The organism is Moorella sp. E306M (genome assembly GCF_006538385.1).
Classification (GTDB): Bacteria; Bacillota; DSM-521; order Neomoorellales; family Neomoorellaceae; genus Neomoorella.
In genome coordinates, this window is sequence record NZ_BJKO01000001.1 from 2,690,915 (window position 1) to 2,744,813 (window position 53,899).

Genomic DNA, 53,899 nt, shown 5'->3' on the forward strand with positions numbered 1-53,899 from the left:
CGACGTTTCGTGGTACGAAAAGGCCGACCTGGACAGGTGGGCGGCGTTCATAAGGGAAAGCGGCGCGGGGTGCGCCGCTTTTTCCTTCCAGACGGTGGGCCGGCAGAACAAGGGCGGCTCCGCGTGGAAAGGGTACCTGGCCGGTTTCCGGTATTTCTGCTCCCTGGTCCCGCCGTCCGTGCGGGTGGCGGTGGTGGGGGCGGTCTCGCCCCAAAGGCTCCCGGCCGTCGCCGCCGCGGCCGGAAAACGGCCTTTGACCCTGGTGGACACAGTGAGCTTCGTCTCGGCGCGGCGGGGCATGCTCGTCTTTTCGTCCCGCGCCAGAGACGCCCGGAAAGAGGGCAGGGATATGCCGCTGGACCGGCTTTTCTTTGAGAACGCCCGGCGGGTAAAGGGGTTTTGGGAAGGATTGCTCGGGGGCAAAAGCGAGGGAAGGTCGGAAAATTGAACCAGGTGGTGATTTTGCATTGCCCCGAATGCGGCTCCCGCGGGCTTTTGCACGGCCCTTTTCGCGGTTTGATGTATTGCTCTGATTGCGGATGGGCCGGGGGTTGGAATGAATGTACGCCGGATTTCCGGCTGCTCTGCGATAAGGCCTGTGCCCGGGCGGAAAGAAAGCTCAAGGAGTCTGTGCCGTGGGGGGAAGCCAAGTGAAACGGTATTGTTACTGGTGCGACAAAGATGTGGATTACCGTACAGTGGAAAAGGTTGCGACGGTGGAAATCCGGGGCGTTCGCGTAGCCTACCCGGCTAAAATCGCTCTCTGTTGCGAGTGCGGGAAGGAAATCTACGTGCCGGGGTTTGACGACGCGAACATAGAAAACGCCCAGCGGGCGTACCGGGAAAAGGTGGAAAAAGGTTATGCCTGATTTCGAGGTTCGTTGCGGCGACTGCCGCGAATTGCTTAAAAGTTTACCCGACGAGTCGGTCGACCTCATCCTCACCTCGCCCCCATATTGGTCGCTCCGCGACTACGGCCCGGCGGCCGAAACGGTGTGGGGCGGGGAACCGGGGTGCGCCCACGAGTGGGAGCGGCACCCGGAAGGGTGGCCGAACCGCGGCGGGGAACCGCGCGGTGGCGAGGCGAAGAGGCCTGAATTGAATTGGGAGAAAACGCCCCCCAGTGGCGCTTTCTGCCGCAAATGCGGCGCGTGGCGTGGGCAATTGGGCCTGGAGCCGGATTGGCGGATGTACGTCGACCACTTGCGGGAAATCTTCAGCGAGTGCCGCCGCGTACTCAAAAAGAGCGGCAACCTGGCGGTCGTCCTCGGCGACACTTTCGCCCGCAACCCCGCCAAAGGCGGCAGCGGGCCGGGGTCGAAAGAGCAGGCTTACCCAAGTGCCCGCCCGCGGACAGCCCGAACCGATCCGGATAAAATGAAACTCGGCATACCATGGCGGGTACGCTTTGTTCTTAATGACGACGGGTGGATAAGCAGGGATGACATTATCTGGAGAAAGAGCAACTGCATACCCTCTTCTGTCCGCACCAGGTTCAGCACGGTCTATGAGGCCGTGTTTCGTTTTATCAAGGATACCACTCCCGGCCCCTACGCCCAGATCCGCTCTTCGGCCCCGCCGGAAATCGAGCGGGAATTCAGGCGGCGCTGTTCGGCGTGGGGTTCGGTCGGCGTCTTACCCTTGGAGAGGTGCGAGACGGATTGGCGACAGCACCTCGTCCGTCTGGACACTTATTTCGACTTGGACGCCGTGCGCGAGCCGCACGCTTCTTCGACGAATGCCCGCTATTTGTAAAGAACGTTTTCCGTTCAGACCGGCGGGCCGAAAGCGGAAGCCTTTCTGGAAGCGGCGACGAGAAAAGAGCGCCATAGCCGCTTGATACACTTATCCGGCAGGGAAAGGGTGATGCGGGAATTGGGCTTAGGCGGTGGCCCGCCCCCGGGTCAGGAATTGCTGTTCCTGGATTGGGAATTGGACCGCCCGGAACAAGAACGTGAAAAAGGGAAATACGCCGCCGCTTCTCTGCGGCCGGACGTCGACGGGCTGCACGACAACCGCTGGCCGGAATATTTTCACCCCTACGGCAAAAACCCTGGCGACGTATGGACTCTGCCCACGGCCGCTTTTAAAGGAGCCCATTTCGCCGTGTTCCCCCCTGGCCCTGACTGAACGGCTGGTCGCGGCCCTTTGCCCGCCCGGCGGCCTCGTGCTCGACCCGTTCTGCGGCAGCGGCACGGCGCTTTTGGCCGCCGCACGGCTGGGCCGCAGAGGTTTGGGATTCGAGGTGAACCCGGAATACGCGGAGATGGCCCTCAGACGTGTTGCGGCTGAGGCGGTGCAGGGAAGGTTTAGCTTTAATGAAAATTGTTAGGCGAAGGCGGGGTTGTTTATGCGGGAATTAGTTGAAGATATTTTGGTGCATATTGGATCTATCTTAATGTGGATCTTTATCGTGATTCTTTTTTTGTCGGTCTTAGGCGGATTGCACTGGGTGGATGCCAAAGATAAGCGCGCTTTTGAGGCCGTCCCGGTCGTCCTTGAAACGAAGCTGGGGGTGGAGGTTGAATACAGTGGGCATAAAATCGTCTACACAGGTTTGAGCCACAGCTACCCGCAGTATGACGACATTAACCTGCTGGTCGACGGCAAGCCTTTGACCCTTTCGCCGCGGGCGTCTTTGGACGAGGTGGGGGCGGGTTGGAATCCGCGTTACGCTTTTTTTCTGCCGGACGGCCGGAGGCTGATCTTGAAGGAAGTTTCGAAGGACCGATCTGTTTTGAAATGGACGGACGTCGATTGGAGCCAGAACAAATAGCGGAAAGGAGCGGGTTCAGATGCAGAACGATTTGCTGAAAGAATTTGAAGATATGATAGCTAAATACGGCCATATCGGGTCGACGTCGACATATTTTGGGAATCTCACCCCGGAATTCCCTGCCGAAAGTCCTCTCGTTTGTCCCGTACCTACCGCGATCGAGCGGCCGAAGCTGGTCTACGTCGCCCACCCTTTCGCCGATGACCCGGAAGGGAACAAGGCGAAAGCGGCGGAGATATGCCGCCGGATCGCCGCCACGTATCCGGGCGTCGTGCCGATATGCCCCATCCTGGTGTTTGGTTTTCTCCGCGAACCGGCGGAAAGGAGGTTGGCTTTAATGTTTTGTCTCGCTTTGGTTGAACGGTGCGACGAGCTGTGGCTGGCCGGGGAATGGGAAAAGTCGGGAGGCTGCTGGCTGGAGCGGCAGAAGGCGCAGATGTTGGGGATGCCGATAATCGACTATCGCGAAGGATGATTCTAATGACCGCCAGAACCCACGCCCTGGGCGGCTTCACGGCCGCCCTTTTGCTCGCCAAAACCGGTTGCCTCGGCCCATACTGGTTGTCGCTGGCGGCCGTCGGAGCGCTGGGCGGCCTTCTGCCGGACGTCGACCACCCCGGCAGCTACGTGGGCCGCAGGGTACCCATCGTGTCAGACGCGGTCGAGATGGCTTTCGGCCACAGAGGCGCGACTCACAGCCTGCTGGCCGTTTTTTTGTTTTACGCCGCGGCCCGGCTGACGGCCCTGCGGTTTTTAGGCGGGAGCGTGGCTGGGCCCTTGGCCCTCGCCCTGGCCGCCGGGTACTTGAGCCACCTGCTCCTCGACATGCTCAACCCCCAGGCCGTGCCGTTGTTCTGGCCTTGGAAAGCCCGGGCGCGGTTCCCGCTGCCGCCTATTATCCCCACCGGTGGCCTCCTGGAGACGGTGGCCGTCCGGGGCGGTCTTTACGCGGCCGCGGCGTACCTCGGCTACGCCCAGGTAGCGGGCGGCGCGTTTAATTTCGCCCTGCCCGGCGGCGTGCATTTGGGCGGGCCGCTGGGGGAGGCATTGGTGCGGGGGTGGCGGAGGTTTGTGGCTGACCTTTTAGACGTGGTGAGGTGTTTTTTAGGCCAATTGTGAAGTAAAGCACAAGGTTGGTGGGGTTGTTGGACATGCTCAAGGAGTTTCCCTGGCTGAACGGTTGTTTGGGGCCGGACGGCAGACGCCGGAAGGCATGTCCGGCGTGTGGCCGGGAAACCGTTGATTGGCGGGGCGTCTGCGCCGCCTGCGGGTGGCGGGGCCGCCCGGTGTGGATGCGGTCGCTGCGGCGGCACCACCGGCAGCGTGTCATTAAACGGCGGTTCGAAATTCGGAAAAACTCTTGGCGTTTGCGGCGGGCGGAGGATCCGCTGGTTGACAAGCCCGGCAAACTGGCAAAATGGAACTTGTCGTGCAGTTGCTGGTTGTGCAAGTGGGAGAAAAAGGCAGGAAAGGAAAAACCGAAATATGCCGTTCTGAAACAATTATTCCTGGAAGCACAATAGAATGCTGACCGGCAGTTTTTGGCATCAAAAGTCAAAAAATGTCAAAGGGCAGTACATACCAAGAAAGGGGTCTTTCTCCGTGCCGTTATTCAACTTCTCCATATTCAACCGCAGCCGCGAGGACCCGCGCGAGTATTTCAAACTTTTGCCGGCCAACGACTACGAGTACGACGCCCGCGCGGCCCTCAACCTTTTTTACCTGATGGCCGGGGTGAACAAAAAGGCGTCTCTCTTGGGGCCGCCGCCGTTCCGCTTTCTCGCCCACGTCGCCCGCGGACGGGTGGCCCTTTATTTCGGGTGCCCGCCGGAATACGTTGGGGTCGTGCGGGGGGCGTTCGCCGGGGCGTACCCCCGCGTGTCCCTCGCCCCCGCCTCCAGTCCCGCTGCGGGCTGGACGGGCGGGGCGCTGACCGAGTTTTACGCAGCGGGCGGCAAATTCCTGCCCTTCCGCAGGCTCCAGGGACCGCCGTCCGTCCTGGTCGCCGTGCTGACGGCCCTGGGCGCCGGGCGGGACGCGCCCGTGGAAGCGCTCCTCGACGTCTGCTTCGCCCCGTTGCCGGAAGGCAAGATGCGCGAGCAGGCCGAGGCCGAGGCCCGGCGCTACGTGGGCGTCCAGTCCAGCGACGTCTGGGGCGAGATAAAAGACGCGCTCCTGTCCCCGGCCGCCGGGCCGGCGAACCGCGGCAGGGCGGCGGACGCCCGCCGCATCCAGAACGAAGTGAGGGCGTTGAACCCCTCCCGGGCGATGGCGGCGGACGAGATGCGGTCGCGGTTTTTGCCCCCGGAGCGGGTGTACGAGGCGACGGTCCGCATGGCGGCGCGGGGCGGGCCGAAAGGCGCGGCCGAAAAGTTCGTCGCGGACGCGGCGTCGGCCGTGGCCGCGATGTCGTATTTGAACAGGATGGAGCGTTCCGGCCGGCACGGCCACGGCGACCGGGTGGCACTGGGCGGCTTCGGGGAGAAAGCGGTCATGACCGGCAGCGAATTGGCCAACCTGGTCGTGGTGCCGGGACCCGATTCCCCGCTGTGGGCGGCATTAGAGCGCGACGTGGCCCGGACGGCCGCACCGCCGGGGATGTTACTGGGTGATGATCAGGATTTTTGAATCTAGCATATCCGCAAAACAAACCGCATCACAAAAACAAGGTGGTGTTTTAATGCAAGGAATTTTGGACAAATACTATAGGTTTCTCAGCAAATTAGATACGCCGATGGTGGAAATAGGGGTCGGCCATTTTAAACGGCCGGATGGCAACGTGGATTATGTGGCCAAGTGTTCTTTTAACTTGGGATTTTTGGTGTTGTTAGTGTTGTTAATTTCATTAGTTTGTTGGGGTATCGATGTGACAATTTGATTGAAAGTTACTTCTAACCTAATTGAAAGGGTGACAACGTGTGAAAGTGACGCCGGAAGAATTGGAAAAATACCTGAACGGCAAAGACGGGCAAAAGCCGGCCGGAAAGTCCGCCGACGGCGACAGCAAATACGCTGAAGACGCCGGCGTTAAGGGGCTTTCCGCCGGGCAAGAGGTCCGAGGGGGGAGCGGCACGGCCTCACCCACTAAAGCCGGGACCGGCAACGGGCGAGCGGCCGCGGGCGGGCCACCCGTTTCGGCCGGAAAGCAGGAAAAATCGCCGGAAACCACGGGCCTGCCGGACGACCTCGCCGGCGACGAATTGTTTGCGGCGGAGCTGGAAGCCGAAGCGGCGGCTCTGCCGGAGGTGCACGTCTTCCGGGTGGCCATTAACCACGAGAACGGAGCTTTTGATTACCCGGACGGGCGTTCGAGCGACGTTCTGGAGGGTTTTCTGGTCCGCTGGGACAACCGCAGGGTGCGTTGGGGCGACGGGGGGATAGCATGTTTGAGCCGGGACGGCAAGAGGGGGCGTCTCGCAGACGGAACGGTCGTGGAATGCGCCCGGTGCGTTCATTCCGGCCAATGCGTATTTTCGCCGCGCCTCTATTTCGTGCCTGCGGTCGACGTGCGGGAGCTTTTGTATTTTGACGTTCCATCCGGCCAATCCAGCGGTTTTTACCGCTTCGTCAATTCCGTCGTCCGCGGCGCGGGCGGCGGCCCGGCCCGGCCGCTGTCGTCCGTCGTGACTAGGGCGCGGCTCGAAAAACGCGAGGGGCGGCGGGCGGCCAGGCTGGCTTTCGAGGTTGTTCGCCCGGCGGCTGGCCGGGAGGAATGGCGGGAAATCCTGGCCCTGCGTGACGAGCTTCTGCCCTACGCTCTGGAAGAGGGCGGCGGGAACGCGGGAGAAGCCGCGGCCGGGCCGTCGCTGGAAGACGTGGTGTTTTAAATTAAGGACGGTGTTTACCGCATGCGCATCCGTCTCGGCCTTTCCGACCACGCGGAAAAGCTCGACCAACCAATTTACTTCCCCATGGAACACCTTATGAAGCACGCCTTCATCTGCGGGAAGACCGGCTCCGGCAAGACGGTGACCCTCTTAAACTGGTGCCTGTCCATGGCGGAAAACCTCGCCCGCGACCCGGACCGCGCGGCCGGGTTCACCTTCATCGACCCCCACGGCGACGCGGTGAACGACCTCCTCGAACGGCTCCCGGACGGGGTGGCCGACCGGGTGCACGTATTGCATTTCCGCGACACCGACCGGCCGCGGGGGTTTAACCTCTTAGAAGCCCCGCCCGGTCTAGAGGAAGTGACGGTGGGGGCGTTTGTGGACATGCTCCGCGACCTTTTCCCGATGGGGACGGGCTACCGCATGGAGCACATCCTGAAGAACGCCCTCTTGACCCTCGCGCGGGTCGGCGGCCAGACGATACTCTCTCTGGAGCCGCTCCTGTCGAGCGAGAGCCTGCGGGCCGCGACGCTGCCGAAGATAGCCGACGACCCGGTGCTCCGCAGCTTCTGGGAGAACCAGTTCCCGGCGTTCGCCAAGAAGGCGGGGGAGACCCTGGGACCGATATGGAACAAGCTGGGAGCGTTCGCCACCTACCCCCGCGTCCGGCGGGTGGTGGGCCAGCCGAAGAGCACTATCGACCCTTTGAGGGTCATGGACGAGGGGCACATCCTGCTGGTCGACCTGTCGGGCGCCGGGGAAGACGTGACGCCGCTCATGGGCGGCGCCCTGGTCAACAGGTTCCACTTCTCGGCCCTGTCCCGCGCCGGGCGGCCCAGGGAGGGGCGGCGGCCGCACGTGCTGATCGCCGACGAGGTCCACAACTACGCCACCCGGGTCATGGCCAACATCCTGTCGGAAGACCGGAAATTCGGCCTGGGGTTCGTCATAGCGACCCAGTATTTGGAGCGCATCCCCGAAGACGTGCTCGAAGGCATCCTGGGCAACGTGGGGACGATGGTAGTCCTCTACGTGGAAGAAGAGAACGCCCGCCGGCTGGTGAAATACTTCCCCGGCTTCACCACGGCCGACCTGGTGCAGAGGAAAGCCCTCCACGCCGCCATCCACACGACGGCCGTGGGTTCGCCGGTCGTGTTCACCATGCGCAACCCCATCCCGCCACCCGGCGACAAAGAGAAAGCGCGGCGGCTGCTCGCCCTTTCGGACCAGCGGGACGGCGTTCCGGCGGGGCGTGTCGACGCTTACGTCGCGCGTCTGTTCGCCCTCGCCCACGGCGGGGAGGGCGGCGGTGCGGCGGCGGGCACGCCCGTGCCGGCGGCTGCCGGGGACGCCGTAGCGGGCAAAGGAAACGGCGGGGCCGTTCCGGGGGCCGGCAGCGGCGGCCGCCGCACCGAAAGCAAGGTCGACGCCGCGGCGGAAGCGAACGGCAGCGGCGGGGCGACAGGCCGGGGCGCGGCCGGAAAACGCCGCCCCGGTGCGGGGGACGACAGCGGCGGCAACGGCCAGGGCCGCGCTCCCGCGGTCGACCCTGTGGCGAAATTGTTTCGGAAAATAGGGTAAACAAAAAAAATAGAAGGGAGTTTTATCCATGATCAAACCTGAAGGCTTTTCTGCGGCGAAGCGCGACGTCCAAAAAATGCTGTGGGCCGCCAAAGAGCGCGGCACGACGTTGGAAGCGGTGGTAACCAAAGTCACCACTTTAAACGACCAGCCCGTCTGGGAGATCGAATTTGCAGACTTTCCCGACGTCAAAGGGTTCGTGCCCTTTTCGGAGATGGGCGTCGAAACGCAGCGCCTCGCTTTCCGCTTCGCCGGGCAGACGGTGAACGTGAAAGTCAAAGAGGTCAAAAGCGACGACGAGGGCGGCGCGGTGGCCGTATGCTCCCGCTCGGCCGCCGTGGCCGAAGCGCGGAAGGAATTAACAGGCTCCCTCAAAGAAGGCCAGACCATAGACTGCGTGGTCAAAGCCATCCTGCCCCGCGAGGGGGAAACCCCGGCCCGGCTCCTTGTCGACATCGGCGGCGGCGTGCTCGTCGAGGTGCCGCGCGTGCGGGCCACGTGGAGTCGGACGATGCCCCTCGGGGCGTTGTTCAAAATCGGGGAAGCCGTTAAGGCTAAAGTGCTCCGGGTCGACGCCGAAAAAGGCACGGTCGAAGTGTCTATCAAGGACGCCCGGCCCGACCCGTGGGAGACGGCCTCGTTCAAGCGGGGCGATTTCGTGACCGGCGTGGTGGCTTCCACGGACGGCTCCCGCGTGTGGGTCGAGGTGTCGCCCGGCATCGTGGGCCTGGCTTCGTACCCGCTGCGCGGCGAGGTCGGCCGCGGCGACCGGGTGGCGTGCGCCGTGGCAAAGTTCGACCGGGAAAACCGGAAGTTGAGGTTGCGGCTCCGGGGTGTGTTAGCTTAAAGGTCAGCCGTATGAAGAGGCGGTTGAAAGACAATGGGTTCGATAATACGTTATTACCTTCCCAAAGATTGGCAAATTTTGTATGAAGGCATAATAATGCGCGGACCATACAAAGGGCAAGAAGGGGTTCATGCAGAAATAGGGTTTCTCGAAGATTGGGCGAGCAGCGGCACGATAGAAGCAGATATTCCAAAGGTAATATATGAAAAACTCCTGTCGGGAGAATACGTCTTTAAAAGAACCAGTCACTGGGATTGGGGCATTTTCGACGCAAACGGGAACCAAGTTTGGGGCGGGTAGGAAAGCGAAAAATTGCGTAATTCGACATTTTTCGGGGCTAAAAGGTGACAATTTGTTCAGTTGAGGTATAGCGACATATTATCATTTAATAATGATAATAACATAATTTGTAATTACAGAAAGGAGATGGTAATATAAAGTCAAAGAAGGTCAAAGTCGTCAGCAAAAGGATTTCCGGCATTTGGTGTCCAATAGTTTCCTGGCATACTGCAGCGGCCATCCCCGCACGCACGGGCCGGCACGGGGGTGGCCCCACAAATAAAAAAATTTTTTGGAGGGATTCTCGTGAACGTCAGAAAAATTGCCGTATCGTTGTCGCTTTTCCTGGTTTTGACGCTGTCCGTAGCCTTGCCCGCCGCCCGCGCCGAGATGGAATACCGTTTCAGCGATAAAGGTTCCATTGACACTGATTTCGCATGGGGCAAAGACGACATAGTAGAGGCCATTGATTTTGAACTATATGGGGGCTATCCGGACGGGACTTTGAGGCTGGGCGACAACATGACCCGCGCCGAGTTCGCGGCCGTGCTGAACCGCATCGTTGACGCCGGGGGCACGCCGGGGCCGAACTGGTACGACGGGGCCGTGGACGGCCTGGTAAAGGCGGGGGTAATCCCCGACAAAGGCGGGAATTGGGATGCCGCCATTACCCGGCTGGAGGCGGCGAAGTGGCTGGGCAGGCTTGCTAAGGTCTACCAAGTGGCGGTGAAGGACCAGGGCGCGACCTTCACGGACACCTCCGACCCGAACGCCATCTACGCCAGCAAGACTGGCCTGATGAAAGGCGTCAGCCCCGGCGTCCTGGGGGCCGACCAGAACCTGCTGCGGGGTGAGGCGGCGGTGCTGCTGCTCAGGGTGGCGAAGGGCGTAGATAATAATTTGCCTTTGGATGATGAGTTGATACAAGCGGCTAAAGAAGCGTTGGAAGATATTAATGCCAATGCCGCCGATTTCGAGGCACGTCGTAATGTGGATTTGAGCTTTTACGACAAGCTGCCCTACAAACGGGTCACAAGGAATTACTTTGAGGGTGAGCGGAAATTCATGTACGCCTGGCGGGATGACGGGCGGAAAAATTACCAGATAACAAAAAGCGAAATAAAGGTAGCTGTAAAACACAATGCTGTCGCTATTGTGATAGCAAAAATCGAAACTGAGAGTGGATATAAAGGGATCGTGATTTCCCGCTTCAAGAAAATTGACGGCCGCTGGATGATGACGCAAGGCGGACCGCCTGAGAATAGAGATTTAAAATACCTGCAATTGGTAGGCATAATAAAATAAATTCAGAGGAGTGAATTATCCATGCTGCGCAAAGCCTTTTTTAGGGCTTTTTTCTTTTTGCTGCTCATGGTGACGTTGACTAGTCCAGCCTTCGCTTTTGTTGGGGGCGAGAACATTAAAGGTGTACCTTCTGATTCCCAAGCCCCCCTTTCCAACGGCATGACTTGGTTCGTCCGCCGCGTGCCGGTGCTGCTGTATAACCCCAATTCTGTTACCGCCAGTCTGGAGGGAAATAAGGGTGAAATCAGCCTGAGCGACGTGGATCTGGTTTGGGGTGAGCTCTGGACCAAGCCGGGATGGGCGCAGGAGGGGAGCCGGTACGGCCTGAACGAGCTTTACATCCCTATTAACTCCAACATGACCCCGGCCCCGGCGTCCGGGACGAAAAAGGTCATTCTGCCGGACGCTGATTTAGACGACCCCGACGTTGTGAATTTCCTGGCGGATTATTTTGATGTGTTACCGCAAGTACGTTATATAGACAAAGGCAACGCCTGGGCCGGAGACGCTTCTTCGGGCATATTCGTGAACGTCCCCATGCCGTCACGGGAAGAATTCTTGGCACAAGAGGCGGGAATGAACGATTCTTTAGCGGCGAAGTGGAAGCCCTATTTGGCAAACAAGGCATATTCTGACGGGTTGATACCTTCCGCCGACGGGAGTACGCAATACCTGCGGGCCTTAGACGCTTTCGACCACGGCGCTACTTTTTACTACCACCTGCTGTTGAACCCCGGCCCGCAGACGGGCAACTGGCAGGTGGCGGCGGAGACCACCCCTTATTATGACGAGAACGCCCCGGACGGGACGGGGTTCTACCGCGGCAAAGACTGGAGCGACCAGCTGAAAAGTAGTCCCGCGTCGGTGCCGGGTTTCATCGGGGCGATAACGCCGTGGGCGAATTTAAAGCTGGAAGGCCCGGTTGAAATAACCGGCGCCCCGGGGGAAGAAAAGGAAGCCCATTACACAATTACGAATGAAAGCTCCGCTGATCTGGCGCCTGACGTGGCGGTGAAGCGCGAAGGCGGGGCCTACGTCACGGCGGCGGCCGAAGTCCCGGTGAAAGCGTGGGACAAAGCGCCGGTGACGCTGAAATTCAAGGTGGAAGACCGCCCTTATAGGGTGCGGGTGGCGGTCAACCCTTTTAAGGGGATATGGGAATCCACGTATAAAGACAACTACGTTGACGTCACGGTTAAACCTATCGCCCCTGATATGTACGTCAAAACTCTGGACCCCGGCGCTTCGGAAGCCGAGCCCGGCAAAGCCTACACCGGGACCGTAGTCTACGGGTTGGCCGCGGATTACCCCGTGCCGGTGAAGGCTACCCTATCCCTTACCAACAACGGCTATAGCGTGACGGCTGCGGACGGCACGCCCCTCAACGACCAGGTGCCGGTAGAGTTCCAGCCGGGCGAAGAGAAGACCTTTACCTTCACCTGGCACGGCGACGCGGCCGGCGACACCCTGGTTGCGAAGATCCACCCGGTCAACCCGCCGGACGACCGCGATTGGAGCAACAATTCCAAAGAGGTGTGGGTTAACCCAGCCGGGTGCGATTTGGCGGTGAAGGCCTGGCCCTTCATCGATCCGATATATATAGGCATGGATACCGGCTACGCCGAGGGCGGCGTTAACATTAAAGTCACCCGCAAGGACGACAACCCCAACCCGGTGACGGCTAAGGTCACCGTCGACGGCCCGGCGGGCAGGCAGGCGTACACCGTCACTGTCCCACCCGGAGGCTCCAAGCCTGCAGGGCCGTATCGCTTCAGGGTCTATAGCCCCGGCACCTATACAGTGCATATAGAGGCCTGGCCTGAAGGCTTGCAAGACGCCTACCCGCCGGACAACGTGGCCGAAGTGATGATCCACGCCAAGCAGCAGACGATGAACTACTACACCGGGCCGCGTGAGCCAGGGCTGCACGTCGAGTTGGGCGGTTAAACCTTCAGGCAAGAGAGGGGATATTCCATGCCCCAAGAAGTCCGCATAGAGCCGATCCCCCGCCGCCCCGGCCTGGTCACGTCCCCGGCGGTTTTGCGGCTGTTGGAATTCCTCGAAGCGAGCGGCGGGGCGATGTCGGGGGCGTGCGAGCTCCTGTTCAGGCGGAAAGGCGAAGCCGCCCGCCGCTTCGCCTCGTTGCGCGCCGCCGGCTACGCCGTCAGGGCGTACCTCGGCGGAGAGACGCTGTGGCTCCCCCGCGCCCATTCCGTCTGGGACGCGGCGTCGTTCGCCCGGCAGCGGGCCGCCGGGTGGTTCGCGGCGCGGCTTTTTGGGAGCGGCGGCCGCTACGGGGCGGGGAAAGCCTTCTTCCCGGACGGGAGCGAAATGGCCGTGGCGGTCGTGCCTTACGACCGTTTGCCGCCCCCACCGTGCGTGGTTGTCCTGGTCTTGGGCGCCAAGGAGGGCAGGGGCCTAGTGCCGCCGGGGGCGTATTGGTGCAGGGAGGAAGATTTGGCGGTGAGCGACTTGCCGGCTTGCTTGAATTTTAAAAACGATGTAGAATAAAGACGGAAGATTTTATCTTCATTTTTAACTTTCCCTGCCGGGAAGTCCCCGCCCGTAAGGGCGGGGATGAAAGGCAGGGAGATAATCTCGCCATATTTCGATTCTTATAGTAAAATAAAGTCATGAAGTATCAATTGGACAAAGGATGCCATGCCGTTTACAGCCTTCGGTTCCACTATGTGGCGTGTACCAAATACAGGCGTAAGGTATTGACACCTGAAATTTCTGGTTTTCTCAAGCAGGTCAACCTAAGCGTAGCGGAAAAATTCGGCGTTCAGATAATCGAACAGGAGACAGACAGGGATCATATCCATATCCTCTTTGCCTCCCAACCTCAAATACAGCTTTCAAAATTCATCAACTCCCTGAAATCTGTTTCGGCGCGGCTGATATTCCGGAAGTTTCCGGAAGTGAAAAAGCAGCTTTGGGGCGGCCATTTCTGGTCGCCCAGCTATTTCCTGGCTACCGTAGGAGAGGTGAAGCTGGAGGATGTCAAACGCTACGTCCAGTCTCAAGGAAACCAGGAACTATAAATTCCGGCTTTATCCTAACAAGGAGCAGGAATCCCTATTGTTGCGCTGGCTGGAAACCTGCCGGTGGATATACAACACCGCCTTGGCCCAGCGAAAAGAAGCCTGGGAACGGGAAAAGAGATCTGTTACCCGGATCGAGCAGCAGGTATGGCTCAAAGAGGCCAAGAAGACGGATGAGCGTCTCCGGGAGATACACTCTCAAGTAGCCCAGGAAGTGTTGTTCAGGGTCGAGAAGGCCTTTGCCGCTTTCTTTCGCCGGGTCAAGAACGGGAAAACGCCGGGCTATCCCCGGTTCAAAGGGAGAGGACGTTATAAATCTATCACCTTCACCCAGTTTGGAGAAGGGAAAGGCGCTTCTTTCCAGGACGGCAAGCTGAGATTATCAAAAATCGGCCTGGTGAAGATAAGGTTACACCGGGAAATACCTGGCACTATCAAGACTGTTACCGTCAAACGAGATGCCGCCGGCAAATGGTGGGCCATTTTTGCCGCAGAAATAGAGCTTGCCCAATCGCAGGCTCATACCGGACCTGCCGCAGGTCTGGATGCTGGTCTGGAAAAGTTCGCGGCCCTTTCAGATGGGAGTATCATTGAAAATCCCAAGTACCTGAGAAAAATGGAAAAACGCCTCAAACATACCCAACGCAACCTTTCCCGCAAGAAGAAAGATTCCCGCAACCGGAAAAAGGCCAGACAAAAGCTGGCCAAGCTGCACGCCAAAGTTTGTAACCAACGAAGGGACTTTTTGCACAAGCAATCCCGCAGGCTGGTGGAAACTTACGGCCTGATTGCTGTTGAGAAGCTAAACATTAAAGGAATGGTCAAAAATCATCACCTAGCCAAGAGCATTTCTGATGCAGGCTGGGGAGAGTTCATGGCTATGCTTGAGTACAAAGCGGCAGAGGCTGGTACTAAGCTGGTCAAAGTGAACCCCTCCGGCACTTCTCAGGTATGCAGCGGGTGTGGAATGGATGTGCCTAAAGAATTATCCGAGCGGACTCATTGCTGCCCTTATTGCGGCCTAATACTCGACCGAGATGTGAACGCCGCCCGGAATATCCTGAAAAAGGCGTTGGCTCTGGAAGCGGCATGATGCTTCCCTACCGTGGGAACCACGGGACGTTACGCCTGTGGAGCTGACCCGTTGGGGTTACGATGAAGCAGGAAACCCTACCGAAGCCCCTCCCTAACCCGGAGGGGTTAGGGAGGGGTAGTTCACTGGTACTCGCCTTTTTATAGGCGACAAGTCTAGTCAACCCCCGCGCAGGCGGGGCAAGTCATACGGTTTCCCCCGTTTTGACGGGGCAAGTCTGTTAAAGTAAGCGTTAATTAAAAACGTCGGGTTTTTAAAAAAGACGTCTTTCGGAAGGAAAGTTTTGGCACGAGACTTCCGGAGGCGTCTTTTTGCATTTTTGAAAGGAGGATGCTTTATGCACATTGTTTCACTTGATATTGTTTTTGTTGTCCATAATGTTTAAAAAACGAAGGAGCGAGCATTATGAGCAAATATAAAAACACTATCGCTATTAATAATGAGGACGGCAAGATATATGCCGTTAGGACAAAAAAGAGCGCAAATGCTTATGAGTTTATTGACATTGTTACTAGTTGCGATGAGATAACCGAGCAAGCTCTTAACGTGGTGGCAAAGTATATACGAGATAACGACTTAGGCAAAGTCAAAACAGATTTTGGGCATCTAAGTTTATCGGAATAACTGCGTATTCCAAAGAAAAAGCGAAAGGGAGATGTGGCATGATGGTTTGTGAGTGTTGCGGTCGGCAGATAGTGCCTGGTCACGGTACTCCAGATAATTATATAACCTATGGCCCGGTAACAAGACTAGTGGGAAACCAATATATATGTGCCGTTTGTGCCGCCGATCTCGATGAGGACGGGCTTTTTCCAGAGGAAGGCAGAAGCTATTGCGTAGGCACGGCAACAATTATGCCGTGTAGCTCAACAAGACCCAAAAATTGATAGTTAAGGGGGCATTCGGATGGGTATTCTTGAAAGCCTTTTTTTCGGGATACTGGGAGGTTTAACTGGTTGCGTTATTTATCACTTATTGAAACGAGATTAAGGTTATGCGTGCCGTACATTCCGTCGACGTTCCGATTATGGTTTCAACAAGGATGAGACGGTTGTTTGCTCGGGTGGTTTGGTCCTTGGGCAATAATTATCGGGTAAGAGAGAGGACGCGACGTTATTGTTTGATTGACTTTTAAACGACGGAAGCGGCCGCCCGGACACGGCCTGCCAAAACCAATACCTTACTTAAAGGAAGTGTTTGGCGCGGTGGGCCGCCGGGGGCCTGCTGCGCGTCCGATAATGAGGACTGTAGGGATGAGGTTGGACGACCCGCTTGCGAGCGTCCCGTTCAATCTGGAAATCGAGTTTGAGGGCGGCGATTTAGTCGCTGTTGCTCGCGACCTGTACGTGGAAAGGTTGATCGCCGAACCACGGCAGGATTTGTACGGAGAAGGCCGGGGTACCGATTTCTGGACATTCGAAAAAGATTCCTCCATAAAAGGAGGAGGATTAATTGTTTCTCCCACGTTCCGCGACAGGTGGAACGCTTGGGAGCAGTCCAATAAAGTTCGGGATATCGTTCGGCGGCATGGCGGACGGATACGTGCCGCGCGGTATATAGGTCAAGTTAAATTTAATCTTTGTTATTTGGTACAGGTTTAAAGGTTAATACGTCATAATAGGCCGCCCGGATACGGCCCGTCCAAACCAAACATTCTCAAAGGAGGTGTTTGGCGCGGCGGGCCGCCGGGGGTGCCGCCGCGTCGAATATAATGTGCATTATAGCTGTGGCGATTGAACGTAAATTGACCTATGAAGAAATAGAAAACTGCTTTTTCAATAATCCCGACGGGGCCGGGGTAGCTTGGTCCAGCGGGGGCAAGAATCATTTAAGAAAAGGGTTTATGGACGTCGAGGAATTTATCGAGTTTTACGCGAGGAAGGTCAATGCCCTGCCCCACGTGGTCCATTTCCGCAAGGCCACGTCGGGCGGGGTCAGCCCGGAGATGACTCACCCCTTTATCGTGGATCTTCAATCGCCCTTGCGGTTGACGTGGAGCGGTAAAAAGCCGCTTCTGTTCCACAACGGCGTGATCCAGCGGTGGGAAGACATTTTCCTCCGTTTCGTCCCCGACGTCTTGCGGGAATTGCGGCGGAGCAGGAAGGGTTCTTACCTGCCGCCCGGGCCGTGGTCAGACACCAGGGCCGCGGCGGTGATCACGGCTTTCGCCGGGGAAGGGATCCTTTCCTTCCTGGGCGGAAAGTACGCCGTTATCGACAGGGGGCACGTGAGGACTTACGGCAAGTTCGTTGAAGAGAAAGGCATTCTCTTCTCGAATACCAGCTATAAAAATATCAGGCTCTCCAAAGGTGGTAGCGGTTTCCCGTACACGTGGGTACCGAAGGGAAATGCCGATGCCGCTGTTCGTAACGGTTCCGCTGTCGAGGTCGAGTCCGTTGCCGAAGAGTGGTGGGTCAGACGTTAAGGAAGGATAATTATGATGGACGAAAAAATACGGTGGCTCCGGATCAAGCAAGCTGCCGAAAAGATCGCATGCCGCCCCGTGTCCATCCACGGTTCCACCGATCTGCCCCCTCATTTGAGGGCGGCGGTGGACGCCACGGAAGAGCGCGTGGACATCGCCCTTAATTTCCAGCACGTTAAGAGTGCCGAGGACGTGCTGGCGGCGGTGGCCCACGAACTCGCCCACGTCGTGGCGGGGATATCCCACCACGGGGGGAGGTTCGAGGCGGTGTGGAAGGAAATAAAGGAAAGACTCATGGAAGATTATTACAGGTTTTGACACAACGGTAAGGAGTATTTTAACGGCGGGGCCGCTGCCCCGCCCCGAGGCCGTATCTGTTTGCCAGATATGGCTTCGGGGGAGGGCAGAACCTCCGAAGTTACTTTTCCCGCTTTTACGGGCGGCAAGTCTTTAATTCCCCCCTTGTAAGTGGGGCAAGTCTTAGGATACCCCCGTTTTGACGGGGCAAGTCTTTTAAGTGTATAGGCTTTAAGAACCAAACTTTATAACGAAAAGGCGTCTTTCGGAAGGAAAGTTTTAGTAAAGGCTTCCGGAGGGCATCTTTTTGCTTTTTTAAAACCGAGGGCTTCCCGGTTTTAAGCTCGGTAAAACGTCAAATCAAACCACGAAAGGGGAGAGATTGGCGTTTGCGGGCCACCGGGGGTCCGCAAATGCCAAGACGCATGAAGCTTAACGACGTTGAAGCGGTGCGAAAGCTGGAGAAGGAAAACAGCGAGTTGAAAAAAAGAGTTGCGGCGTTGCGTAACCTCAACCGAAATATGGTTGAGCGCTTGGCGAGGATTAATCGCTGCATAAGGAAGGCTGGTATCGGGGCTTAGAAGTGTCGAGGCAAGCGCAAGACCGCCCGGAGACGGTCCGTCCAAACCAATACCTTGCTTTAAAGGAGGTGTTTGGCGCGGCAGGCTGCCAGGGGTCTGCCGCGTTAAGAAATGAATCAGGTTAAACCTAGAAATCTCCAGGAGTTTCTCCGGGGGTATTGTTTTCAGGTGGAAGAGCTGCCTGGCCGCCTCATTTACCGCGGCACGACAGGTTTCTTCGGACCGCTCTACAATTGCAACCTGCCCCCGGGGTTTGAAGAGGTCGAAGAGTGGGACGATGGCCCTTACCGCCGTGTGTGGAAAAACGACGCGGAACGGGCTGTAGTAACTTACGTGGAAGGCGATGTCGACGTTGTCGTCTGTGATAACGATGAAACTTATCGGGCAACAGTGCAAGATATGGCTGAATTCTATGCAGGTTAATTTCCAGGACTAAATTAAGGCCGCCCGGCAGGCCCGCAAAAATCCTATCCAAAAGTCTGGAATGGGAGGAGGATTAGAGGAGCGGGCCGCCGGGGGCCCGCTTTCCCAAAAATATGGGCTGGTTATTTGTCCACAAACCTTATAAGGTTACTGCCAAGGAGTTCCTCAAGAAGGAGTTCACGTGGGAGAGGGAGGACGGCCTTTACTGCCGTGTCCTCGATTGTGCCATAGTAAAGTTGCGCGAGGCGTATTTGGCTATCGAGAGGGGAGACGCTTCTGGCCCGAAGGAAGTGTTCGCGGTGGTGTGCCTCCTTGACTACCGACCTAACGACTATTATAACTTCGGCTACAAGGATATGAGTGAAAACATGCATCCGTATTATTACAATTGCCCGGAGCGCGTCCTTAAGCTTCTCACTCCGATCGACAACCCGTCGGCAAAAGAATGGAGGGAGGAGTGCTGGAAACGGCTCCAGGAAAGGAAGGCACGGCCCCGTCTGGAGAAAGGGAAAGTCATCCAGTTTGAGTCGCCCATTGCTTTCTCCAGCGGGCGGGAAGAAAGCGTCTTTAGGGTAGAGAACACCCGGCGGCTGTTGGTGTCAGATCGTCACGGGCGACTGTACAGGTTAAAGCATTGGATCTTAGAAAAGATACCATATTGTATCCTGGAAGGTTTTCCGGTCTAAAGTTTTGGCCGCCCGGCAGGCCCGCAACACTAAACAATCCTAAGAGGAGGTGTTTGGGGCGGGCCCTGCCGGGAGGGCCAGCCCCGAAATAAATGGGAGAAACTGTATATCTGCAAAACGACCTCGAAGTAAAGGAATTTTTAACAAACGGTTATTGCGAGAATTGCCTCCGCCCGGCGCGGGAATGGGCGGAAGAGAACCGATACGGGCACGTTGAGGTCCACGGTGACTTCGACAGCCGAGGGAATTTGGTCGGTTTCCTCTGTCCGGAGTGCGCCCGGCAGATGAGGGCGGAATAATGTTATAAACCTAAATAGGGCTGATCGGCCCGCGTCATTCTTAAGAAAGGAGGAATGGGGCGGGCCGAACGGCGGCTCGTCCCATCGGAAATGACTAGGTACGAAAAGGCTGCAAAAAAGGCGATTGATCAATACATGCGACAGAACCGCGACAGGGAAGACTTTAGCCTCTATGAATTGTCGGTCGTGGCCGACAGAGCGGCTTTCGCCGCGGGGAAGAAACGGGAGCTGTATTCTTCGCTTGGCTGGTACGAACGCCTTTTGCCGGCGGGAGCGAAGGTTTTCTGGAAATCAAACGGGCTGCTTTCCGTGTCGAACCCTTATTGTCCGGACCGCGCTGCGGTAAAAATGGCCGTGTTTGTTCCGGGACCGTTTGACGCCGGGGTAGACATGGGACCCGACTATTGGTCAGAAGCGCTTAAAGGGAATTGTTGATAAGCGGCCGCCGGCCCGCAACATTCTTATTAAAGGAGGGAATGGGGCGGGCCAGGCACGGCCCGCCCTACAATATGATTCATATCGAATTCTGGGACAAGTTTTCTCCTGCGGCAAAAATATTTTACAAAGAAAAATTGCAAAGCCTGCAGTTTGATCGATATTTTGTCAGGCTCTATGGATTAAGTAAACAGCGTGGGCTAGTTGCTACTATTCCTATAGAGGAAATGGATCTTCTGTTTTATCCGCCCGTGCATCATTTAGGGAACAGCCCGTTATTCAGCAAAGATTCTTTGCTGATTGGCCTTCCGTGGGAGGCAAGGATGGAACCGACCTGGAGAGAATGGGTTGTCCCCGTGGTACACGGGATTGTTGAGCATATACGAAGAATAGATGAATTGGTAAAGGCCGAGCGTTCAGGCTATGAAATTGAGAAAACGTTGCGGGAGATATATTCTCAAGATGTTTTCTCAATTTAGCGATTAGGATTAAATATGCGGCCACCTGGCCCGCAGCATTTCAACGAAAGGAGGAATGGGGCGGGCCGGGTGGCCCGCCCTAAAAACAATGAGCGGTTTAACGGTCAAAGATATGGTAGTTCTCACGGAAGCCGCAATACGGATCAGCGGTGAAGAGTTCGGTGACGGCTACCTGTTTTACCAGAATTGTATGCTTCCCGAGCAGGCCGAAGTTTTCCTCTACCGCCCGGCCGCCGAAGGCGCCTGGTGGCGTGCCGAAGTGCCGGAACGCGGCGTCGGCTGCTGGGTCCCGCCGGAAATTGGGAGGATGGCTTTGGCCTTCCCGGAATTTCACCGCAACGTCCGGCGGCAGGTTTTGATCCGGTACAGGTGCCCGCGTACCGGACAAGTGAAAAGCGTCCCGGCGTGGGAATGGAAGACGTCGGGTGGCTTGGTGATGATTTTTGAGACTACGGCTGAACCTCACTGGCAAAAAGTCTTGCCGATACCATTAAATCTGCTCACTAAAGAAAGCAGGGAGATAGTTGAACAAAAAAGGTTTGACACGTCGGCTACGGTTGCCTAGAAGCATGTGGCTCCGCAGGCCTGTAACGCAGGTAGTGCCTAATAAAAAGGCGATTACGAGGAAACAGGCCTGCAGGCAAAAAGCGGATATGGAGGATTAAAGTGGAGGAACGAAAAATGGAAATTTGGATTGTCGAGAACGACATTGAGTTGGCCAAACAACAAGAGGAAATTATCACAATGGAGTTGCCCGGTTGTGACGTTAAAACATTCGCATCATTGAGGGGAGCTTTCGCGGCAGGAACGGGCAGACCGGATATTGTCATTTTGGACGTAAGCGCAATATCTGAAGAAAGTTTTTCGTTAGACGGATATAATAGCTATGCCTACCTTCTGCGTATTTTCATTGAAAAACACAGGTCGTCAGCCTATATCATCTATTCTATGGTAAGCCGGTGGGCAAAAGATATCATTGAAGAATTAAAGAAGGAATTTGACGACCTTGTTGTCCACGAAGCTGATATGACCAAATCTGCCATGCTCGTTCAATTTCTGAAGAATATAGCGGGGAGCGTGACGTAGGTGGGAACCGAACTTCAAGAGTTGGAAGCCCGGCCAAACTGGGTAGCCACTTTTGAGCGCACCAACCCGGAGGCACGGTTTCGGTATGATTGCTTGATGTGTACTCTAGTGGACACGTACTATTGGCACACCCCTGATTACACCGGTCTTTTCGCCTGGGGGGCGACTAGGCCATGCAATTTAGACCTCCTACGGGAAGACCTGGAATTAGGGTACAAGCGGCTGGTACGGGGAACGCTTCCCCCGGAAATCGTCGAGAAATTTTGTGAGGTAATACCGGAGGTATGATCAACCGGGCCTTCCGGCCTAAACCATTCTCACGGAAAGGAGGGAATGGGGCAGGCCGGAAAGGCCTGCCCCGGAAATCGTGGGAAGCCTTGAAACGGTTTCTAAATCCCGGTATAATACTGGGAAAAAGGGTGTCAGGCGTGTGGACGGGATCAACCGGACTAACGACTATGTTTTTAAGCGAATTTTCGGCTCCGAAGAAGGGAAAGAGGCTCTGCTGGGATTCCTCAATGCGGTATTCAGACTGCCGCCAGGCAGAGAATTAACCGACCTGGAACTATTGGACAGGGAAATCGACCCAGAATACCTTCTCGATAGGGCCGCCAGACTGGACGTGCTGGTGAAGGCGGCCGACGAGTCGCTGATCAACGTCGAGATACAGATTGCCAATAGGTTCGATATCGACAAGCGGACACTGTTTTATTGGGCAAGGCTGTACGGTGGCCAACTGAAATCCGGCCAACAGTTTTCGGAACTACGCAGAACGATTGCCGTTAATATCCTTGGGTTCGATTGGTTTGCCGATGAGCGGTACCATCACGTTTTTCGCATTCGGGACATCGAGACCGGGGAACCGATGAATGACCACTTGGAAATTCATTTCTTAGAATTAATCAAGGTGCGAAAACGCGAATGGAACCCGGACGACCCATTGGAAGCGTGGCTAATGTATTTGAATAATCTGGAAGGGGAGGGGTTGAAGATGATCGCCGAGAAAAACCCGGCGATTAAGAAAGCCCTGACAGTCGAAGAAGTTTTTAGGAAGAGCGAGCTGGAGCGCCGCCTGTATGAATTGCGGGAAAAAGCCATCCGGGACGAGATCTCCATGGTGGCGGGCGCGAAAGCGGAAGGTAAAGCGGAAGGCAGAGTAGAAGGCATGGTGGAGGCAAAGCAGGATGCCGTTCTTCGTTACTTGAAGAAAAAGTTTGGCAGCGTCACTTTTGAAAATAAGATACGGCAGATGAGGGACGTAGAAATTCTCGATAGGCTCTTCGACAGTGTACTTGACGCCGGAACTCCAGAAGAGGTAGAGGAAGTCATATCTCGCGTGTTAATGCATTAGCGTCTTCTAGCCATAAAGGATAGGCCACTAAATTTCTTGACCGAAAGGCGATGCCCCGTGTAAAAGCACGGGGCATCGCTTTTTTTGTGGCCGCCGCGAAAGGGGGATGTCCTATCAAGCCTTCTTATACAGATGGTGTTATCACTATTTACCACGACGACTGCCTGACAGTAATGCCTTTCCTCGCCGAGAACGGGGTAGTGGCGGACATGATAATAACCGACCCGCCTTACGGCATTTCAAGAAACGTTATTATCAAGCGCGGTGAAAGCACTAAGTTTTCCGGCGGCGACATTTCCCTCTACTTCGGCCCCTGGGACGATTTCGCGGGGGAGGAAGATTTCTGGGGTTTCACCCTGGCCTGGATCCGGGCGGCGGACAAACTGCTCCGGCCCGGCGGGATGTTCTGCTCGTTCTTCGACCGCGACAAGATCAATTTTCTCTCGGCCTTTTTGCAAAAAAGCCTCGGCTACAAGCAGAAGGGCTATTTTTTGTGGATTAAACCCAACCCGGTTCCCCAGGTGCGCAAGGTCAAATTCATGAACGCCTGGGAAGCCTGCGGCATGTGGCAGAAGCCCGGCGGCCCTTTGACGTTTAATTGGCGGTTCGGGCAGCATCCGGACTACCTCATCTTGCCCACCAACGCCGACGGGAAGAGGCTGCACCCCACCCAGAAGCCGCTCCGGCTGGCGGAAACGCTGGTGGCATACTGGAGCCGTCCGGGCGATTTAATCCTCGATCCTTTCCTCGGCTCCGGCACGACGGCACTGGCGGCGAAGAGGCTGGGGCGGAAATGTATTGGGATCGAGCAGGATGAAAAGTATTGCCGAATAGCCGCGGAAAGGTGCCGCCAGGGGTTTTTGCAGTTTGACGCTGGGGGAGGTTAAAAATGGTAAATACGCGAATGGGCAATGGCGACCGCGGCCAGGAATGGCGGGAAAATCTGAAGAGGGTTCTTGCGGTAGCGTTGTTAGTCTCATTTTTAACTTTCCCTGCCGGGAAGTCCCCGCCCGTAAGGGCGGGGATGAAAGGCAGGGAGATAATCTCGCCATATTTCGATTCTTATAGTAAAATAAAGTCATGAAGTATCAATTGGACAAAGGATGCCATGCCGTTTACAGCCTTCGGTTCCACTATGTGGCGTGTACCAAATACAGGCGTAAGGTATTGACACCTGAAATTTCTGGTTTTCTCAAGCAGGTCAACCTAAGCGTAGCGGAAAAATTCGGCGTTCAGATAATCGAACAGGAGACAGACAGGGATCATATCCATATCCTCTTTGCCTCCCAACCTCAAATACAGCTTTCAAAATTCATCAACTCCCTGAAATCTGTTTCGGCGCGGCTGATATTCCGGAAGTTTCCGGAAGTGAAAAAGCAGCTTTGGGGCGGCCATTTCTGGTCGCCCAGCTATTTCCTGGCTACCGTAGGAGAGGTGAAGCTGGAGGATGTCAAACGCTACGTCCAGTCTCAAGGAAACCAGGAACTATAAATTCCGGCTTTATCCTAACAAGGAGCAGGAATCCCTATTGTTGCGCTGGCTGGAAACCTGCCGGTGGATATACAACACCGCCTTGGCCCAGCGAAAAGAAGCCTGGGAACGGGAAAAGAGATCTGTTACCCGGATCGAGCAGCAGGTATGGCTCAAAGAGGCCAAGAAGACGGATGAGCGTCTCCGGGAGATACACTCTCAAGTAGCCCAGGAAGTGTTGTTCAGGGTCGAGAAGGCCTTTGCCGCTTTCTTTCGCCGGGTCAAGAACGGGAAAACGCCGGGCTATCCCCGGTTCAAAGGGAGAGGACGTTATAAATCTATCACCTTCACCCAGTTTGGAGAAGGGAAAGGCGCTTCTTTCCAGGACGGCAAGCTGAGATTATCAAAAATCGGCCTGGTGAAGATAAGGTTACACCGGGAAATACCTGGCACTATCAAGACTGTTACCGTCAAACGAGATGCCGCCGGCAAATGGTGGGCCATTTTTGCCGCAGAAATAGAGCTTGCCCAATCGCAGGCTCATACCGGACCTGCCGCAGGTCTGGATGCTGGTCTGGAAAAGTTCGCGGCCCTTTCAGATGGGAGTATCATTGAAAATCCCAAGTACCTGAGAAAAATGGAAAAACGCCTCAAACATACCCAACGCAACCTTTCCCGCAAGAAGAAAGATTCCCGCAACCGGAAAAAGGCCAGACAAAAGCTGGCCAAGCTGCACGCCAAAGTTTGTAACCAACGAAGGGACTTTTTGCACAAGCAATCCCGCAGGCTGGTGGAAACTTACGGCCTGATTGCTGTTGAGAAGCTAAACATTAAAGGAATGGTCAAAAATCATCACCTAGCCAAGAGCATTTCTGATGCAGGCTGGGGAGAGTTCATGGCTATGCTTGAGTACAAAGCGGCAGAGGCTGGTACTAAGCTGGTCAAAGTGAACCCCTCCGGCACTTCTCAGGTATGCAGCGGGTGTGGAATGGATGTGCCTAAAGAATTATCCGAGCGGACTCATTGCTGCCCTTATTGCGGCCTAATACTCGACCGAGATGTGAACGCCGCCCGGAATATCCTGAAAAAGGCGTTGGCTCTGGAAGCGGCATGATGCTTCCCTACCGTGGGAACCACGGGACGTTACGCCTGTGGAGCTGACCCGTTGGGGTTACGATGAAGCAGGAAACCCTACCGAAGCCCCTCCCTAACCCGGAGGGGTTAGGGAGGGGTAGTTCACTTGGTCTCTGCTTGGGCTATTGGCTGCCCTGATTTCATGAAAGCGATCAGAGCATACCGAAACACGGCCCACCGCGGCCGCGCCTTAGAAGACCTGGTCGAGTTGAGCAACGAACGCTACCGCCAGGCGGGCGTAGCCGTCATCCACCGCGTCCCGGCGGCTTGGCTGCCGATACGGGACGGCCGGGGCCGCATCGTGTCAGCCAAAATAGAGAAAAAGGCGGCCGTAGATTTTATCGGCCACGTCCTCGTGCCGGGCGGGCGTGCTTTGCCCGTGGCGTTCGAGGCCAAAGAAGTGTCGAAGGGGCGGCGGTGGCCGTTGTCGCGGTTGGAAGAACACCAGTACCAATATCTTGCAGATTGCGCCAGGACGGGGGCGGCGGCGTTCGTACTGGTCGCGTTCTGGGAACTTGGACGTTTTTTCATTCTTCCTTTTTCTATCCTGGCGATCAAAGAAGCTGGCCGCCGCAACGGCGGTCCGGCTTCCGTGCGGGCGGAGGAGCAGGGGCTGGTAGAAATTTCTTTCCCCGACTATCTGAAAGCGGTTGTGGAAAGCCCGGAAATCTTCATTTCAACAGATCGGCAAGATGGTTGAGTTCTGCCTCGACTTTTTTCCTATACGCCGCTATCCGCTTGGCGGCAGTTTTGTACACCTGAAGATCTTCGCGTTTGCCGACAACCACTATAAGCACGACCACGGCGTTTTCTTCCACACGGTAAACCACTCTGTACCTTCGTGCCGCCTTCAGCTTGCGCATTCCGCTTAAGTCGAGGCCCGCTTTTTCGCCCAGGGGTTCGCCGTATCCCAGCGGGTCGTCTTCCAGCTTGACGATGGCTTTTAACACCCGTAACTTGACGCTCCGATCCAATTCTTCCATGTCTTTGACGGCTTCCGGCAGCCATTTAATTTTCCATTTCATCGCCGGATGCCTCCGCCAATTCTTCCCGCGTTATCCCAAACCGTTCCAGGACCTCATCCATTTCTAAGAGTCTTTCCGGAGTTTTAGCGTTTTCGGCCAATCTCCGGAGGGCCAAAACCGCCAGGTATAGATCTTCTATCTTTTGTTCTTCACGCAGAAGCTCCCGGTAGTCGTCAAGGTTCAATAGCACCGCTTCGACTTCTTGTTCCCTGGTTACGAAGATCGGCCTTTTCCGCACTTCGTTCAAGTAGGCTCCCAGGTTTTTGCTCAATTTTGAGGATGACACCAATTGGGAAGGGCTGAGGAGAACAGGGTCGTCAATTTCGTGCATCATGATGGTCGTTCAACCCCCTATCAGTTTTCCGTAAACTTAATATGCTTTTCTTGAGGAAATTATAACTCAAATTTAGACCTAAATAAAGCCTTAAAATGGAGGGATAAACTTTATGCAATGCAAATGCCGCCAATCTGACCTGGCCGCCGCTTTGAAGAAAGTAGACGCGGCGGTGTCCCGGAAAAACGTCGTCCCGGCCCTTGCCGGCGTCCTCTTAGAGGCCGGGGAAGATAAGCTCAGGGTCTACGCGACGGACCTGGACGTGGGGGTCGAGGTCTTCGTCCCGGCCGAAGTGTCGGACCCCGGCCAGGCGCTGCCGCCCCACAAAACGTTCAAGGGGCTGGTCGCCAGCCTGCCGGACGGCGAGGTCGAATTGACGGCCGACGAAGCCGCGAACAGGCTGACGCTGTCGCAGGAAAAACGCCGCTATTCTTTCGACATGCTCGACCCTGAAGTTTTTCCGGCCTTTCCGGACGTGGACGGTAGCGAGGCTTTCACGCTGCCGTCCGCGGCGCTCGCCCGGGCGGTGCGGTCCGTCAGCCCGGCCGCCGCCGTAGATCCTTTCCAGGGCGCTTTCGCGTGCGTCCTTTTAGAAAAGGATGCGGAAAAAGAGGTTTTGCGGCTCGTAGCCACGGACCGGCAGCGGCTGGCCGTGGCCGAGGCGCCTTGGTCCGGGCGCGGGGACGGCGAAGCCCCCGTAAACGACGTGCTTTTGCCCGCCGCATCGTCCAAAGCTTTGCTGGACGTTTTGTCCGGCGCCGCCGGCAGCGAACCTAAAGCGGAGCTGCGCTTCAGCGGGAGCTTCGTCGTCGCGCGGACGGACGACGGGAACGGCTTCTTCGCCCGCATGGGCGCCGGGGCGTTTCCGAACTACCGCCTGGTGCTGCCGCAGGATCTCCCGGACCCGATGAGGATCGACGTGGGGGCTTTGAAAAACGCCCTGGAGCGGGCGGCCCTGCTCCTCAGCGGCCAGCCGGGCAAACCTCCCCTGGTCGAGCTCGAAACCGGGGCGGGCATATTGACGGTGTTCGCCCTGGACGACCCTTCCATCTGCCGCGAGGAAATCCCTGTTTCCGGGGACGGGGCGGGCACAGAAACTTCCGTCGCCGCCAACGCCCTTTTCCTTTTGGACGCGGTGCGGCCCCTGGACGGCGAAGTCTTAATTAACCTGCCCGCCGGGCGGGGTCTGATCGTAGTGAGGGACGCCGCAATGAATTATACGCACGCCGTCGCTCCTATCACGGTTTAAATTAAAAGAAAAAGGTGATATGTCTATGATTCGTTACAACCCTTCCGTCAATTCCAAACCCGACGGCTACAGGACTATCCGGCCGCCCAGCGGCCAAGGGGCGTCCGGGTCGGCGCCGTATGGGTCCAGGCCGGTATTTCCGGCACGCCCCGGAAACGGTTGCGTTCCGCCCCGGCGGCCAGCCCGACCGGGTGATCGGCCGGCAGCGGCCCAGCGGCCGCCGTCCCAAAACGGCGGCGGTATATTCCACGCCCGCGTGAGTGCCGCCACGGACCCCGGCAAGGCGGCGGGGTCCGTGGTCAAAGCCCTGCTGGGCGGGCGCCCGGCGGCCGAAGCGGCGGCGTCCGGCGGGGCCGTCGAAAACCTGGGCCGGGCGTTGGGCATCGCCCAGAAATTCGCCGCCGCCCACGGCAAACGGCTGCAGGTGAGGGCGGAAATAAGTTTCGTCGAAGAAGGAGATTAAACCGTGAACCGTATTACTTGGGACGAATTTTTCATGGAGATGGCCCGGCTGGTGGCCCGCCGCTCGACCTGCCTGCGGCGGCAGGTCGGTGCGGTATTAGTCAAGGACAACCGGGCCGTCGCTTCCGGCTACAACGGTCCGCCGTCGGGGATGGCCCACTGCGCCGACCTGGGCGGGTGTTTGCGGGAACAGATGGGCGTGCCTTCGGGCGAGCGGCTGGATATCTGTAGAGCCCTGCACGCCGAGCAGAACGCCATTCTCCAACTTGCGATAACGGGGTTGAGCGGCACGGGCACGACCCTGTACGTGACCCACCACCCGTGCTTCACCTGTGCCAAAATGCTCGCCCAGCTGGGCGTGCGGCGCATCGTCTACGCCGATGGCTACCCTGACGAGTTCGCCGCAAGGTTTTTAGAAAAAACGGGGGTTGAAATATGCCGGTACGTTTCCTCCTGATGGGCAAGGCCGGGGCCGGGAAAGACACCGCGGCCGAATACTTGGTGAGGCGATATGGTTTCCGGCGGTACGCCTTCGCGGACAAGCTCAAAGAGGTCGCCCGCGGCCTTTGGCCGGAGGAATTCGCGGACGGCCGCAAGCCGCGTAGGCTTCTGCAAGAATTGGGCACGGCGGTCCGGGGCATCGACCCTCTGGTCTGGGTGCGCTGCGTCTTCCGGCAGATGGAAGCCGAAAACCCGGCCAGGGCAGTGATCACGGACGGCCGGCTGCTCAACGAATACCGTGCCTGCCGGGAGGCGGGCTTTACGGTGATCAGGATAGATTGCCCGGATCAGGTGCGGATGGACCGGCTGCTGCTCCGCGACGGCGTGCCGCTGTGCCGAGAAGAAACTTCCCACGCCACCGAGCGGGAAATCGAATTGGCGGAGCCGGATTTCATCTTGGACAACAGCGGCAGCACGGACGACTTATATCGTCAAATCGTAGACCTCATGTGGCGGCTGAAAATCGATCTGGTGGAGGACAGCGAGAACGGCCATCCGCAGGGCGGGCGGAGAACCGTCAGCCCGGCCCTCGGGCACGCCCTCGATGCCGCGGCGGCGGCCGTAGAAAAAATACGCGCCGCGGGGCCGGGCGGCCTGGAGTGGGCCGTCCGGGAATTGGAATCCGCGTGCCACCGGGTGCGGTGCGCGTGCAATACGGCCCGGCTGTTCAATTCATAGAAAGGCAGGTTCGCGAAATGTCCGACTTTCTGCTTACCCTCACGCCCAACGCCCGCCTCATCTTGGAGAAGCGTTATTTGCGGAAGGACGCGGGCGGCAGCGTGGTCGAGACGCCGGAAGAAATGTTCCGCCGCGTCGCCCGCAACGTGGCGGCGGTGGACACCCTCTACCGGCCGGACGTCTACCGTCCCTGGACGGACCTTTCCCTGCTCCCCGGCGGCGCCGCGCACCAGGACGACACGTGCCCGCCGGAATGGCTCGAAAAAGGGTATGCGCGTTTTTCCGTTTACGACGTCCGCACCCTCCACCGGGCGTACCGGCGGCTGAACGCCGAGGGGCGCATGGTCGTGCCGTTTACGGCCGTGGTCGAGCGGGCCGCCGCCGACGAAGGCTTAAAGGCGGCGGAAGACGAGCTTTACGGCATGATGGCCCGGCTGGAGTTTTTGTTCAACTCGCCCACCCTGATGAACGCCGGCACGGAGCTCCAGCAGCTTTCCGCCTGTTTCGTCTTGCCGGTCGAAGATTCGATGGAAGGCATCTTCGAAAGCCTCAAAAACGCGGCCATCATCCAGAAGACCGGCGGCGGCGTGGGTTATGCCTTCTCCCGTCTCCGACCGAAGGGCGATACGGTCAAAAGCACGGGCGGCGAGGCGTCCGGCCCGGTGTCGTTCATGCGGGTCTTCGACGCCGCGGCGGAAGCTGTGGAGCAGGGCGGCAAGCGGCGCGGCGCGAACATGGGTGTGCTCCGTGTGGACCACCCCTCTATCGAAGAATTCATAACCTGTAAACTCACGCCAGGCGAGTTCGAGAATTTCAACATATCGGTCGGCCTCACGGAAGAGTTCATGGCGGCCCTGCGGGAAGGGCGGGAATACGCCCTGGTCAACCCGCGCACCGGGGAAGAGGCGCGGCGGGTTTCCGCCAGGAAGATCTTCGACATGATCGTGGACGCGGCGTGGCGGAGCGGCGAGCCGGGCGTCCTCTTCCTGGACAGGATCAACGCGGCCAACCCCACACCATGGCTGGGGGAGATAGAGGGCACGAACCCGTGCTGGACGGGCGACACCAGGGTGTGGACGATCTACGGGCCGATAAAGTTCGAAGATATGGTGGGGAACACCCTGCCGGTTTTGACGAAGACGGACGACGGCCAGCTCACTTTTAAACCGATGACCGACATCCGCATGACCCGCCGGCGGGCTCAAGTGATGGAGGTCCGCTTGAGCAACGGGGCCGCGCTCCGGTGCACGCCCGACCACAACCTCTTTTTGAAAGGCGGCCGGAAGGTCCAGGCGAAGGACCTCAAGCCCGGCGACAGGCTGGAAGCGTGCGGCCGCTACAAAGTTTACAAAGGACCGTTAAAAACGTCGCCCGTATTCCAGCAGGTAATCGACCCCGACATCGACCTGTCGGTGGTGTCGGTGAGGTACCTCGAAGGGGAATTTCCGGTCTACAACGGCGTGGTGGCAGGGACGCACCGCTACTACGTCATGACGGGCGAAAGCGACAACGAGGCCGTCCTGTCGGCAAACTGCGGCGAAACCCCTCTGCTCCCCTACGAGAGCTGCAATCTCGGTTCGGTCAACCTGGCCCGCATGGTGAAAGACGCGGGCGGCGGCAGGTGGGAAATCGATTGGGCGAAGCTAGGGCGTACCGTCAGGGCGGCCGTCCGCTACCTGGACAACGTGATCGACGCCAACCGGTATCCCCTCCCCGAGATAGAGCGGGCGACCCTGCTGACCCGCAAGGTCGGCCTGGGCGTGATGGGGTTCGCCGACCTTCTCTTTTACCTGGGCGTGCCCTACGACTCAGACGAGGCGGTCAACCTGGCCCGGAAAATAATGCGTTATATCAGCGGCGAAGCCAGGGAAGCGTCGCTGGCGCTGGCGGCGGAACGCGGCCCGTGCCCGGCTTTTGCCATGGGGCCGGGGGGCGGCGGGGGCGGCCTTGCCCGCAACGCCACCCTGACCACCATAGCTCCCACCGGGAGCATCAGCGTGATCGCGGGCGCGAGCTCCGGCATCGAACCGGCCTTCGCCCTGGCGTACACCCGGAACGTGGCGGGGGTCGGCAAAATAGCGGAAGTCAACCCAGCGTTCGCGGCGGCCGTGAGGCGGCGGTTTCCGCGGGAAGAGGCGGAGGCGCTGCTGGAGAAAGTTTCCGAGACCGGCCGCCTTTCCAGCGTGCCCGGCGTGCCGGACGATTTGAGGCGGGTCTTCGTGACCGCCCACGAAATAGCCCCCGAGTGGCACGTCCGCATGCAAGCGGCTTTCCAGGAATTCACCGACAACGCCGTTTCCAAGACGGTCAACCTGCCCGCTTTCGCCGCCAGGGAAGACGTGGCGAAGGTGTACCTCACGGCCTACGAGCTAGGCTGCAAGGGCGTGACGGTCTACCGCGAAGGCAGCCGGGGTGAGGCGGTACTGTCGGCGGGCGCCGCGGCGTCCGAACCTGGCGGCGCGGGGGAGAAGGACGGGGCGGCTGTCTCCTGGGACGGCGGCCGCACGTCCGGGGCGGGGCGGCGGCAGCGCGTCTACCCCGCGCCGCGGCCCCAACGGACGGTCGGCTTCACGGAACAGGAGAAGACGGGCTGCGGAAAGATATACATCACGGTCAACCGCGACCCGGCCACGGGCGAGATGGTAGAGACGTTCATCACCACCGGCTCGTCCGGCGGCTGCGCAGCCTACACCGAGGGCGTGAGCAGGCTCGTCTCCCTGGCCCTCCGTTCCGGCGTGGCGCCGGAAGCCATAGCCGACCAGCTCACGTCGGTCGTCTGTCCCAATTTCGTCCGGCGGCGGGCGGAAGACCCGTCCGTCCGGGGCAAGTCGTGCCCGGACGTGATCGGGCGGGCGCTGCTCCGGGAAATGAACGCTCGGCCGGTGCCGGCGGAGGATCAAAGTCAAATAAAGTCAAACGATGCATTGAACGGTAATAGCGAGTTTTCCTCCTGTCCCGAATGCGGCGCGCCGCTGCTCTTCCAGGAAGGCTGCCTGGTGTGCCGGAGCTGCGGGTTCAGCAAATGCGGTTAAAAAAGCGCTGCGGGTCCAGGTTTTTGCGCCCCGGTCGGGAGAGGTTTCCCGGCCGGGTTTTTTTTATTTTTTAAGGAAAAGTGGGAGGGGATGGCGGCCTTGTTTTCTAAAGTTCGCGCATGGGCGCAGATGGGCTTTGCGGCCGCTGGTTACCTGGTCCTGGCCGTTGTTTTCACGTTTGTTTTGACCTGTGTTTTGTCCACCGCCCCGCCGGGCATTGCCGCGCCCGCATCCCGGGAAAGAGCGTTTTTCTGGCTGCTCTGCGCCGCGGCGGGCTGCGCGGGCGCGGCGGCAATTTGGCTGTCGTTCCGCGGCGAAACTGGCGGCGCGGGCGGGGCGGGGGGAGATCCCCTAATTAGGGATTTCCACGATTGCGTAGCCCGCCTCGCCGCTCTGGAGACGGAGCTTCGCGAAGCCCCGCCCGAGGCGGCGGACGCGGTGATGGGGGCGATTTTCGCCGAAAGGGAACGGATGGGGTTCCTGTTGCGGGAAATGCGGGCGGCGGGGGTTAAAAATAAGGTTTGGAACAATTGCCACAAAAGGAACGAAGCAGTCTAATGTTTGTCACATTTGGAATCTTTTTTCCTTCATCCCGGAAGAAAAAGCCCTTCCGGGTCTTTTTTTTTCCGGGGGTGAAGCCTTCGTGCCGCTGAAATTCATCGATTTCTGCTGCGGGGCGGGCGGGCTGTCGCTGGGCTTTAAGATGGCTGGCATGGAGCCCGTCTGGGCCGCCGACAGCGACCCGGTGGCGGTGGAGACCTATAACAAGAACGTCGGCCCCCACGTCGTGGTCGCGGATTTGAAAAAGCTCGACCCGAAAGACATCCCGGAAGCCGACGTCTGGGCCGCAGGCATACCGTGCCAGAGCTGGAGCCTGGCCGGAAAGCGCCGCGGGGCGGAAGACGAGCGCAACCTCTTCCCCGATTTCCTGCGCCTGATCGAGGCGAAGAGGCCGCCCTGGGTGGTCGTCGAGAACGTGCCGGGCCTTTTGTCCTGGGGCGGCGGCCGCTATTTCGCCTGGGTTGTGGGGAGGCTTAAAGAAATGGGCTACGCGGTACGGTACGCCGTCCTCGACGCCGCCAGGTACGGCGTGCCGCAGTTCCGCCGCCGCGTGTTCATCGTGGGGAACCTGGCCGGGCGGGATTTCGCATTCCCGCCGCCGACCCACGGCTCGCCGGCGGAAGCGGCCCAGGGACGCCTCTTTGGGCCGCCGCTGAAACCCTGGGTCACGGTGGCGGAGGCACTAGGGTTCGACGCATTACTCCCGGTTGTCCGGCAGCCGGAGACCTCCAAGGCCAACAACCCTGTCTATTCCACAGACGGGCGGTCGTCACGCTCGGTCACGGGAGAACCCCAGGTATTCCTTTCGCTCCCTTCGCGGCCCGTCACGGCGACGGAATACAAAGGCGCGACCCCGAAAGGCAACAACCGGGCCAGCGACATCCTGAGCGCCTTGTACAGCCCGGCGGCCGCCGTGCGGTGCGGGGGAGGGCCGCGGAACGACGGCCGGAGGCTGGAGCAGAACTATATACCTTCCCTGGAGCTGCTGCCCCCGGAACAGGCCGCCCGGGTGCGGGTGCTTGAGCCCGACGCCCCCTCCGTCTGCATCAAGCCGCGCTCCCCGCACGGCGGCAGCCCGCAGAACGGCGAACCGTGCCTGCTCTGGGTGGACGAGATACCCCACGATGGCACGCCGCGGGTCTTCGACGTGACCGCTAGGCCCTCACCGTGCGTAGACGCCAGGCAGGGCGGCAGGCCGAAGCTCGCCGTGGTGTCGAAGCGGGCGAGAAGTGCCTCTCCGGTCGACATGCCGAGCGTCACGGTGGCGGCGGACGGGCGGGAGTCCTTCGCCGCGGGATTTCCGGCGGACAGACCAGCACAAACGCTGGACCACACCGGGGAGTTGCACCGCCCCGGGCGGCACGACGCCCCGGATTCTTGGGGGAAGGCCGCTACCCGGGTGCGGCGGCTCACGGTCCGGGAATGCGCGCGTCTCCAATCGTTCCCCGACTGGTTCGAGTTCTGCGGCGGCAAGACCGCCCAATACCGCCAGGTCGGCAACGCCGTGCCCCCGCTTCTCGCGTGGCATATAGCGAACGCGGTGTTGGCGGCGGCGGGGGAGAGGGGGAGGGACGTGCCGGACGTGTTGAAATTCTACGTCGAGGTGGTCTGATGTCGCCGAAACTGAAAGAAACCGACCTTTTCGGGCCTGTAAAATCCTGGCTCCAGGAGCAGGGGTACGAGGTTTATTCTGAAGTGTGGCCGGAGTTGTATACGTCAAAACGGGCGGATGTAGTGGCCCTCAAAGACGGCACGGCGGCAATCGTCGAATTGAAAACCAGCCTGACGCTGGACCTCGTCGCCCAGGGGGCGGCGTGGCAGGAAAAGGCTAATTGCATTTACCTGGCCGTCCCTATGCGAAAACGGATTAACCACCAAGTCGACAGGCTTTTAGAAAGGCTCGGTCTGGGCCTCCTCGAAGTCTCGTTTGAATGGGGCACCTGGGTACGGGAAACCGTCGAGCCGGAATCCCGGCCCGTTGCGGGGATAGATTGGCGTCAGGTAGTCACGGAAGCCCACAAGACCGGCCCGCCGGGCGGGCACGCGGGCGGGGGGTACGTCACCGAATACAAATTGATGATGTCCCGCGTGCGGCAGTTTATCGAGCAACACCCGGAAGGTATAAGTATTGACGTTATCCTGCAAAACTGCCCGACCTACTACCGTCATCCCAAACGGTCGCTCACCAACGCCCTTCAGAAAATCGAAAAGGGCTGGTGCGAAAGTTTCGAGGTGGACGGTCAAATATTTTTCAAGCCAAAAAACAAAAAGGAGTGACGCTGATACATGGACGTATTAAAAGTCTCCGCTTCCACCGACCCTTCCAAACTCTCCGGCGCTATCTCGGCCGCAATCCGGGGCTCCGGAGAGGTGGCCGTGACGGCCATGGGCGCCAAAGCCGTGTTCAACGCTGTGCGCGGCATAACCATCGCCCGCGGGCGGGCGCTGGTGGAAGGCACGGATTTCGACGTAAAATTCACGTTTCACCCCCTGCGGTTGGATGGGGGAGACAGGGAGCGTTCAGCGATCAAGTTCGTCGTCAAAAAAGTCGACGCGGCGGCCGGATAGGCCGCCTTTCTTTTTGAAGAAAGGTGGTGATTTCCGTGATCCTGAAATCCTTCTCCGACCTGCGGCCGCTCATATTCAAGGTGACCCCCCACGCCGTCCAGCGTTTCCGGGAGCGGGTGGACCCCGGGATGAGCGACGACCAGATAGCCGATTTTTTGTTTGAGGCGTGGAGGGAAGCCCGCCCGCTGGGCCGCTACATCAAGGGCGGGGGGCGGTACGCCGGCCGGGGCGTGGTCTTCGGCGTCGACCGCCGCGGCGGGGTGACGACCGTCGTGACGGTGCACGGGAAGGAGGAGGAATTTATCTGGAACCGCGAAACGTTCCGCCGGGCGGCGGCGAAGGGGGTGCTGAGGTGGCGTTGAGAATTTTTGGTAAAGGAGTGGTCTTTTATGCGGTTCAAATCCAATCTGTCAAAAGCGGCGTTGTTTCTGGTTATTTGCTTCCTGGTCGGGACCTGGGCCGTTTTCGTCGGCCAGGGCATTGAGGCATACGCCGCCGGCAGCGGCGATCCGGCCGTCTACTACCGCCACGCCGCCCTGGAAGGCAGGGTCATAACCTACGACCCGGACCGCGACCTCTTCATCGTCTTCGGCTCTTACAAAGTCGATGCCGGGGACGGGTGGCAGATGGTCAATTCCAGCAAGTTCCACCGCGTCCGGCCGGCGAACGACGCCGTGCGGCAATTCCTGCTCGGCCGGCTGGACCAGGGTGCCCGCATCCTCGGCTCATACGAAGCCTGGGCCGGGCAATCGGAAGAAGTCTTCGACGGCACGACCGCCGTACCGCTGGACCAGGCGCCGGCGTCACCGGTGTGGTACGCTTTCGGCAAAACTATAAGGCCGGAGCGGATCGCCAAGTTCAACCTCTTCACGGCCAACGATTTCGTGCGGGTGCTGGCCGGGCTGAAGGACGCCCTGGCCGCCGGGGGGTTCAACCTGCCGCCGGACCGCTGCTTGACAGCCGGAGAAATCGCGGATTTGAAAACGAGGGTCGAAAATCCGGCGTCCGATGCCGACCGTGCCCTCTTGCGAAACGTCCGGTCGTGGTGGGAAAATAACTGGAACCTCAAATGGGCCGTCGAGAAAAACACGCGGGCTTATAACGAGCTCGCGGCCAGCGTCGGCGGCTCCACCTTTTACGCCGGGCGGCTGGGGGTGTCCAATTGCTACATCATGTCCGCCCCGGTGACCAGAAAAGATATCGACGCTTTTATGGCTGCGGCGAAAGAGGGTTCGGGCGTGGCCGACCGGGAAGAGCCGGTGGCCATGTTCGCCCGCGTGACGGCGGAGCGGGACAGGACGGGCCGGATCACCGCCCTCTACGCTTCCGGGCCGCTTTTCGTGAACCCCTACGCCCTGATCTACGACGGCATCAAGAACAACGCCGCCCCGGCCGAAAGGTGGCGGCTGGAAGGCTGGGACCAAACCCGGGCGGAACAGCTCGACGGCCGCTGGGTCTGGATGGAGGGCCGGACGGTTTTAGTCCGGGACGATAAAGGGAACGTCGTCGACCGCTACCTGGCCCTGGGCGAGAATCTGACGCAGGATGAGTTTAACACGGTCCTCGATTTGAACCGCGAATTGATCGGCGATGGGGGTATTTAGGATGCGGCGGTTGGTTCAGATTTTTTGGGAAGGACAAGGTGGGGAAGGCAATTGTTAGAGATCGGTCTTTCCTTGCTTTTCCTTTTTCTGCTAATCTACTTTTTGCCAACCATGATAACATTTTCTAAAAACGGCAAGGATAAATTCGTAATTTTGGCCATCAATTTGTTTTTAGGATGGACAATCTTCGGTTGGCTGTTTTCTTTGGTGCTCGCATGTACCGATATGCCGGCGCCGAAAAGCCCAAAAGAATGATACCGTACAGGAGTTGATCATTCATGCCGCCATTTTTATTCCGCCGCATAGCCGCGGGCGTTGTCTGGTGCCTCCTGATCCTTTCGCTCCTCTTTTCCGTCCGCGCTTCCGTCTTCGCGGCCAGGGCCTACAACACCCTGGCCGCCAAGGCTTACACCCCTGACGAAGCGTCTTTACGCGAGTCCGTAGCCGAGACGGCCCGGCAATTCGCCGTCGAATGGGCGACCTGGCTGGGCGACCCTGACGAGTACGCGAAAAGGCTGTCGGCTTTCCTTTCCGACCCTTCGGCGGCGCCGCTCCCCCAGGGCGTCCAGCGGGCGGTCGCGGCGTCCGCCGTCTCCGTGCGGCAAGAAAGCCCGGACGCGTGGCGCGTCAATGTCGTCCTCCACGTGGAAAGGCTGGTCAAGCTGCCGCAGGCCGACGCCTACAGCGTGCCGCCCGCCCTGCGGGCAGCCGAAGCGCCCGCCTCGGCGCCGCAGCCCCAGGCCGCCCAAGGACAGCCGCAGCAGCAGGCTGAAGTTCCGGTGTGGCGCGCCGCCGTTATGCAGGTTGAAATACCCGTCCGGACGGTTGGGGGCAAAGCCGCCGTAGCCGGGCTCCCGGCCGTCGTCCCGCTCGCCCGGGGGCAGGGGAAAGCCTCCGCGCCCCAGGGCTTCGGCGACGCCGCCCCGGACAACCTGGCGGCGTTCGTGAACCAGTTTCTCGACCTCTACTATTCCGGCGGCAACGTGCAGAATTTCGTCGCGGACGGCTCCGGCGTCGTGCCGCTCGGCGGGTGGAAGCTCCAGAGTGTGGGGCAGATCAGGGTGGACAGCAGGGAAAACCCGTCGAAGGCCCTGGTGGAGTGTGAGGTGTCGGCCCCTGGCGTCACGGCGGTGAAGCAGAGGCTCGTGCTCGACCTGGCAGTCTCCGGGGGGCGGTTCTTGGTGAAGGGGCTGAAGGCGGCCAGCCAGTAAGGTTAAAACCGTCGAGCCGTATCTTTATTGCCGGGAAAATAGCGCCCGGCTTTTTTTTAAATTGAAAGGAGGTGCCTTTAGGCCGTGTTCAAACGTCTTTCCACCCTCATCGCCACGGTGGCGCTGTTCGCCGCCACCGCCCTGCCCGCCTATGCGGACGTCGACATCGACGCTACCCTCACCAAAGGCATCGGGACGGTCCAGAAGGCTTTTGTCCTCGTGCTCTTGGTGGCCGCCATTTACAAGTTTTTCCGGCACGCCCTGGTGCAAGCCATCTTGCTCGTCTTAATCGGCGGTATCGTCTACGCCGCGCTGGACCAGACCGTATTGACAGCAATCGGCAACGGCATACTGCATTTCATCGGGGCGAAATAACGCGGGGGCCATCGGCCCCCATGCTGTGCGGGTACGGCAAGTCCCCTCTTCGCCGGGGACGAGGCCGCGCCCGTTTTTTTTTAAAGGCCAGGAAAGGAGCTGATGCGCCGTGTCGCCGGTGGACGACGCCCGCGTCTTCAGCAGTTATCGCTCGCTGTTCAACATTAAATATAAGATTTACAACCTGGGCGATTGGACGCTGCCGTTTCCCATGCCCCTCGACGCCCTGGTCGTCTTTTCCGCCCTTATCGTCCCCGCGGGGTTTGTCGCCAAGCCGTTAGCTTTCCTGCTGGGCATGCCGACCCTGGCGGCCGCCCTGGCGCTCGACGTAGCACTCACCTATCTGCTCATGCAGTGGGACCCCCAGGGCAAGATGCTGCCCGTTTTCCTGGCCGAGGTCCTGGCGTTTTTCGTCCGGCCCAAAAAGCGGGCGTTCGGCGGGGGCGTGCTGTGGTTGAAGAAAGAGAGGGTGAAATGGGAGATGGAAGATATTAGTTAAAAATAAGGAAGGATTTGATCATCATGTGGCATGAAGAACTTTTCCGGGAAAACACCTATGCCCTAATCGTGGCCGTGGCCGGGGACGGCACGAAGATCTACCGCCCGGTCAACGATAAAAGCCTACGCGGTACGGTGGAAGAGATTTTGAAAAAACATCCTGACGCCCGGTTCCGTCTGTTTTCCCACGACTACGACTGGAGCGTATTTAAAGGCTTAGTGCCGAGGGAACGAGTTTATTGATCCCCGCCTCTTTAGCCGTGGGAAGCATCAGAGACCTAGCAATATCTTTAATCTTGCTTCTACGCCTGATAAGGTAGCGGGCGTGACGACGCCCCATTTTTCAATTAACCTTTCTTTGGTGATTGACCGTACATCTTCACATTTAATGAAACTTACATTTTTAACCCCGCCTTCCGGGGGTTCGATTTTGACATGGAAAGGTATGCCTTTTTGTCGCGTAGTTAAAGGAACGACGACTACCAGCCCTGCGGGTCCGTGGTTAAAGAGATCTACCGAAATGATTAGAGCGGGGCGAGTGCCGATTTGTTCGTGCCCGCGACCAGGATTGAGATCCACTAGCCAGATTTCGCCCCGGCAAGGTTCGATTTCCATCCAAGATCACTCCTTATCCAGCCCGTCACCCAACGTGAAACTCCAAGCTTCTCTTTCTTCTTGCTCCGCTTTCCACTCGTCAGGGTTAGATTTTAAAGCCGCAAAAGCTTCGTTGGCTTTTTCGAGAAAGCGCTGGCGTTTATACGCTTCCAACGCTTTCAAGAGGATTTCTTGCCGTGATTCGCCGGTAAAAATGGCGATTTCTTTAAGTATTTCCAAGGCTTGTTCTGAGATTCGCGTCATCGGCATAGATCTCACCTCCAGTCTTAAGTATACGTTTTTGATAACAATACTGTCAACACATGATTGAAAAGAAGGTGTTTCCATGTTCCCCCTTATCGCTTTCCGCAAAAACATTCTTTTCACCGCCCAGGGCGAGGCCTACGCCCTCTACCGCATGCCCGGCCAGCCGTACCATTTTCTGCCCCTGGACCACCGCCGAGCCGCCGTGGCCCGCTTCGAGGAATTGCTGTTCGGGCTGGAAGGAAAGGGCCAGATCCTCCTTTTGTGGGAAGAAAAAGACGTTGACGAGGGCGGGTACTTGGCGGCTGCCGCGCCGGACCTCGCGGCCGCCCCGCCGTGGCGGAAAGAGGAAGCCGCCCGGCACGCCCGGGCCGCCCGGGCCGCTTTGAACCGCGGGGCGCGCATCCGGCGGCGCTATTTAGCCGTCCAATTGCCGCTGCGCCGCGAAGAAGGGTGGGGGTCGCTGGCCGAGGCCGCCCGCGAGGTCGGCGACGCGGCCCTGTCGCTCTTAACGGGCCTGCGGCCGGAATACGTCTCGCCGAAAAAGGTGGAGATGGCCGTGACGGCGGAAGACGAGCTGGCCCGCCGCCTGCGGGGGTACGGGTTGAAGAGGGCCGAATTCGCGGATGTCGATTTCATCATCCGCCGTGCGGCGCGCCGCTACGGCTTGCTGCCGCTGCCGCTCCCTTCCCGCGACGAGGGCAGGTTCACGCCGGGCATGATCGCCGCGTTCGCCGAGGGGGCTTACGTGGAAGAGAAAATAGATTGTGTCATCGTGCGGGACGGGACGGGCCGCAGCCACGCCCAGGCCTTCGTGACGTTCGCGGATATGCCGAAACGGCTTAAAGAGACGGAAGACGAGTTTCTGTCCGTGCTCGACTTTCTCGGCGACCCTGTAGACGCGGCCATACATTTCGAAATCATCCAACCGTACAAAGCGGCGGCCAAGGTGAGGGGCAAGAGGGCGTTCCTAAAAGGGCAGATGAACGAAGCTTATTCCGGCGGCGGCGAGCCGACGGAGACCGAAGAGCTGGGCCTCCACGACAGCCGTGCCCTGGAAGCCAAGGTGGAATCCGGCCAGCCGCTGGCCCGTGTGGGGATATGCTTTGCGGCGTCCGGCCCGGACGCCAGGGCGGCCGCCGTGGCGGCCAACAGGCTCGTGCAGCGCTTTTCCTCCCGCGGCTTCCGGGCCGTCCGGCCGTCCGGCGTGCAGCTCAAATGTTTTTACTCCTTTCTGCCCGGCGCGCCGTCCGGCGCCCCGATGGTGGAATGCGACCCCGGCTACGTGGCCGCCGCCGGGCCGATGGCCGCGGCGGAGCTGGGCGACCCGAAGGGCTTCTTCCTGGGGTGGAGCGGACCGGCGCCCGTGTTCTGGTCGCCCGGCCGCCCGGCCCTGGAGCTCAACAAGACCAACGCCGCGCTCGTCACCGGGAGCTTGGGCGGCGGTAAAAGCGTGGTCTCTAAGACGCTGGCCTATTATGCGATCCTCGCCGGCGGCGTCGGCTTCGCCGTCGACCCGAAGAACGAGTACTACGTCTTCGAGCGGATTTTCCCCACCCGCCGCCTAGATTTGAGCCCCCGCGGCGGAACTCGGTTAAACCCGTTCATGCTTTCTGCCGACGAGCAGAGGGCCAGGGCCGTCGCCCTCGACTACCTGGCTATGGCGCTGAACGTCGGGGACAACGAAGCCCGCCGCGTGGCCGTGGCCCAGGCCGTGGAGATGGTCTTCTCGCTCCCGCCGGAGAAGCGGGACATGGACGCCGCCCTGGGCGTCTTCCGCATGATTGCCGACCAGAGCCCCCACCAGGCCGTCAAGGAAGAGGCCGGGCAGTGCGCCTTGCTTATCGAGTATCTGCGGGCGTCGGACGTGGGGTCCCTCGTCTTCGGCCGCGCGTCCGGCGCGGCGGCGGCCGGGCCCGCCGCGGGGTCGGTCGTGTTCACTACAGTCAACCTGAAGGAATTGCCGCTGCCGCGCCGCGGCGCTTCTGCCGCCCGCATGACCGAGAGCGAGCGGCAGGGTTTGGCCCTGATGTACCTGGCGGCGGCTATGGTGCGTGAGATGGCGTTCGGCCTGCCGCCGACCGTTTTAAAGTGCCTCATCTTTGACGAGGCGTGGATGCTTTTCGCCGTGCCTGAAGGTCAGAGGCTCCTGGAAGAGATCGTGCGCGTGGGGCGGTCGTTCAACGTGGTCCCCGTCTTGATCTCCCAGAACGCCAGCGATTTTTTAGAGTCTAAAGTCATCGTCAACAACGTGAGCAACGTCTTCTGCTTCCGGGCTTCGGACGCGGAAGAGGTGGAAGCGGATTTACGTTTCTTAGGGGCCGACCCGGAAGCTCTGGACGTGCGGTTCTTCGCCGGGATGGAATCCGGGACGGCGGTCTTCCGGGACGCGGAGGACCGCATCGGGGTGGTCCGCATCGACCCGCAGCCGCCGTACCTGCTGGAGCTGTTCGACACGAGGCCGAAGGGCGGGGCGAATTGAAACACTTGAAACAAAACTTTTGTTGCATTTATAACAATGCGATTAAGCCTTGATTCTTAAAGAAAAATTGATTTTAGATTAATGTTTCAAGCCGGGTTTTTGATCCCGGCTTTTTAATTTTTAAACACAATGAAGAAAGAAGGTGCATACCCTCATGTTTTCCATCCATAGATTGACCCGCGTCATCAACGACTGCGAACGCGGCCCTGACGGCGTGTGGAGGGTAGTCCGGCGGCGGCGCGTGCCGGTGATGGTCGCGGAGACTGATGACCCGCGGGTCATGGCGGTGCTGGAAATGCTGGACCGGAAGCTCAACCCGGCGGCCGACATCGAGATAGAGGTGGACGACTATGTTGTTGGCGAAATTATCGACGAAGAATAGCCGCAATTTTAAACGTCTCGTCGCCGCCCTTTTGCTGGTCGCCGTCACGCTGGCGGCCGCCGCGCCGGCGTGGGCGGCCCAGCGGCAGTTTATCGGCGACGAGCCGGCCGACCAGAACAACCTGACGGGCGACGTGGCGGCCGAGCGGCAGATGGAATACTTCCTGCTTCCACTCAACCCCAACAGCGTAGCGGTGGCCGGTGGGCTGACGGGGGAAGCTCTGATGGTCGGAAGCGGTCCGGCAGGGATCATGGCGGGGCCGCTTTTATTGACCCTGTCCGCTTTGGGTAACTATAAAGGTCTCCCGTGGCAGAACTGGCCAATGGGGCGGTACCTCTTCTGGCACTACCCGCCGGACAAAATGCTGGGCTTTTTACCGCAGATGAGCGGCATTACCCTCTGGGTGATGGATACAATCGCCAACGGCATCTTTTCGATAACCAAATATCTGGTCACGGTCGGGATAAACGTCATGTTTTTCGCGTTTGACACCAATTGGCTCGCGGGGGTGGCCGACTGGGTCGGCGCGGCGGCCCGCGACATCTTCTCGTTCAACGGCAAGTCGTTCGCAGACGTGGCCTTGAAACTATCGCTCATCCTTTTCTTCGTCCTGGCCATGCAAAAGCTGCTGGCCGGCCAATTGGCCGGCACGGTCAAATCCCTGATCGTGGCCATGCTGTCGTTGACGGCGGTTTTCCTGTACACCCTCGAAGCACCCCGAATAATCCGGGGAGCGATATCTTTGACGGACGGCGTGGCGGGCGTCGCTTTAAGCTCTTCGGCCCATTTCTTCTGGCAGGAACAGAACCCGGACCAATTCAAAAGTGACCTCGACAGGGGGCTGGCCAACGCCGGGACGGCCGTGTGGCAGGCGTGCGTGGCCCAGCCTTGGGCGGCGGCCATGTTCGGTACGTCTGACCCAAATAAACTGAAAATCACTGATGAAGAATGGTCCATTATGGATAAGAGCGTATTTCAGGACAAAAACAAAATCGCTGAACTCGACAAAAAGGTCCAGGACGGCACCCTGTACGCCGACACCCTTTTCCTGGCGTGCGGCGACGACAAATCCCGCGACGCCGTGGCCGAGATGCTGGGCCAGGTGTCCACCTTGACCACGGGCGGCACGTTAGAAAAAATAGGTAAGGAGATAGGGAATAAGACTGGCCTTTATCAAAGCAGTCCAATCAACCACGGGCAGCACCCCGGGTCGGTCGTAGGCTTCGCGCCGTCGACGGGGAGCGTCTTACAGCACATGGGCGTGGCGGTGATGACGGTAATCCCCGCCGCGGCGTTCCTCCTGCTGGTCCTCATAGTGGGCGGGATGATCATCTTCAGCCAGATCGTGCTCGTCCTCCTGCTCATCTTCGCCCCGGCGGCGCTTTTCGCCGCCATGGTGCCGGACGCCGGGTGGGCGCTGGCGGCCCGCTATTTTAAGACCATGGCCGCTTTCCTGGTCAACAAGCTGATCTTCGGGATTTACCTGGGCGGGCTGCTGGCCGTCGCCACGGGCGTCGTGAGGGGGATTTTGGGATGATCGGGCTGGCCATGTTGATATTGACGGTCCTGTTCGCCGGCGGCACGTTTTTTTCATTTAAATACAGGTCGATGCTGATGGGCGCCGTCCAGCGCGGGAGCGAAAGGGTACATCAGAATATCCAGCGGAACCCTGTCTACCGCTACGCCGGCCGGATGGGCTCGCGGGGCATCCTTGGGCTGTTAAAGGAATGGGGTCCTCTCGGGGAAGGGCTCGGTTTGCTCTGGCAGAACTACCGCATGCATCGGGACGTCCGCAACGAGTTTGACGAGGTCGAATCAGAGCTGCGCCAGACCCGCGAGGACATAGCATCCGCCCAGGCGTCGTCGGCCCCGACTTTCGTGTTTGTCGAAGGGGAGACGGCGGACGGCAGATCCGGGAGGCTGCTCGGCGAGGGTACGGGCGGCAGCCGCGAGCCCGTGCGGCTCGCGCAGATCGGCCCCGACACCTGGGCCTACCCCGGCATTGAGGTGGTTTCCGGCGAAAAAACGCCCGGCACGAGCGCCCGCAGCAGGGCAAGGCTGGCGCCCGGCGTCGAGGTCCGGCCGCCGTGGGCTGACGGCGGCGACGGCGACAGGGCCGACGCCCTGCTGGGCGGGTACGGCGGCCGACCGGTCTATGACGAAGATGTACCGGACGGCGGCGCCGCGGCCGACCGCGGAAGCCCGCTGGAGGGTTATACGCGCCCGGGAGAGGCCGCGGGAGTCAGCGGGCACGGTGTAGATACTGCGGCTCCGGGTGAAGGCGTGGGGGCGCCGGAAGAAAGGGCGCGGATTGAGTCGGGCGTAACAGGGAAAGGCACGCAACGGCCAAACGTGATGCAGGTGCGGCCGCCGCGGACGGCCGCGCCGCCCTTCGAAGCGGCGGTTCCGCAGCGTCCCGGCGTTAACCCGGCGGCGCGACCGGAAGCCCCGGCGTCTTCCGAAACCCGGCAGGATACGCGGCCCGTTTCTGGAACCCGGCCGGAGACGCCCGCGGTTTCCGGGGACGGCGTGGGGACGCGGGACGACAGCGGAGCGGGTAGCGCGGTGCCCGGCCCGGCGGTCGGCCGTGCGGACGCTGGCGCGGCGGGCCGAGGTGACCGCCCCGGCGGCGTGAATCCCCCGGCGGGGCGGCCGGGGCCGGCGGTCGGCGGCGTGCCGTCTGGCGGTGCCGCGCCGGTTAGGAATTTTTCTCCTGAAGCTATGCCGCACGGCCGGGGCTTCGGGGCCAGCACGGCGGCGAATCCGGAGACGCCAGCGGCACCGGGCAGCAGCACGCCTGGGTCTGATAGCGGCGGGGATGCGTAGGTTTCCCGCCGCTTTGTTTTGGGGAGACAGCTTTAATCTAAGGCCGATTTTTGTGTGGAAAGGATGATCGCATTGTCAAATCTTGTTTCTACCTCTCTTTTAAAACCGCACCCCAAAAACGGCGAATACTTTTCGGCCCCGTCTCCGGAAGAGCGGGAAGCGATCAAGCGGAGCATACAAGCTCAGGGGATACGCGACCCGCTTAAAGTTCTGCCGGACTACACCGTAATTGCCGGGCACGTGCGGCTGGAAATCGCGAAGGAATTGGGGATCGAGAAAGTCCCGGTCGAGGTCTGGGACGTCTCGCCGGAAGAGGCGGAGTATTTGTTGGTGGCGGATAATGAAGAGCGCCGCATTTGCAATGATCCTATCAAAAAGGCAAAGCGGGCAGAATTTTTGAAGCGGTATTGGGGTATACGGGAAGGTCGTCCTGAAAAACTGGGTAAAAATTACCCAGTTTTTAAGACACTTGATGATGTTGCTAATGCTATTGGCGAGAATCGTGAAAACTTAAAAAAGCTTCTTAAACTCAATGACCTTATTCCTGAATTTCAGCAGTTTGTCTCCCAAGGCAAGCTTTCCCAGATTGCGGCCTATTCGTTGGCCTTTCTGCCGCCCGGGGAGCAAAGGCAACTCCTCGATATTTTAGGCGAATCTGGCGTCTGCGGCCTCTCCGTCAAAGAGGCCCAGAACCTCCGTCGTGAGATTGAAGCTGAACGTAAACGGGCGGAAGAGCTCGCCCGAAAGCTGGCCGAGAGCGAGAAAGCCCTGGCGGACGCTAAAGAGGGTTCCGACGAGGCCGCGAGGCTGAAAGCCGAAATAGACGCCTTGCGGAAAGAGAACGGGGAGCTGAAGGCACGGCAGCCGGAAATAGTGGAAAAGGTTGTAGAAAAGGTAGTTTATAAAACCGATCCTAAAATGGAGATTGAACTTAATGCCGCACGTGTCAAGCTGCAAGAGTTTGCTGACGAATTAGCGTCGGTTCGGTCTCACGCCGAATTTTTAGCCCAACAGCGACAAGAATTGCTGACGAAAATAGAACGGATTAAAAAGGAAAAAGAAACTTTAGAGCGGCACTATGAAACTGTCAAAAAAAGTTTGATACAGGAAAAGAGTTTTAAAGAAAAACTGCCTGAGATTCCTTTGAAAGCGGAATTTGACCGCGTCACTTCTTTGACAACGGAGTTTTTACTGGTAACAGAAAAAATAATGCGTGCCCCGGATAAAGTGAAGGAATATGTAAGAATGATGAAATCCGCAGGAATTGTGGAAAGTAGCGATGCTGAAAAAGCCCTCGGCAAATTAGTTCGGGATATAGAAGTTTTGTTTGGAGCCCGCCTTCATGTGCTTGGATTACAATTGCTCGCTGTGCGAGCTACAGAACTTTTAGATTTATTAAACGAAGGTTTAACGGGGAAAAAACAGCTCAAAGTTCTTGAGGGAGGTAAAAAACATGAAACAGAAATCGACCGGAAGAACCTTGGCTGAAACCTTTCTTGCCATACTGGAAGAAAAGTATCCTGAAGGTGTGACTACACGTAGCATCGCTATACGTCTGTTCGGAAATGATTCCTTGGAAAACCGAATCCGCGTGCAAAGATTAGCCAGAACTCTTAGAAAAATGGGCCACTCTGTTTGGGGATACCGGGGAGTATACTGTTTAGATCCAGAATCAGGTTTTTTAATAGCGGTTGGCAAAGATCGGGCGGCGACGACTAAAGGCATCGCGGCTTCCAATCTGGCGATCTTAAAAACGTTCAAAGAATCGATGCCATCTTGGGAAGAGCGGGAGAACTATATGAAGATGCAACGTGAACTCGCGGAAGAACTTATAAAAATCGCCAAACGACTCAGCAATTTTTAGGGGATTGACCCACCATGCCTGCGCCCGCAGCGGCATACGCCGTTAAAAAAGCCGCGGCTTACGCCGCCGAAAACCCCGGCCGGGCGGCCGCCCTCGCCGTCGCGGCACTCGCAATCCCGCTCGTTCTTGCGGCGGCGCTTTTGATGATCGTTTTCGCCCCCATCGCCGCCCTGGGGCCGAACATAACCTCCGGCTTCCGCTCCGGCGCCCCAACGGGGGCCGCCCTGGCGGACATACCGGCGGACCACCTGCCCATATTCCTGAAAGCCCAGGAAAAATACGGCGTTTCGTGGGCCGTCCTGGCCGCCATAGCCAAGATCGAATCGGACTTCGGACGCAACATGAACACTTCGAGTGCCGGGGCCATAGGCTACATGCAGTTTATGCCGGCGACCTGGGAAGCGTACAAGCAAGACGGCGACGGGGACGGCCGGTGCGACCCCTACGACCCCTGGGACGCCGTCTTCTCGGCGGCCAACATGCTCAAAGCCGACGGGTTCGACAGCGACCCCCAGGGGGCCGTCTACGCCTACAACCATGCCTGGTGGTACGTGCGGAAAGTCTTTGAGCAAGCGGCGGAATATTCTTCGTCCATGTTACCGGCCGCCAACGGCGTGTGGCCCTTGCCATCGCAATACCGGGAGATTACCTCGCCTTTCGGTGAACGAATCAACCCGGTGACGGGGAAACTTTCGTTCCACGAAGGGGCCGACATCGCCGCGCCGGAAGGCACGCCGGTCTACGCCGTTTTAGGCGGGACAGTGACTTTCGCCGGGTGGGACAACGCTTTGGGAAACTGCCTGGTGGTGTCTTCCCCCGGCGGGGTGCGGGTCATGTACGGCCACCTGTCCGCGTTCGCGGCGGCTGCCGGGGACCAGGTGGCGGCCGGGCAGACGGTGGCCTACACCGGCAACACGGGGTGGTCCACCGGGCCGCATCTGCACTTGCAAGTCGAGGTCAACGGCCGGCCGTGCGACCCCTTGGAATGGCTGGGCGCCGCGCCCGGCGGAAGCGGCGGGGCGGCCGGGCCGGGCGGGGCTGGGAATTATTAAAAAGAGGTGATTTTAGTGCGTTCATTGAAAACATCGGCGGCACTTTTTTGTATTGTTCTTTTATTTCTCGTCCCCTCGCCAGCTTCGGCCAACCCCTATACGCTGTGGGACGGCGGTAATTGTTGCTGGTACGTTTGGGAAATGGCGAAAGAAAATTGGGGCGTCTATCTTCCGTGGGTAGGCGATGCCCGCAATTGGACGAACCTCGACGGTACGATGATTTCTAAGGATGGCCGAATTTATCGTGTTGAAGCGGTTGACGAACCTTCCGCTAGTTCTATCATGGTACTTCAGCCAAAAACGCTCGACATGCTTAACGGCAACAAACCATATCCTAACAATATTTACGGGCATGTTGCCTGGGTAGATTCAGTTTCAAGTTTGAAGATATTTGCTGACAGCACTACCTATTTTTGCCTGGGTGGAAGATTATCCACGTGCGGGAATCTAGTATATGGCCGCCGGAAGGTTGGGACACCTGGCGCGGTTGTGCCTATCGGCGACAGGTTTACCTCTGGCCACCCTGGGGAATGGACGGCGTGAAATTTTTACGGTTGGCCGCCGCCGGAACGAACGGCGGCCTGGGGGCGATAGAAGTAGGCGTAAACTATTGAAACCATATTTTAATATTAGGTTTTTGCAATATTTTATTACAAACACCGTAATATCACACCTTCCCGCAACGGGAAGGCTTTTTTTATGTTCCAAATTTCAAAAAAGGAGTGGTTCCTGTGAGATACGCGAGCGGTTGAACAAGCCGCTGTTGACCCCTCTCCAGGAAGCGGTGTGGGACGCGGTCGTAGGTTGGGCGAAAAACCACTTAAAAGAAAGCAACGCCCACCGTTGACGTCTTATCTTTGAGTGGGGCAAAGTTGTGGGAAAAAGACTTTATGGCAGAGGTTGGTGTTCGATGCACGAAGCCAGGCGTTTTTGCGGCGACCCCCGGGCGGCCCAGGACCTGGGCCGGGTCTTGCGCCGGATTTTGCTGGAAACGGCCCCCGGCCTTTCTTTCCCGCCGGTGGTCGCCTGTATCGGTACGGATCGGGCGATGGGTGACTGTCTAGGGCCGCTGGTCGGCACCTTTTTAAAGAAAAAACATCCTGAATGGCCGATATTCGGCACCCTTGCCGAACCGCTTCACGCCCTTAACCTGCCGGAAACGCTGGAAATTATCCGTACCAGGCACGCTGGGAAGCCTGTTATCGCCGTAGATTCGGCATTTGGCGAAACTTTCACCAGCGTGGGGGATATTTGTATTCGCAAAGGAAGCTGCCAGCCGGGTTCGGGGTTGAACAAAAATTTGCCCCCGGTAGGGGACGCCTACCTGACAGGCGTCATCAATGTCGGGACAGGAACCGCTCTGGATCTTCTCACGCTTCAAAACACCCGGTTGTACCTGGTGTGGCGGATGGCAGAAGTTATAGTGGAAGCGATTGAAATCGGGATCGGAGATCAACAGCAGGCGGGGATGGAAGCGGCGGTTTTAACTACCGCAAATTGATTTATTATTTTTTTTTCGCTATCTTAGGTTTGCTTTGACTTGAAAATGATAATGTAGACGCTGTTTCTAATAAATAGTTAAGCCTATTGGAACTACGTTTCATTAACTCTTTAAAAGGTATTTTAACAGGATATTCCACTACAGTTTGAAGGGCTTGAAATATTTTTTCCGCTTCACTCATCTTTAATAAGTTTACGTTGATGCATAACCAAAGTATTTCCCAGTGGGCAATACAAATAAGTTCGCTCCATTCTTGAATCAATCGTTTAGCTGTCCGATCATCAGTAAGCAGGATCTGAATACCTAATTCATGTGCAATAGCGGAAGCTTCAAGTTCACCAGGATCGAGACTATACCGATAAGTTTCTATGTAAGAGAGGATGCTATGTTTTTGTTCACGGGTTAAATCGTTTTGTGGGTTGGAAATATCGATACTTTTAAGCCAGCCCTCTTGTTGAGCAGCATGAAGACTAAGTCCTCTTGCTTGTAATCCGATTTTTAGCTCAGCTTCTTCAAAGACCTTTTTAGGAACAATAACTTGATTAAATAGCTGTCCCAATAAACTTAAAAAACCTGCTTTGCAAAATTTCACTAGAATATCCGCGTCACTTACGCAAATCCTGAAAGGTTTAGTCATAGTATGGTTCAAACCCCAATTCATTCGGTGTTTTGTTCCATAGGGACAGCAGATATTTTACTTTACCGAAACTGACTAGACCTTTCTCGTAGTTATCATGGAGACTTTCAATTAGAATTCGTGGTATTTCAGGAGATGTTTCCTCAATTAAACTAGTTGAATATCCCATTTTTCGGGTAAGAGTTTTTAACGCATCTGCATGCTCTGGAGAAGCCATCTTACGGAGTTTGCCATAAATGGGTCTAGATATAATTTCCGCCTGCAATAAGGCATTTAGAATAGCGCTATAACTAACATGAAAAATTTGTTGCATCTTAATTACATGTTTTGGGGTTATGAATTGACACTTATCATTTCCAAAACATTCCCGCCAAATGCTTCTTACGCCGTCAAGGGGCATTAAAAAGGCTCCAGCAAATGCGTCCGCTACAATCTCACTAGGGTCATTTTGGTCTTGTTCAGGATTACATATTCTGGCATTGAGATCCTTATCGTATAATAAATGCTTAAATTCATGGGCGGCGGAAAAAATTTGATGTCCCAATGTTCTTTTTGTGTTTAAATAAATAAAAGTGTAACCTTCCAAGTTTTTAGTGATAAATGCTGAAAGTTTTGGATTATCGCTAGGATATCTTAAAAGAATAACATTAAATCTTTCAATCAACCCAAATATATCACTAATAGGTTCTATCCCTAAGCCTAATTCTCTCCGGCAACGAGAAGCCAAATCTTTACCTTCTTGTTCTAGTTCTTTTTTTTCTTGCCTACCAATTTTGGCCATCTTGTACCCTCCGGAGCTTGAGTTGTCCTATAATTTCCCGAATAAGGTTTTCTATTTTATTCACAGCACCTAAAAACTCCGGATCTTCTTCTGAACCAGTTGCCCTAAAACGTGCAATAAGATTTTCTTCTTGAACTGGTTCCGTAAGAATATCAGTGGTCGTACCAAGATAATCCGCTATGATCCTTAGCTCAACGCTGGTAATAGCTTTTTTGCCAGATTCAATTTTAGTTACCACAGGCCTGCTTACCTGTAAAACTTTTGCTAAATCTTTCTGCGATACCCCTTTTTTTTCCCGAAGATCTTTTATTCTTTGTCCAATTTCCGAAAAAGATGGCGCGCGCACAAGCATTCCTCCTTTGGTAACATTATATTACCATATTTTATGATCAAAAATCAATTAGTATCAAATCATTACATCAATTTTTGAGGGGGAATTTAATATTGAAGACTATCGTCATCACCTCCCCCGCTACGGACGCCGGCAAGACCTTCATAGCCTGCCATCTGGCCGCGGCCGCCGCGGAACGGGGCGTCGCGACGGCCCTCCTCGATTTCGACCTGGCCGTCGGGGACATGGTGCGGGTGCTGGGGCTGGAGGAAGAGGCACGCCGCCCCCACCCGACGGTCGCCTCGTGGAAAGACTACCGCGACCCGGCGGCGGCCGCTTTGAAAGGGCCGGGCGGCGTGGCCGTCTTCCCCAGGCCGGAGAACCCGTTCGAAAGCGTTTCACGTAGGGACGTGGAAGCGTTTTTAAACTACCTCGCTAATTCCTTCGAAGCGGTCGTGGTCGATGCGGGGGCGGACGTAGGCTCGGAATGCTGGGGAGTCCTGACTGCCGCGGCAGACGAAGTGTTGCTCGTAACCGATTGCGACGAGAAAGCCGTCTTCAGGGTCAAACAATTTCTGGCGAAATACGGCCCGGCCGTCACCGGCAAGTGCAGGCTGGTGGTGAACCGCCGGGAAGCGGCGTCCCGGTATTCGCCGCGGGACATGGAGCGTATCCTGCGCTCGACAGGCATGGCGTTCAAGGGCGTCTCGGAAATCCCGTTCGATCCGGGCGTCCGCCGGGGCGGCCTGCCGTCCCCCGACCCGAAAAGCGCCGCCGGGAAAGCGGTGCGCGGCCTCGCGGCCGCGGCGTTCGGCTTCGTTCCCGGCGACACGCCTGTCCACGAAAGACGGCTTCCCGTCTTTTCCCGGTTCGGGAAACTGCGGGCGGTGGCTCCCCCGGAGCGTGAAAACGCTGGCGGCGTGGAGGGACGTGCGGCCGCCAATTCCGCCGGCGGGCCGGGATACGCAGCGGCGCCGGAGGCAGACCGCGACGCCCCGCAGGGGCGCCCCGCGGTGCCCGGCGTGCCGGGAGCTCCGGAGGGAGGGCTGGCACTGTCCGGCGCGGGCCCGGCACGTCCTGTCTACAGCGGAAAGGAGGGCAAAAATGTGGCGTTTTGGAGAAAATTGTTCAAACGCGGCGACGCGGCCGGAAATCAGAAAGCCAGCACGCTGAAAGCGGGACAAATTGCGGCCAGGAAAACGGGGTCGGCTTTCGAAGCAGCCCTCCGCGCGGACGGGTCGCCGTTCCGGGGACCCGGACGGCCCGCCGGCGGCCGGGGGGATTCGGCGCCCGGCGGGATGCCCGCCCCGGAAACAGCAACAGGCGAAACTGGAGCCGCCGCTGCGCGACCGCTGGTCGTCTGTTTATTCGGGCGGCGGTCGGAGTCCCTGGCCGGGGCCGCCGCCGGGCGGGGTTTCCGGCCTGTTACGGGCGCGCCGGGCAGGGACGTGCGGCCCGCCGCCGTCATAGCGGACGTGGAGCTTCTGCCGTCGCTGGGCGACCCCGGATGCCCGGTGATAGGGCTCAGTTCGGGAAAGTTGAGCGACCTGCTCGTTTCGTCCGAAAAGGCCGCCGTGGCACTTAACGGCGAGGCCGCCTTGGAATTCGCCGCCAAGGCGTGCGGCATAGGCAGCGATAGCCGGGGGGACGAACGGAAACCCCCAGA

General features: G+C 58.2%; 69 protein-coding genes and 2 pseudogenes (1 of these 71 only partly in view). 63 read left to right on the forward strand and 8 right to left on the reverse strand.

What is annotated here, in order from left to right:
• The 37 genes and pseudogenes from FLZ89_RS13910 to FLZ89_RS14085 form a co-directional block, all read left to right on the forward strand.
• On the forward strand, positions 1-448 hold the 3' end of the coding sequence (locus FLZ89_RS13910) for a DUF4417 domain-containing protein (protein ID WP_141264595.1). The gene continues 581 nt to the left of window position 1, outside the view; the window shows 448 of its 1,029 coding nt (coding positions 582-1,029); the start codon falls outside the window, past its left edge; it ends in the stop codon at positions 446-448.
• Between the two features lie 202 nt (positions 449-650).
• Positions 651-869 carry a hypothetical protein gene (locus FLZ89_RS13915; protein WP_141264594.1) on the forward strand — a complete coding sequence of 73 codons (219 nt, stop codon included), beginning with the start codon at positions 651-653 and terminating at the stop codon, positions 867-869.
• Positions 862-1,755, forward strand: coding sequence for a DNA methyltransferase (locus FLZ89_RS13920; RefSeq protein ID WP_141264593.1), 894 nt, complete (start codon positions 862-864; stop codon positions 1,753-1,755). Before FLZ89_RS13915 ends, FLZ89_RS13920 begins: the two co-directional genes overlap by 8 nt.
• Before the next feature lie 81 nt (positions 1,756-1,836).
• Positions 1,837-2,130 carry a hypothetical protein gene (locus FLZ89_RS16220; RefSeq protein WP_253256498.1) on the forward strand — a complete coding sequence of 98 codons (294 nt, stop codon included), beginning with the start codon at positions 1,837-1,839 and terminating at the stop codon, positions 2,128-2,130.
• Positions 2,114-2,332: pseudogene (locus FLZ89_RS16610) on the forward strand (DNA methyltransferase); the annotation flags it as partial. The gene FLZ89_RS16220 and the pseudogene FLZ89_RS16610, both read left to right, overlap by 17 nt.
• Before the next feature lie 18 nt (positions 2,333-2,350).
• Entirely contained in the window at positions 2,351-2,776 is a 426-nt protein-coding gene (locus FLZ89_RS13930; protein WP_141264591.1) for a hypothetical protein, read from the forward strand.
• 19 nt (positions 2,777-2,795) lie between these two features.
• Entirely contained in the window at positions 2,796-3,251 is a 456-nt protein-coding gene (locus FLZ89_RS13935; RefSeq protein ID WP_141264590.1) for a DUF4406 domain-containing protein, read from the forward strand.
• A 5-nt stretch (positions 3,252-3,256) separates the two neighbouring features.
• The gene (locus tag FLZ89_RS13940) at positions 3,257-3,895 is read left to right on the forward strand and encodes a metal-dependent hydrolase (protein WP_172613635.1); all 639 of its coding nucleotides are present in this window, start codon (positions 3,257-3,259) and stop codon (positions 3,893-3,895) included.
• Between the two features lie 32 nt (positions 3,896-3,927).
• Complete coding sequence (locus FLZ89_RS13945) at positions 3,928-4,299, forward strand: hypothetical protein (protein ID WP_141264588.1); 372 nt, start codon at positions 3,928-3,930, stop codon at positions 4,297-4,299.
• A 1-nt stretch (position 4,300) separates the two neighbouring features.
• Positions 4,301-5,404, forward strand: a complete 1,104-nt coding sequence (locus FLZ89_RS13950) for a hypothetical protein (protein ID WP_141264587.1) — start codon at positions 4,301-4,303, stop codon at positions 5,402-5,404.
• Entirely contained in the window at positions 5,385-5,654 is a 270-nt protein-coding gene (locus tag FLZ89_RS13955) for a hypothetical protein (RefSeq protein ID WP_141264586.1), read from the forward strand. Before FLZ89_RS13950 ends, FLZ89_RS13955 begins: the two co-directional genes overlap by 20 nt.
• 40 nt (positions 5,655-5,694) lie before the next feature.
• The gene (locus FLZ89_RS13960) at positions 5,695-6,603 is read left to right on the forward strand and encodes a hypothetical protein (RefSeq protein ID WP_172613636.1); all 909 of its coding nucleotides are present in this window, start codon (positions 5,695-5,697) and stop codon (positions 6,601-6,603) included.
• A 21-nt stretch (positions 6,604-6,624) separates the two neighbouring features.
• Positions 6,625-8,187 (forward strand): type IV secretory system conjugative DNA transfer family protein, encoded by a 1,563-nt coding sequence (locus FLZ89_RS13965; RefSeq protein WP_141264584.1) that lies wholly within the window; start codon positions 6,625-6,627, stop codon positions 8,185-8,187.
• A 28-nt stretch (positions 8,188-8,215) separates the two neighbouring features.
• Positions 8,216-9,034, forward strand: a complete 819-nt coding sequence (locus FLZ89_RS13970; RefSeq protein WP_141264583.1) for a hypothetical protein — start codon at positions 8,216-8,218, stop codon at positions 9,032-9,034.
• Positions 9,035-9,067: 33 nt separating this feature from the next.
• A complete protein-coding gene (locus FLZ89_RS13975) occupies positions 9,068-9,334 on the forward strand; it encodes a hypothetical protein (protein WP_141264582.1) in 267 nt (88 codons plus the stop codon).
• 285 nt (positions 9,335-9,619) lie between these two features.
• Entirely contained in the window at positions 9,620-10,618 is a 999-nt protein-coding gene (locus FLZ89_RS13980) for an S-layer homology domain-containing protein (RefSeq protein WP_141264581.1), read from the forward strand.
• Between the two features lie 21 nt (positions 10,619-10,639).
• Positions 10,640-12,565 (forward strand): hypothetical protein, encoded by a 1,926-nt coding sequence (locus tag FLZ89_RS13985; RefSeq protein ID WP_141264580.1) that lies wholly within the window; start codon positions 10,640-10,642, stop codon positions 12,563-12,565.
• Between the two features lie 132 nt (positions 12,566-12,697).
• Entirely contained in the window at positions 12,698-13,129 is a 432-nt protein-coding gene (locus FLZ89_RS13990) for a hypothetical protein (RefSeq protein ID WP_141264579.1), read from the forward strand.
• A gap of 122 nt (positions 13,130-13,251) precedes the next feature.
• Positions 13,252-13,662, forward strand: coding sequence for an IS200/IS605 family transposase (gene tnpA, locus FLZ89_RS13995; RefSeq protein ID WP_141264488.1), 411 nt, complete (start codon positions 13,252-13,254; stop codon positions 13,660-13,662).
• 37 nt (positions 13,663-13,699) lie between these two features.
• Positions 13,700-14,755 (forward strand): RNA-guided endonuclease InsQ/TnpB family protein, encoded by a 1,056-nt coding sequence (locus FLZ89_RS14000; RefSeq protein WP_253256499.1) that lies wholly within the window; start codon positions 13,700-13,702, stop codon positions 14,753-14,755.
• Between the two features lie 405 nt (positions 14,756-15,160).
• Positions 15,161-15,379: a hypothetical protein gene (locus FLZ89_RS14005; protein ID WP_141264578.1), complete on the forward strand. Its 219-nt coding sequence runs from the start codon at positions 15,161-15,163 to the stop codon at positions 15,377-15,379.
• 635 nt (positions 15,380-16,014) lie between these two features.
• Positions 16,015-16,356 carry a hypothetical protein gene (locus FLZ89_RS14010; RefSeq protein WP_141305181.1) on the forward strand — a complete coding sequence of 114 codons (342 nt, stop codon included), beginning with the start codon at positions 16,015-16,017 and terminating at the stop codon, positions 16,354-16,356.
• 68 nt (positions 16,357-16,424) lie between these two features.
• Positions 16,425-17,180 (forward strand): hypothetical protein, encoded by a 756-nt coding sequence (locus FLZ89_RS14015; protein ID WP_141264576.1) that lies wholly within the window; start codon positions 16,425-16,427, stop codon positions 17,178-17,180.
• A gap of 12 nt (positions 17,181-17,192) precedes the next feature.
• Positions 17,193-17,498, forward strand: a complete 306-nt coding sequence (locus FLZ89_RS14020; protein ID WP_141264575.1) for a hypothetical protein — start codon at positions 17,193-17,195, stop codon at positions 17,496-17,498.
• Positions 17,499-17,890: 392 nt separating this feature from the next.
• Positions 17,891-18,058, forward strand: a complete 168-nt coding sequence (locus FLZ89_RS15790) for a hypothetical protein (protein ID WP_172613637.1) — start codon at positions 17,891-17,893, stop codon at positions 18,056-18,058.
• A 111-nt stretch (positions 18,059-18,169) separates the two neighbouring features.
• Entirely contained in the window at positions 18,170-18,481 is a 312-nt protein-coding gene (locus FLZ89_RS14025; protein WP_141305183.1) for a hypothetical protein, read from the forward strand.
• A gap of 113 nt (positions 18,482-18,594) precedes the next feature.
• On the forward strand, positions 18,595-19,167 hold the full coding sequence (locus FLZ89_RS14030) for a DUF6927 domain-containing protein (protein WP_141264573.1): 573 nt from the start codon (positions 18,595-18,597) through the stop codon (positions 19,165-19,167).
• 92 nt (positions 19,168-19,259) lie between these two features.
• Positions 19,260-19,466 (forward strand): hypothetical protein, encoded by a 207-nt coding sequence (locus tag FLZ89_RS14035; protein WP_141305184.1) that lies wholly within the window; start codon positions 19,260-19,262, stop codon positions 19,464-19,466.
• A 54-nt stretch (positions 19,467-19,520) separates the two neighbouring features.
• A complete protein-coding gene (locus FLZ89_RS14040) occupies positions 19,521-19,901 on the forward strand; it encodes a hypothetical protein (RefSeq protein WP_141264572.1) in 381 nt (126 codons plus the stop codon).
• 74 nt (positions 19,902-19,975) lie between these two features.
• Positions 19,976-20,380: a hypothetical protein gene (locus FLZ89_RS14045; RefSeq protein ID WP_216363906.1), complete on the forward strand. Its 405-nt coding sequence runs from the start codon at positions 19,976-19,978 to the stop codon at positions 20,378-20,380.
• Positions 20,381-20,468: 88 nt separating this feature from the next.
• The gene (locus FLZ89_RS14050) at positions 20,469-20,945 is read left to right on the forward strand and encodes a hypothetical protein (RefSeq protein WP_141305186.1); all 477 of its coding nucleotides are present in this window, start codon (positions 20,469-20,471) and stop codon (positions 20,943-20,945) included.
• A 116-nt stretch (positions 20,946-21,061) separates the two neighbouring features.
• Complete coding sequence (locus FLZ89_RS14055; RefSeq protein WP_141264569.1) at positions 21,062-21,466, forward strand: response regulator transcription factor; 405 nt, start codon at positions 21,062-21,064, stop codon at positions 21,464-21,466.
• A gap of 430 nt (positions 21,467-21,896) precedes the next feature.
• A complete protein-coding gene (locus FLZ89_RS14065) occupies positions 21,897-22,817 on the forward strand; it encodes an Rpn family recombination-promoting nuclease/putative transposase (protein ID WP_141264567.1) in 921 nt (306 codons plus the stop codon).
• A 50-nt stretch (positions 22,818-22,867) separates the two neighbouring features.
• Positions 22,868-23,704: a DNA-methyltransferase gene (locus FLZ89_RS15985; RefSeq protein WP_141305187.1), complete on the forward strand. Its 837-nt coding sequence runs from the start codon at positions 22,868-22,870 to the stop codon at positions 23,702-23,704.
• Positions 23,705-23,897: 193 nt separating this feature from the next.
• Complete coding sequence (gene tnpA / locus FLZ89_RS14075; protein WP_141264488.1) at positions 23,898-24,308, forward strand: IS200/IS605 family transposase; 411 nt, start codon at positions 23,898-23,900, stop codon at positions 24,306-24,308.
• Positions 24,309-24,345: 37 nt separating this feature from the next.
• The gene (locus FLZ89_RS14080) at positions 24,346-25,401 is read left to right on the forward strand and encodes an RNA-guided endonuclease InsQ/TnpB family protein (RefSeq protein ID WP_253256499.1); all 1,056 of its coding nucleotides are present in this window, start codon (positions 24,346-24,348) and stop codon (positions 25,399-25,401) included.
• A 162-nt stretch (positions 25,402-25,563) separates the two neighbouring features.
• The gene (locus tag FLZ89_RS14085) at positions 25,564-26,121 is read left to right on the forward strand and encodes a Holliday junction resolvase RecU (protein ID WP_141305188.1); all 558 of its coding nucleotides are present in this window, start codon (positions 25,564-25,566) and stop codon (positions 26,119-26,121) included.
• Here the strand turns inward: FLZ89_RS14085 and FLZ89_RS14090 are convergent.
• Complete coding sequence (locus FLZ89_RS14090) at positions 26,093-26,446, reverse strand: type II toxin-antitoxin system RelE family toxin (protein WP_141264565.1); 354 nt, start codon at positions 26,444-26,446, stop codon at positions 26,093-26,095. The two genes, FLZ89_RS14085 and FLZ89_RS14090, sit on opposite strands and share 29 nt — an antisense overlap.
• Positions 26,430-26,780, reverse strand: coding sequence for a type II toxin-antitoxin system Phd/YefM family antitoxin (locus FLZ89_RS14095; RefSeq protein WP_141264564.1), 351 nt, complete (start codon positions 26,778-26,780; stop codon positions 26,430-26,432). The genes FLZ89_RS14090 and FLZ89_RS14095 overlap by 17 nt, the downstream gene beginning before the upstream one ends.
• A 112-nt stretch (positions 26,781-26,892) precedes the next feature.
• On the opposite strand from FLZ89_RS14095, the gene dnaN reads away from it, so the two are divergent.
• The 16 genes from dnaN to FLZ89_RS14175 all read left to right on the forward strand — a co-directional run bounded on the left by dnaN (position 26,893) and on the right by FLZ89_RS14175 (position 39,762).
• Positions 26,893-28,029 carry a DNA polymerase III subunit beta gene (dnaN, locus tag FLZ89_RS14100; protein WP_141264563.1) on the forward strand — a complete coding sequence of 379 codons (1,137 nt, stop codon included), beginning with the start codon at positions 26,893-26,895 and terminating at the stop codon, positions 28,027-28,029.
• A 25-nt stretch (positions 28,030-28,054) separates the two neighbouring features.
• Positions 28,055-28,492 (forward strand): hypothetical protein, encoded by a 438-nt coding sequence (locus tag FLZ89_RS14105; RefSeq protein ID WP_141264562.1) that lies wholly within the window; start codon positions 28,055-28,057, stop codon positions 28,490-28,492.
• A 3-nt stretch (positions 28,493-28,495) separates the two neighbouring features.
• On the forward strand, positions 28,496-28,948 hold the full coding sequence (locus tag FLZ89_RS14110; protein ID WP_141264561.1) for a deoxycytidylate deaminase: 453 nt from the start codon (positions 28,496-28,498) through the stop codon (positions 28,946-28,948).
• Complete coding sequence (locus FLZ89_RS14115; RefSeq protein ID WP_141264560.1) at positions 28,927-29,670, forward strand: AAA family ATPase; 744 nt, start codon at positions 28,927-28,929, stop codon at positions 29,668-29,670. The genes FLZ89_RS14110 and FLZ89_RS14115 overlap by 22 nt, the downstream gene beginning before the upstream one ends.
• Before the next feature lie 17 nt (positions 29,671-29,687).
• Positions 29,688-32,702, forward strand: a complete 3,015-nt coding sequence (locus tag FLZ89_RS14120; RefSeq protein WP_141264559.1) for a ribonucleotide reductase N-terminal alpha domain-containing protein — start codon at positions 29,688-29,690, stop codon at positions 32,700-32,702.
• A gap of 90 nt (positions 32,703-32,792) precedes the next feature.
• Positions 32,793-33,260: a hypothetical protein gene (locus FLZ89_RS14125; RefSeq protein ID WP_141305189.1), complete on the forward strand. Its 468-nt coding sequence runs from the start codon at positions 32,793-32,795 to the stop codon at positions 33,258-33,260.
• Positions 33,261-33,345: 85 nt separating this feature from the next.
• Positions 33,346-34,875: a DNA cytosine methyltransferase gene (locus tag FLZ89_RS14130; RefSeq protein ID WP_141264557.1), complete on the forward strand. Its 1,530-nt coding sequence runs from the start codon at positions 33,346-33,348 to the stop codon at positions 34,873-34,875.
• A complete protein-coding gene (locus FLZ89_RS14135) occupies positions 34,875-35,540 on the forward strand; it encodes a hypothetical protein (protein WP_141264556.1) in 666 nt (221 codons plus the stop codon). Before FLZ89_RS14130 ends, FLZ89_RS14135 begins: the two co-directional genes overlap by 1 nt.
• 9 nt (positions 35,541-35,549) lie before the next feature.
• Positions 35,550-35,831, forward strand: coding sequence for a stage V sporulation protein S (locus FLZ89_RS14140; protein WP_141264555.1), 282 nt, complete (start codon positions 35,550-35,552; stop codon positions 35,829-35,831).
• Positions 35,832-35,866: 35 nt separating this feature from the next.
• Positions 35,867-36,193 carry a hypothetical protein gene (locus FLZ89_RS14145; RefSeq protein ID WP_141264554.1) on the forward strand — a complete coding sequence of 109 codons (327 nt, stop codon included), beginning with the start codon at positions 35,867-35,869 and terminating at the stop codon, positions 36,191-36,193.
• Between the two features lie 27 nt (positions 36,194-36,220).
• Positions 36,221-37,435: a hypothetical protein gene (locus tag FLZ89_RS14150; RefSeq protein WP_141264553.1), complete on the forward strand. Its 1,215-nt coding sequence runs from the start codon at positions 36,221-36,223 to the stop codon at positions 37,433-37,435.
• Positions 37,436-37,486: 51 nt separating this feature from the next.
• A complete protein-coding gene (locus tag FLZ89_RS14155; RefSeq protein ID WP_216363907.1) occupies positions 37,487-37,690 on the forward strand; it encodes a superinfection immunity protein in 204 nt (67 codons plus the stop codon).
• 23 nt (positions 37,691-37,713) lie between these two features.
• Positions 37,714-38,646 (forward strand): conjugal transfer protein, encoded by a 933-nt coding sequence (locus tag FLZ89_RS14160; RefSeq protein ID WP_141264552.1) that lies wholly within the window; start codon positions 37,714-37,716, stop codon positions 38,644-38,646.
• Between the two features lie 84 nt (positions 38,647-38,730).
• The gene (locus FLZ89_RS14165; protein WP_141264551.1) at positions 38,731-39,021 is read left to right on the forward strand and encodes a hypothetical protein; all 291 of its coding nucleotides are present in this window, start codon (positions 38,731-38,733) and stop codon (positions 39,019-39,021) included.
• Between the two features lie 118 nt (positions 39,022-39,139).
• A complete protein-coding gene (locus FLZ89_RS14170; RefSeq protein WP_172613638.1) occupies positions 39,140-39,520 on the forward strand; it encodes a TcpE family conjugal transfer membrane protein in 381 nt (126 codons plus the stop codon).
• Between the two features lie 23 nt (positions 39,521-39,543).
• Entirely contained in the window at positions 39,544-39,762 is a 219-nt protein-coding gene (locus FLZ89_RS14175; protein WP_141264549.1) for a hypothetical protein, read from the forward strand.
• 27 nt (positions 39,763-39,789) lie between these two features.
• Here the strand turns inward: FLZ89_RS14175 and FLZ89_RS14180 are convergent, their stop codons facing one another.
• On the reverse strand, positions 39,790-40,134 hold the full coding sequence (locus FLZ89_RS14180; protein WP_141264548.1) for a type II toxin-antitoxin system PemK/MazF family toxin: 345 nt from the start codon (positions 40,132-40,134) through the stop codon (positions 39,790-39,792).
• Positions 40,135-40,140: 6 nt separating this feature from the next.
• Positions 40,141-40,383 (reverse strand): toxin-antitoxin system protein, encoded by a 243-nt coding sequence (locus FLZ89_RS14185; protein ID WP_141264547.1) that lies wholly within the window; start codon positions 40,381-40,383, stop codon positions 40,141-40,143.
• Positions 40,384-40,459: 76 nt separating this feature from the next.
• Between FLZ89_RS14185 and FLZ89_RS14190 the strand changes: the two genes are divergently transcribed.
• The 9 genes from FLZ89_RS14190 to yyaC all read left to right on the forward strand — a co-directional run bounded on the left by FLZ89_RS14190 (position 40,460) and on the right by yyaC (position 50,484).
• Positions 40,460-42,859 carry an ATP-binding protein gene (locus tag FLZ89_RS14190; RefSeq protein WP_141305190.1) on the forward strand — a complete coding sequence of 800 codons (2,400 nt, stop codon included), beginning with the start codon at positions 40,460-40,462 and terminating at the stop codon, positions 42,857-42,859.
• Positions 42,860-43,013: 154 nt separating this feature from the next.
• Positions 43,014-43,241 carry a hypothetical protein gene (locus FLZ89_RS14195; RefSeq protein ID WP_141264545.1) on the forward strand — a complete coding sequence of 76 codons (228 nt, stop codon included), beginning with the start codon at positions 43,014-43,016 and terminating at the stop codon, positions 43,239-43,241.
• Positions 43,242-43,464: 223 nt separating this feature from the next.
• Entirely contained in the window at positions 43,465-44,778 is a 1,314-nt protein-coding gene (locus tag FLZ89_RS14200; RefSeq protein WP_141264544.1) for a hypothetical protein, read from the forward strand.
• Positions 44,775-46,067, forward strand: coding sequence for a hypothetical protein (locus tag FLZ89_RS14205; protein ID WP_141264543.1), 1,293 nt, complete (start codon positions 44,775-44,777; stop codon positions 46,065-46,067). The genes FLZ89_RS14200 and FLZ89_RS14205 overlap by 4 nt, the downstream gene beginning before the upstream one ends.
• Positions 46,068-46,130: 63 nt before the next feature.
• Complete coding sequence (locus tag FLZ89_RS14210) at positions 46,131-47,555, forward strand: ParB/RepB/Spo0J family partition protein (protein ID WP_172613639.1); 1,425 nt, start codon at positions 46,131-46,133, stop codon at positions 47,553-47,555.
• Positions 47,521-47,931 (forward strand): hypothetical protein, encoded by a 411-nt coding sequence (locus tag FLZ89_RS14215; protein WP_141264541.1) that lies wholly within the window; start codon positions 47,521-47,523, stop codon positions 47,929-47,931. The genes FLZ89_RS14210 and FLZ89_RS14215 overlap by 35 nt, the downstream gene beginning before the upstream one ends.
• 14 nt (positions 47,932-47,945) lie before the next feature.
• Positions 47,946-48,983 (forward strand): peptidoglycan DD-metalloendopeptidase family protein, encoded by a 1,038-nt coding sequence (locus FLZ89_RS14220; RefSeq protein WP_141264540.1) that lies wholly within the window; start codon positions 47,946-47,948, stop codon positions 48,981-48,983.
• A 6-nt stretch (positions 48,984-48,989) separates the two neighbouring features.
• Entirely contained in the window at positions 48,990-49,526 is a 537-nt protein-coding gene (locus FLZ89_RS14225; RefSeq protein ID WP_141305191.1) for a CHAP domain-containing protein, read from the forward strand.
• A 367-nt stretch (positions 49,527-49,893) separates the two neighbouring features.
• Positions 49,894-50,484 carry a spore protease YyaC gene (gene yyaC, locus FLZ89_RS14230; RefSeq protein ID WP_141264538.1) on the forward strand — a complete coding sequence of 197 codons (591 nt, stop codon included), beginning with the start codon at positions 49,894-49,896 and terminating at the stop codon, positions 50,482-50,484.
• 4 nt (positions 50,485-50,488) lie between these two features.
• Here yyaC and FLZ89_RS14235 read toward each other — a convergent pair whose 3' ends face one another.
• From FLZ89_RS14235 to FLZ89_RS14245, 3 genes are read right to left on the reverse strand one after another with little or no spacing between them, the layout of a single operon-like run.
• Positions 50,489-51,121, reverse strand: coding sequence for a hypothetical protein (locus tag FLZ89_RS14235; protein ID WP_141264537.1), 633 nt, complete (start codon positions 51,119-51,121; stop codon positions 50,489-50,491).
• Positions 51,114-51,902, reverse strand: coding sequence for an ImmA/IrrE family metallo-endopeptidase (locus FLZ89_RS14240; RefSeq protein ID WP_141264536.1), 789 nt, complete (start codon positions 51,900-51,902; stop codon positions 51,114-51,116). Before FLZ89_RS14240 ends, FLZ89_RS14235 begins: the two co-directional genes overlap by 8 nt.
• The gene (locus FLZ89_RS14245) at positions 51,886-52,248 is read right to left on the reverse strand and encodes a helix-turn-helix domain-containing protein (protein WP_172613640.1); all 363 of its coding nucleotides are present in this window, start codon (positions 52,246-52,248) and stop codon (positions 51,886-51,888) included. Before FLZ89_RS14245 ends, FLZ89_RS14240 begins: the two co-directional genes overlap by 17 nt.
• A 98-nt stretch (positions 52,249-52,346) precedes the next feature.
• Here FLZ89_RS14245 and FLZ89_RS16615 point away from each other — a divergent pair.
• Positions 52,347-52,907: pseudogene (locus FLZ89_RS16615) on the forward strand (hypothetical protein); the annotation flags it as partial.
• Positions 52,908-53,386: 479 nt separating this feature from the next.
• Here FLZ89_RS16615 and FLZ89_RS16235 read toward each other — a convergent pair.
• Positions 53,387-53,848: a hypothetical protein gene (locus FLZ89_RS16235; RefSeq protein WP_253256502.1), complete on the reverse strand. Its 462-nt coding sequence runs from the start codon at positions 53,846-53,848 to the stop codon at positions 53,387-53,389.
• Positions 53,849-53,899 lie beyond the last annotated feature (51 nt).

What these genes read in the sequence shown, in the direction of transcription:
- FLZ89_RS14240 (WP_141264536.1), bottom strand. Translation starts at nt 51,902, where the DNA reads ATGGCCAAAATTGGTAGGCAAGAAAAAAAAGAACTAGAACAAGAAGGT.
- FLZ89_RS14150 (WP_141264553.1), top strand. Translation starts at nt 36,221, where the DNA reads ATGCGGTTCAAATCCAATCTGTCAAAAGCGGCGTTGTTTCTGGTTATT.
- FLZ89_RS14200 (WP_141264544.1), top strand. Translation starts at nt 43,465, where the DNA reads ATGGTCGGAAGCGGTCCGGCAGGGATCATGGCGGGGCCGCTTTTATTG.
- FLZ89_RS13990 (WP_141264579.1), top strand. Translation starts at nt 12,698, where the DNA reads ATGTCGGGGGCGTGCGAGCTCCTGTTCAGGCGGAAAGGCGAAGCCGCC.
- yyaC (WP_141264538.1), top strand. Translation starts at nt 49,894, where the DNA reads ATGCACGAAGCCAGGCGTTTTTGCGGCGACCCCCGGGCGGCCCAGGAC.
- dnaN (WP_141264563.1), top strand. Translation starts at nt 26,893, where the DNA reads ATGCAATGCAAATGCCGCCAATCTGACCTGGCCGCCGCTTTGAAGAAA.
- FLZ89_RS14045 (WP_216363906.1), top strand. Translation starts at nt 19,976, where the DNA reads ATGATTCATATCGAATTCTGGGACAAGTTTTCTCCTGCGGCAAAAATA.
- FLZ89_RS14115 (WP_141264560.1), top strand. Translation starts at nt 28,927, where the DNA reads ATGCCGGTACGTTTCCTCCTGATGGGCAAGGCCGGGGCCGGGAAAGAC.
- FLZ89_RS13965 (WP_141264584.1), top strand. Translation starts at nt 6,625, where the DNA reads ATGCGCATCCGTCTCGGCCTTTCCGACCACGCGGAAAAGCTCGACCAA.
- FLZ89_RS14160 (WP_141264552.1), top strand. Translation starts at nt 37,714, where the DNA reads ATGCCGCCATTTTTATTCCGCCGCATAGCCGCGGGCGTTGTCTGGTGC.
- FLZ89_RS13975 (WP_141264582.1), top strand. Translation starts at nt 9,068, where the DNA reads ATGGGTTCGATAATACGTTATTACCTTCCCAAAGATTGGCAAATTTTG.
- FLZ89_RS14140 (WP_141264555.1), top strand. Translation starts at nt 35,550, where the DNA reads ATGGACGTATTAAAAGTCTCCGCTTCCACCGACCCTTCCAAACTCTCC.
- tnpA (WP_141264488.1), top strand. Translation starts at nt 23,898, where the DNA reads ATGAAGTATCAATTGGACAAAGGATGCCATGCCGTTTACAGCCTTCGG.
- FLZ89_RS14175 (WP_141264549.1), top strand. Translation starts at nt 39,544, where the DNA reads ATGTGGCATGAAGAACTTTTCCGGGAAAACACCTATGCCCTAATCGTG.
- FLZ89_RS14185 (WP_141264547.1), bottom strand. Translation starts at nt 40,383, where the DNA reads ATGCCGATGACGCGAATCTCAGAACAAGCCTTGGAAATACTTAAAGAA.
- FLZ89_RS14125 (WP_141305189.1), top strand. Translation starts at nt 32,793, where the DNA reads ATGGCGGCCTTGTTTTCTAAAGTTCGCGCATGGGCGCAGATGGGCTTT.
- FLZ89_RS14020 (WP_141264575.1), top strand. Translation starts at nt 17,193, where the DNA reads ATGATGGACGAAAAAATACGGTGGCTCCGGATCAAGCAAGCTGCCGAA.
- FLZ89_RS13935 (WP_141264590.1), top strand. Translation starts at nt 2,796, where the DNA reads ATGCAGAACGATTTGCTGAAAGAATTTGAAGATATGATAGCTAAATAC.
- FLZ89_RS14025 (WP_141305183.1), top strand. Translation starts at nt 18,170, where the DNA reads ATGAATCAGGTTAAACCTAGAAATCTCCAGGAGTTTCTCCGGGGGTAT.
- FLZ89_RS14195 (WP_141264545.1), top strand. Translation starts at nt 43,014, where the DNA reads ATGTTTTCCATCCATAGATTGACCCGCGTCATCAACGACTGCGAACGC.
- FLZ89_RS14180 (WP_141264548.1), bottom strand. Translation starts at nt 40,134, where the DNA reads ATGGAAATCGAACCTTGCCGGGGCGAAATCTGGCTAGTGGATCTCAAT.
- FLZ89_RS14120 (WP_141264559.1), top strand. Translation starts at nt 29,688, where the DNA reads ATGTCCGACTTTCTGCTTACCCTCACGCCCAACGCCCGCCTCATCTTG.
- FLZ89_RS14235 (WP_141264537.1), bottom strand. Translation starts at nt 51,121, where the DNA reads ATGACTAAACCTTTCAGGATTTGCGTAAGTGACGCGGATATTCTAGTG.
- FLZ89_RS13945 (WP_141264588.1), top strand. Translation starts at nt 3,928, where the DNA reads ATGCTCAAGGAGTTTCCCTGGCTGAACGGTTGTTTGGGGCCGGACGGC.
- FLZ89_RS13950 (WP_141264587.1), top strand. Translation starts at nt 4,301, where the DNA reads ATGCTGACCGGCAGTTTTTGGCATCAAAAGTCAAAAAATGTCAAAGGG.
- FLZ89_RS14085 (WP_141305188.1), top strand. Translation starts at nt 25,564, where the DNA reads ATGAAAGCGATCAGAGCATACCGAAACACGGCCCACCGCGGCCGCGCC.
- tnpA (WP_141264488.1), top strand. Translation starts at nt 13,252, where the DNA reads ATGAAGTATCAATTGGACAAAGGATGCCATGCCGTTTACAGCCTTCGG.
- FLZ89_RS14050 (WP_141305186.1), top strand. Translation starts at nt 20,469, where the DNA reads ATGAGCGGTTTAACGGTCAAAGATATGGTAGTTCTCACGGAAGCCGCA.
- FLZ89_RS14215 (WP_141264541.1), top strand. Translation starts at nt 47,521, where the DNA reads ATGAAACAGAAATCGACCGGAAGAACCTTGGCTGAAACCTTTCTTGCC.
- FLZ89_RS14090 (WP_141264565.1), bottom strand. Translation starts at nt 26,446, where the DNA reads ATGAAATGGAAAATTAAATGGCTGCCGGAAGCCGTCAAAGACATGGAA.
- FLZ89_RS13920 (WP_141264593.1), top strand. Translation starts at nt 862, where the DNA reads ATGCCTGATTTCGAGGTTCGTTGCGGCGACTGCCGCGAATTGCTTAAA.
- FLZ89_RS13970 (WP_141264583.1), top strand. Translation starts at nt 8,216, where the DNA reads ATGATCAAACCTGAAGGCTTTTCTGCGGCGAAGCGCGACGTCCAAAAA.
- FLZ89_RS14030 (WP_141264573.1), top strand. Translation starts at nt 18,595, where the DNA reads ATGGGCTGGTTATTTGTCCACAAACCTTATAAGGTTACTGCCAAGGAG.
- FLZ89_RS14190 (WP_141305190.1), top strand. Translation starts at nt 40,460, where the DNA reads ATGTTCCCCCTTATCGCTTTCCGCAAAAACATTCTTTTCACCGCCCAG.
- FLZ89_RS14135 (WP_141264556.1), top strand. Translation starts at nt 34,875, where the DNA reads ATGTCGCCGAAACTGAAAGAAACCGACCTTTTCGGGCCTGTAAAATCC.
- FLZ89_RS14055 (WP_141264569.1), top strand. Translation starts at nt 21,062, where the DNA reads ATGGAAATTTGGATTGTCGAGAACGACATTGAGTTGGCCAAACAACAA.
- FLZ89_RS15790 (WP_172613637.1), top strand. Translation starts at nt 17,891, where the DNA reads ATGCCAAGACGCATGAAGCTTAACGACGTTGAAGCGGTGCGAAAGCTG.
- FLZ89_RS14005 (WP_141264578.1), top strand. Translation starts at nt 15,161, where the DNA reads ATGAGCAAATATAAAAACACTATCGCTATTAATAATGAGGACGGCAAG.
- FLZ89_RS13985 (WP_141264580.1), top strand. Translation starts at nt 10,640, where the DNA reads ATGCTGCGCAAAGCCTTTTTTAGGGCTTTTTTCTTTTTGCTGCTCATG.
- FLZ89_RS13930 (WP_141264591.1), top strand. Translation starts at nt 2,351, where the DNA reads ATGCGGGAATTAGTTGAAGATATTTTGGTGCATATTGGATCTATCTTA.
- FLZ89_RS14105 (WP_141264562.1), top strand. Translation starts at nt 28,055, where the DNA reads ATGATTCGTTACAACCCTTCCGTCAATTCCAAACCCGACGGCTACAGG.
- FLZ89_RS14220 (WP_141264540.1), top strand. Translation starts at nt 47,946, where the DNA reads ATGCCTGCGCCCGCAGCGGCATACGCCGTTAAAAAAGCCGCGGCTTAC.
- FLZ89_RS13940 (WP_172613635.1), top strand. Translation starts at nt 3,257, where the DNA reads ATGACCGCCAGAACCCACGCCCTGGGCGGCTTCACGGCCGCCCTTTTG.
- FLZ89_RS14210 (WP_172613639.1), top strand. Translation starts at nt 46,131, where the DNA reads ATGATCGCATTGTCAAATCTTGTTTCTACCTCTCTTTTAAAACCGCAC.
- FLZ89_RS14035 (WP_141305184.1), top strand. Translation starts at nt 19,260, where the DNA reads ATGGGAGAAACTGTATATCTGCAAAACGACCTCGAAGTAAAGGAATTT.
- FLZ89_RS14205 (WP_141264543.1), top strand. Translation starts at nt 44,775, where the DNA reads ATGATCGGGCTGGCCATGTTGATATTGACGGTCCTGTTCGCCGGCGGC.
- FLZ89_RS14095 (WP_141264564.1), bottom strand. Translation starts at nt 26,780, where the DNA reads ATGATGCACGAAATTGACGACCCTGTTCTCCTCAGCCCTTCCCAATTG.
- FLZ89_RS15985 (WP_141305187.1), top strand. Translation starts at nt 22,868, where the DNA reads ATGCCCCGTGTAAAAGCACGGGGCATCGCTTTTTTTGTGGCCGCCGCG.
- FLZ89_RS14040 (WP_141264572.1), top strand. Translation starts at nt 19,521, where the DNA reads ATGGGGCGGGCCGAACGGCGGCTCGTCCCATCGGAAATGACTAGGTAC.